A 48,463-nucleotide genomic window follows, 5' to 3' on the forward strand; every position below is an offset into this window, starting at 1 on the left:
ACGCCACCCAGATCAATCATAGAATCTGATTTTGCTTCGAATTGTCATGTGCGGTCGAATCCCGAAAATCAATCACAGAATCCGGATACCCATAAAATGGAGGAGGGGATGTGGGTAAATACGGCTGTATTTAATAACCCAATATAGCGTGCAATTCGCGCCGCTAGGGGAAATGATACGGCCGCCATTAGGTCGATTCCGAAAAATAGTATTGCCAGATGTGTCATTGACATATGAAACCGTACATGGAGCCAATAAACTATTAAGGGCGTGGTAACCATTCCACTACCCATACTATCTGCAACAAAAAGTCCAGCCAGTCGATATATTAATTTTCGAGATTTATCTGAGCGTACCTCTTTAATTGTTGAGGGAGGTGTGGGGCCGAGCGCTGTTAAATAGGGACGGTAACGGACAATTAGAAGTGAAGATAGGATACTTACGATCAGCCCTAGAGTTAGGTATGTCCAAAAAAGTATCCGTTCGCCTTGATAGGTTGAAAACCCAAGACTATGTGGAGCTGCTGCCGAGAGTGCACCCAAGGCTCCAGCTCCGGTCCCTACCATCCCATAGATCGAATAAATGCGAGTTCTTTGTGTTGCGGGGGTATGGGCTAACAAGCCTTCTTCGAGAGAGTTGGCAAACAATCCAGAGTTAGGGGGGACATAACCCAAGAGAGTTACCGGGAATAGCTCTAGGAGGGAATGGGAATTGACGTATATAAGCCCGGAGATCACCATCATTATTGAAGAAATGAAGAGTAATGGTCCGATCCCGTGTTTTGGGGCTAATCGAGTAAACAAGGCTGTATAAATCGACCCAAACAAGACCGCCACACCAATAAAGAGTCCTAGACCTAGAGCATGTAGTCCTAGTCTTGCTGCAAATAGCGGAAATATAATAGCCATAAAACTAGTTCCCATAGTTCTTAGACCATGCGCAAGGTTTATAACCCATAGGGCTCGATTTATCGGTTGCATAGGTGTTCTCCGGGCTAATTGGTGTGTTGGTATAAAACCCATGGTAACAATGCGCGCGTTCTTAGTCCACCCTGTGCGAATTCAGAAAGACGTTTAATTTAGGTCAAGTAGCCTAATGTCAGCCCCTTGGTGACGGCCTGACACATACGCCTTGAGGTTATTGTCGAGCGTTGCTTTTCTGGTGCAAGATTTACGTTAAAATTAAATGGGATTCAAATCCACAAAGGTTTAAGAGCAAGATAAAAGTCGCGTAACAATATTAGGAGTGGTGGCATGAAACTACAGACTCAGTGGATCACGATAGAAGACCAAGGGCTTCCGATGTCTGCCTATCAGGCAAAAGGGGAGCGTCAATCGGAGGGCGCACCAGCTATCTTGGTAATCCAAGAAATTTGGGGGCCGGATGAACACATTCAGGATATGGCCAATCGTTATGCTGAGGCGGGATATTTGGCACTAGCTCCAGATTTGTATTCTAAAGGAGGGCGTCCCGCTGCGCTCGCGTTTGACCGTATCGAGGCTGTCAAGCGGTTTTTTGATACTTTGCCGCAGCAGGCATGGATGGATGAAAATCTGCGCCAACAGTATTTGAATGCCTATCCCGATGATGAGGCCAGGGATCTTAAAGAAACCTATACGATGTTGTTTAGTCGTCGCGATCCTGACCAAATGGCCAAGGATCTAGCCCTTTGGGTTGACTACCTCAAATCGCAAGGGCATGACGTCGCCAGTGTCGGATATTGCATGGGTGGCGCTCTCGCTTTTCAACTGGCCACCTTGGTGCCCGATCTCAAAGGAGCGGTTTGCAATTATGGGGTTGCACCAGATCCGCAAGCGATGGCTCACATTCAGTGCCCTGTAAAAGGATTTTACGGAGGCGAAGATCACCGGATCACCGATCAGGTTCCCGAGGTGGCCAAAACCATGGCAGCTTTGGGTAAAGAGTATGACTACACAATTTATCCAGGGGCTGGCCACGCATTCTTCAATGACACAAGAGCCTCTTATGCACCCGATGCGGCGCGTGACACGTGGGCGAAAACGCTGGCCTTCTTTGATGAAGTCTTTGCCAAGAAGTAACAGTCACAAGGACCGAGGGGGCTGTTCCAAAAAAGAGGCGGCCTTTTTGTGCAGGGGGCAAAGGAAACATACAGGCCCCCTCCGGTCATTCTTGGAGGGGGCCTTTTTTAGTGATTGTGGGAGATACTCAACATCTCCCATGTGGTTCTCGCTTTTTCCAATCCGCGTAATAAAAACCGCCGGAAGCGGCGGTTTTTTTGTAATCTTATCCCAGCAGGCCGCGTCTAAGAGAAGCAGGAGGGAGAACCGTCGCGAGACGGGCTCATGGGGACAGCAGACCTGCATGGAGACGAACAAGAGCTTGCCTTATAAAGAGACGGTCTATAAATGATGGTGAGGCACGATGCATGTCACGATCACAGTGTCTCTGCCTTTGCGAGCCATAGCACTGTATGTTCTGTGCTGCATTACACGACGCAAGAAACGTCGCTAAACCCTCACATCGCCGCTCCTGCTCACAACAGGAACGGTTCTTACTTACACCATTCGAAAGTCTCTGTGATTATTCAAATCGTTGACCTCGTAAAAAGCCTATGCTCATCAACCGATCTGTAATCTGTAATAAAGATTTTTGCGCTGTGGCATTTCGAACACAGTTTGCAGAGCGATTTGAATCCGAGGAGACTGCTCTCAAACCTGTTAGCAGCAATAGAACGTCTAGCTATTCAAGCAGGTGGGAACGGCAATGTGATGATATTGCACGACCGTCTGGCGCAGCGCTTAAGCGCTTGGAACTAGACTGCCTTGGGGGTGCGATCGCCGCCTAGAAAGCCGGCCCAGCGGAACCTTTGTATCGCCCATGATCGCCTAAGAAAAGACCCCCTCCAAGGATGATCCGGAGGGGCCTTTCTATGCCTCCTACTAAAGAAGGCTGTCTCTTGAGAGATGGCCTCTTATTGCGCTGGGCTTGTGTCAAAGAGGACTTGCAGCACTTCTTGGCGGGATATGGCGCCAAAGTATTCTTCAATAGGCAGCGCTTCTAATATCGGTGCAACCGTGTCTAATTGATAACGCTGTTGGATAAGGGCCGCTTCGAACTCGTGGATGTCGCGTTGTCCTAAAAAGTCTCCGTAAATGCGGCAGGCGTGAATGATGCCATCTTCTACAAACAACCGCACGTCAATACTGCCTTGGGCAAATTTTTCGTGGGCGGTGAGATTGAATGCCGGGGACTTGCCCCAGTTCCAGTCCCATGTGCCGTACCGGCGTGCGACAAGGTCCATGACGGCGGCTTGATCTTGAGGACTCCACGCATAGGCGGGTTCCAGGCCTTGGTTGTGACTGCCGATGATGGTGGCCAACGTGGCGCTAAATGCCTCGAGTGTTACGTCTTTGGGCAAATAGGGCTTGATATTGGTGACCCGGCTCCGTACCGATTTGATGCCTTTGCTTGCGATTTTATCTTGACGGACGTTAAGAACTTTTGCGACCACATCGAGATCTGAGTCAAAGAGAATCGTGCCATGGTGCAATAAATGGTGAGCTGTGCGGTACTGGGCATTACCTGAAAACTTTTGACCTTCTATTGTGATATCATTGCGACTTGAGAGTTCAGCTTTTACGCCGTAATGGGCCAGCGTTTCAATTACCGGCAGCGTAAAAGAGCGGAAGTCATTAAAGGACTGCCCCTGGGTGGAGACAATCAAACTGAAATTGAGGTTGCCCATGTCGTGATAGACGGCGCCACCGCCCGATAGCCGTCTGACCACCGCAATCTGATGTTCGGCTAAGTACAGCTGATGCACTTCTTCTGCGGTGTTTTGATAGCGCCCAATGATGACGGCGGGTGAATTTTGCCACAAAATCAGGTAGTTGTGCGCGGGATCGAGATAGCGCACGGCGTACTCTTCTAGAGCCAAATTGAAGTGCGGGTCATGTGAGGTGTTGACAATCGGAATCATAGGTTTGCCCTTCTTTCTTTATCCGTCATGCACTTGTTCTCATCATAACGCATTTTCAGAAGCAATGATTCTCATTCGCTTTAAGGCGATTCTCAGTTGAAGGCTACGTATAATGGCGCTGAAAGGGGTGGCAACATGACGGAGAATGCAGTGCCGCACGCGCGTACGGAGGTCGTCAGACATTCGCCAGCTGCGCGGTCAATCCGAGAAGTCGTTTTCGGCGTGAATGATGGCTTAGTCTCGATAACGGGACTGGTTGTAGGGGTCACGGCGTCCAACATGTCATCGCACCAAATTCTTATCGCCGCCATCGCAGCGGTCGTAGCCGCCACAGTCGCCATGGCTCTAGGTCAATATTTGGCCACAGTCGCCCAAAATGAGTATTTCTTGGCGGAACGGTCACGTGAAATGCGCGAGGTGCATGAGGTCCCGCATGAAGAAATTGCCGAAGTGGAAGGGATTTATAAAGCGCAAGGCTTTACTCAGGAACAAGTGGAGATGTTGACGAAACACATTACATCGGATAAGGATCGTTGGGTAGACTTTATGATGAAAGAAGAATTGGGGATTATGTTGGAAAGTATGGATCACCCGTGGCGGTCGGCGTTGATTATGGCCGGTGCCGTCATCTTAGGATCGCTACCGCCCGTATTGCCTTATGTCATCATTGCCAATCCGCACACGGCCCTTATTTGGGCGATGGCGTTGGCGGTCACCACGGCATTTGGTTTGGGGGTCCTCAAAGCGGTCGTGGGGAAAACGTCGTGGCTAAAAGGCGGGGCGCAATTTTTGTTGGTGACGGCCATCGCTATCGCCGTCGGAATTTTTGCCGGCCATGGGTTGGCGGACTTGCTCGCATGACGCCAGACGCCCTATATCGACAGGCATTAGCCGACTTGCTGGATGAAGAGGAAGAAGCCGGAGGCGTATGGTTTGACCCTGAAGCGGCCTGGGCGTTTTATGTGCTGTGGCAGATGCTATGGCTGCCGACAATCCAAGGCATGAGCCCGGGTCTGCGAAGAGTTTGGATGGCACAGTGTCGACCGTTGTAGTTCAGACGGGCGGGAAACCGCCTGTTTTTTATGCCCACCAAAAATTTCTTGGAAAAATTTGCTGGTTTCGTCCTTTTTGTTTTAGGATGTCAATAGATGTCTTAAGAAAACATCTGCGAATGTTCAACAGCTATGTCAAATCCTAAATGAGGGGAACCGTGTGAATACTGAACAATGGCCCTTTGTACAAGTCGATGTCTTTGCCCATGAGGTATGGCAAGGGAATCCGGTGACCGTATTTTATGATGTGCCCGCACAGATGGAGAAAGAGGCGCTGCAAGCGTTAGCCCGTGAAATGCATGGGCCCGAAACGCTTTTTGTCACGGAGTGTAGTGATGGCAGCAGGGTGTGCCTTGCGCGGCTGTTTACACCCGAACGCGAGTTATCGTCCTTGGGCCATGCGGCCCTTGGCGCCTATTACGTGCTGCAGCAGCAAGGGAAAACACAAGAAGGCTCGATTCATCTGGCGGCTGCCAAAGAGAGTGTAGTGTGTCATGAGGACGACCAGCAATGGATTTGGATGGCCACCGCACCGTTGATGGTGAAAGGGCTTGCAACAGCTGTCGGCGAGTGGCTTAACCAGTGTGGCCTTGGGCACACCGCGATTAATGGGATGATGCCACCGGCTTGGGTGCCAAGCGAGTTGCCGCAGATCTTAGTGTTTGTGAATAGTGTTCAAGATTTGGCGAAGATCCATGTCAGTCGGGAACATCTGTTGACAATGGACCAAGAGTGGGGTGCCAAGGGGCTTTATGCATTAGCGTTGAGTGGCGCAGGTGCCTTTACGGCTCGTTATTTTAGTGAACATTACCTTGTTGCCCCGGCGGCCGCAGCCATGGCCTTAGGCAGCTACCTTTTATATTGCGCAGGCGAAACCCAAGCCCGTCGTTTTGTGGTCACCACGACCGATGAACGTTTTTCTGAAGTCCATGTGAGGCTCAATACGCAAAGGCCAGGATCTTTAGAGATTGGCGGACACGTGGTGGCTTCAGTTCGAGGTGCTGTTTCGCTAGGGCGTTAACGCCTTCAAGATCGCTTTGAGAAGACTCTGGTTTGAAGTTCCGGCGGAGGATGTGCTGCCGCCGGATCCTGCACTTCCGCTTCCTGTTGAGCCGCAGCCCGGACTGACTTTGGTGGGGGCATGGCCTTTAATGAACACCTCTCGGTAAGCATTGCAGCATCCATTCGATAACAAACCGGTTTTAAAGCAGACGGATTTCCAGACTAAACCAGGAGGTTGGCGAAAATTCTTTTTCGGCTGGCCGGCTAGGGCCATTTTCATAAAATGGGCCCAAATGGGACCAGCGCCCCGGTCACCGGTCAAGCCCAATGGGCTATCATTGTCGTTGCCGACCCAGACGGCTGCAGCCAGCTGCGGCGTAAATCCGACAAGCCAAGCGTCGCGCTGTTTAGACGAGGTGCCGGTTTTGGCTGCGGCGGGACGGTTGATGATGGGCTCGAGGTCATGGGCAGTCCCGACGGAGCTTAATAAGGGCGCGGTGAACAGATTCGTGGTGACGTATGCCACTTGCGGACTTAAGACGCGGGTTTTATGGGGAGCATCTTGAAAGATGGTTCGCCCATTTTGATCGACGACTTTCAGCACGCCAAAGGGCCGAATGCGGTAGCCGCCATTGGCGAGGGTGGAAACACCCCGGGCCATTTCGTAAGGGGTCACATCCGACGATCCGAGAGCCGTTGTCAAATTATCTGCTAGCGGGCTCGTAATACCCATTTCATGCGCCATGTGGATCATGGCCGGCGGTCCTACGGTATCCATCCACTTTACGGCAACAATATTGTCAGATTCCGCAATGGCGCGGCGAATGGTCAATGGGCCATTATACACATGACCATAATTGTGGGGCACATACCATTTGCCATGTCCCGCAGGAAACCGTACAGGCGCGGAATCTTTGACACTTGACGTCGGATAGCCGTCGTGAATAACGGTGGTATATAAGAAATATTTCATGGTCGAACCGGGCTGCCGCAAAGCTTGGGTTGCGCGGTCGAGCTGCGTTTTAGCATAATTGTCCCCACCTACCAGCGCTTCGATGTAGCCGTTGCTCGGGTTGATGGCACAAAGACCTACTTCCGGCTCGGGCACGCCATGCACATCGGTGGTAGAAGGAAGATACCACGACACCGCATTTTGGGCGGCTTGCTGCATAGTCCAATTCATGGTCGTGGTGACAGCATAACCTCCATCATAGAGATTTTTTCCAATCTTCGGATCTAATCGCGTCAATTCGTTGGCGATAAATTTGGTGAAATAGGGGGCACGGTCGCCCAGTGGGGGATTGTTCGCGAGATTTAGCGGCGCGCTTTGGGCGGCTAGTTCTTGGCTTTTCGTAATATAATGCAGGCTTTCCATGCGCGCAAGGACGACATTGCGGCGTTGACGGGCAATTTCCGGATGAATATAGGGGTCGTCATAAGAAGGGGCATTCACGATGCCCGCGAGTAGCGCGGCCTCCGGCAAGGTTAAGTAGCGGACGGAATGACCGAAATAGGTTTCAGAAGCCGCCTCAACTCCATAGGCTCCTTCCCCAAAATAGACGTCGTTGAGGTACATGGACAAGATTTGGCGTTTATTGAACATGGTGGAGAGTTTTAGGGTAATGAATAGTTCTTTGAATTTGCGAGAAAATGTCCGCCTATCACTTAAATAGAGATTTTTGGCCAATTGTTGGGTAATCGTGCTTCCGCCTTGCAAAATCTGGTGACTTGTAATGTCGACCAGAGCCGCGCGAGTAATGCCTAGGGGATCAATCGCCGGTTCAATCCAATAGGTATCGTCTTCAATAGCCACTAGGGCATTTTGCATCGACGCAGGGACATCCTGATAACTAACGGGGATGCGGTTTTCAGCCCCGGTGAGCACGCTGACCAAATGGCCATGTTGGTCATAAATTCTCGTATCAGCAGGCAATTGTGGTACGGGCAGAGCCAACCACGCGGTGGGTAAGAGCAATACGGTCGCGCCAATGACCACAGCCGGTAAACTGATGGTCGCGGCGGTATTGCCAATGCGGTCGGTTAGCCGCCTAATCCATGCGGTCAGACTTGAGCGTTTGCGGTTTTTGCGCTGCCGGCGACTTTCCATGACAGAACCCCTTTCGTCCCTTGTTTGGGTTAGTATGGCGTATCGTCAAGGCAATCATTGCACCATTGTCTTCCACAATTGCTCAAATCTGTCGGGTTTGGTGCTTGCAGTATGAAAGCTGGCGGCAATGGTCACAATTCCTTTGTGTCGGAATATGACGACTGTCCATCAATTAAAGATTGTATTCCTCTGGACGTTTGCTATAATTTGCAAGGAAATTTGTCCGAATAAGGAGGCACACCGTTGCTCGAAACCCCAAAGAAATTTACGCTCGTGTCTGGTTCAGCAGAAGGCCCGAGCCGGCTTAATGCATTTGACAATGCGCTGTTGGCGGCTGGGATTGGCAATGTCAATCTTCTGCGTGTCAGTTCGATTCTTCCCCCTAAAGCCATTTTGGTGCCGCATTTGGAGATTATTCCAGGCCAACTGCTGCCTACGGCGTACGGAACCATTACCTCAGACTTGGCCGGGGAGAAGATTGCTGCGGCGGTCGCAGTCGGCATTGGCGAAGAGGACGAATATGGCGTGATTATGGAGTTCTCCGGACGCTGTGGACGCGAAGAGGCGGAGGAGACGGTCGCCGAAATGGCTCGTGCTGCCTTTGCCCAGCGCAAACGGACGCTGAAAACCGTGTTGGTGCAATCTGCGGAACACCAGGTAGAGTCCATCGGCTGCGCATTTGCTGCAGTCGCGTTGTGGTATTAAGCCGGAATCACGGCAGAAAGGCGGATGAACAGCGATGAATACCTGGTTTACAGAATTACAGACGCAGGCAGTGAGTCTGGGGTTGAAAGTGTCACGGGTGCTGTGGCACGAACAGACGCCATATCAAGAATTGGCGGTGTTGGACACGGTGCCGTTCGGGCGCATGTTGGTATTGGACGGGGCCATTCAGACGACCATTCAAGATGAGTTCGTCTATCACGAGATGATTACCCATGTGCCTTTGACTTTACATCCCCAACCACGCAAAGTGGCCGTCATTGGGGGCGGAGATGGGGGGGCCATTCGGGAAATCCTGAAACACCCAAGTGTGGAAGAGGCTCACCTGATTGAGATTGACGAAAAGGTTGTCGAGGCAAGCAAGCGGTTTCTTCCGGAAATTTCGGAGGCCCTTGACGATGAAAGGGCCCATGTGCACTTTACCGATGGCATTCGTTGGGTGCAAGAAGCGCGCGATTTTGACCTGATTATTGTGGATTCCACGGATCCGGTAGGACCGGCGGAAGGCTTGTTTGTCCCCGAGTTTTACCGTAGCATCTATGACGCCTTAAGTGAGAATGGGATAATGGTCGCGCAATCGGAGTCCCCCTTTTTGCAGCCCCATATTATCCAACGCGTGATGACGGGGGTCTCGCAGTCTTTTCCCGTGACCCGCTTGTATCTGGCTGCTATTCCTACCTACCCCTCGGGGTTATGGAGCTTTACGCTAGGGTCTAAAGAGACACTGGGGACGCCCCGTTCTGTTTCCTTCCCGACGCGGTATTGGACGCCGGAAATTCAGCGCAGTTGCTTTGCCTTGCCTCGGTTTGTGGAGGATCTCATTCGATGAGGGACGTCTTTAGCCGCACCGATCGCTTCTTAGGCATGAATGCCGATTTTGAGCAAGCCCAATGGGTGTATTTTGGGATTCCGATGGATTTTACCGTGTCGTTTCAGCCGGGCTCACGGTTTGGTCCGGCCCGGGTTCGCGAGGCGTCTTACGCTATTGAAACCTATTCGTTAGCGCAAGATCGGGATTTGGAAGATCTTCAGATTCATGATGCAGGTGAAATCGAGTTGCCATTTGGCAACGTCGAAGAAAGTCTTGCTCGCATTAACTTGGCCGCTGAGACTGTATTGTCGCAGGACAAGAAGTTTTTTGCTCTCGGAGGCGAGCACTTAGTGACTTTGCCCCTGATTCAGGCTGTGGTCAAGCGCTATCCTGATGTGGTGGTCATCCATTTTGACGCGCACGCAGATTTGCGGGAAGACTATATGGGCGAAAAACTTTCGCACGCCACGGTTTTGCGCCGGGTCAGCGAATGGATTCAACCCGGACACCTCTACCAGTTTGGGATTCGTTCCGCGACCCGGGAAGAGGTGCGATATGCCCGGGAGTTTGGTCACTTTTTCCCACATGAAGTGGTTCAGCCATTAAAACAAATGATGGGTGAGTTGCGAGGGCGTCCCGTGTATGTCACCATGGATATTGACGTCATTGATCCGGCATTTATGCCGGGGACGGGGACACCCGAGCCCGGGGGAATTTCGTCCCGCGAGGCCCTCGAAGCTGTGAGCCTGTTGAAGGACTTGAATGTGGTGAGCATGGATTTAGTGGAAACCATGCCCGCTCATGATTTGTCGCAGCGTTCAGCAGTGTTGGCAGCTAAATTGGTCCGGGAAGCCCTCGTAGCAATGGGGTAAGAGGGCAGGAGGAATTTCCATGGCACGATTAGATGACGCGCGCTTCGCCATACAAGAAGGGATTGCTCAGTGGTTTGCGCGTCAAGGCCACCCAGAATTGGCAGACCTTGCGGACGTGGACGTTCCCACGGAGACGGGGCATGGGGATTTGACCACCAGTGTCTGCTTGCGCGCCGCTAAGCCGATGCGAACGGCTCCGCAAGCCTTGGCCCAACCTTTGGCCGAATTTTTGCGTCAGAGCATACCAATGTTAGCGTCGGTTGAAGCGGCGGGCCCGGGCTTTCTTAACTTCACCTTGCAGACACCTTGGCTTGCCCAAGTCGTCAATGATATTCGTGTGCAAGGGCCCCAATATGGGCACAATGATGCGGGTCAAGGGCAACGAGTGCTGATTGAATTTGTATCGGCCAACCCGACGGGACCTTTAGTCATTGTGAGCGGACGCGCGGCTGCCGTGGGTGATGCCATGGCGCGCATCATGAATGTTAGTGGATACCATGCGGATCGCGAATTTTATGTGAACAATGCCGGCAACCAGATTGGGAAGCTGGGCCATGCGATATTCTTGCGCATTCAAGAACTCCAGGGCCACATCATAGAGGAGTGGCCGGAAGGGGTTTACCCAGGAGAGTATGTGATCGAGGTTGCGCGGCAATACCTTAAGCAGCATCCCGCATTTGTGGCCGAGCAGCCAACCCCTGATACGTTGTGGATGCTTGGACAATATGGGGCCGAAGTCCTTCGTTCTGAGCAAGAGCAGGTGTTGAAAACGTTTGGCGTAACATTTGAGCACTGGACGTTTGAAAAGGACCTGCGGGACCAGCAGGCTCCGGAGCACATTGTGCAGCGTCTCGAGGATTTGGGTGTGGTGCAAGAAGCAGAGGGCGCGAAATGGTTTATGTCCACGCGGTTTGGGGACGACAAGGACCGCGTGTTAGTGAAATCTGATGGCACGTACACGTATTTTGTCCCCGATGCAGCCTATCATGCCCAGAAATTTGAGCGTGGCTATGATTGGGTGATTGATTTATTAGGCCCGGATCATCATGGCTATATTGGCCGTATGCGCGCCTTGGTTACGGCTTTGGGCTATGCCCCCGATCACTTTGATGTGATGATCATTCAATTGGTTAGGCTTGTGCGTGATGGCGAGCTCGTGCGCATGTCCAAACGGGGTGGGCAATTTGTGGCGCTTGCCGACCTGATTGAGGAAGTAGGCGTGGATGCCGCGCGGTTCTTTTTCTTAGAGCGGGCTCCCAATACACCGATGGATTTTGACTTGGGTTTAGCTGAGTTGAAGAGCAACGATAATCCGGTGTTTTACATTCAATATGCCGCGGCGCGGATTCATAGTGTCTTACGCCAGTGGCGAGAGAGTGTCCATGCCGAATTAATTTGGGAGCCGGCGTTATTATCCCAGCCCTTGGAGCGTCGATTGCTGTTTGTCTTGGCGCGCTATCCGGATATTGTGAGGCGAGCAGCATTAGACCGCGCTCCGCAATATCTGCCCAAGTATCTGACGGAGTTGGCCCAAGCCTTTCATTCTTTCTATCGCCAACACCGCATATTAGACGAGGCGCCAGCTGTCACGATGGCCCGTGTTGCCCTTTGCGAAGCGACACTTTCGGTACTGAGTTTGGGATTGGGCCTTTTAGGCATTAGTGTTCCTGAACACATGTGATGAAAAAGCGCGTGTGGTACGGCTGGTTTTCGCTGGCGTGATGAATCACGGCGAAAAGCAGCCGTATTTTCTTTCTCTCCGTGACCATTAGTCGTTTGTCGCGTATGGCATAATGAACAGCATATGTACACAATCAAGGGGGATATGGGGTGTCCGATTCAGATGTACTCGAGGAACTTGTCATGGAGGTGGAGCGGTTTGTCCGCCTGGGCTGGCGCTGGCGTGCTAAAACCGATACGCCTGCGCTAAATGGCGCAGAGATTCGAGCGCTGATGATACTCTATCGGCATCATGCGATTAGCGCCTCCGCCTTAGCAGACAAGATGGGAGTCGGGCGCCCTGCCACGTCATCGGTCTTGCGACGCCTAAGGGATTTAGGGTATGTAGGACAAGAACCCGATTCCCAAGACCGTCGGCGCCACTTTCTTACCGTCACCGCGTTAGGGCGGTCGATGGTGGAATCGGTGCGGACTGCGAGGCACGCGATGTGGCAGCAACATTTAAAAGCTTTGTCGCCTGATGATCAGCAGCAACTGCTAGGGTTGCTGAAAAAAGTTAGCGATAGTAGCAAGGAATTCTCTCAAGATGAAAGGCGCTAAAGCGTAGCCATGGGTATGGGAAGCCGCACAATACAAGAGGGCGTCGTGCGGCTTCAGGGGAGAAACTAAGCGAGATCAACCTGCTGCGTGAACAACCCGGCGGGACCGCCATAGACCAATGGCGTAAGCCTAGGGCAATCACCGGTAATCCTGCAGCCCATGGTCCTGGCATTCAAAGCAATTTTACCGAGTCGGTCGCGGCTGGATCAGCGAACTTCGCAACGTGGTTTGTGCCTTTAAACACACCACAACCCAACACATCAGAAAATAAGCCCAAGCCTTTGCGTGGCTTGGGTCAGACATGTCACAGGAACATAGGCAGCTAATAGAAACCACCGAGCTCTAATAAAGGCGTGAAATCTTCTCATTGTCCGTCAAGATTTTTGATATGCCATAGGGTTTTGGAGGATGTCTTGAGCCCATGCTTCCAGCAATTGGGCCAATTGCTGTCCACGTTCTAGCCATTGATGCCAGAGGGTTCGGTCCCATGAACCTGAGCGCTGTAACGCTTGGATGAGGGAAACGGTTTGGTGGTGAAACACTTCATGATCCCGGGCGATTTGTTGATGCTCGCCCTCTGTGCGCAACGTGTCGAGAAGTTGGCCCACACGGCAACCATGGAAGTCGCCTGCGCGCTTGATGTCTGGTACTGGGCCGGATTTCAGAGCCGCTTGATACAACCGGTACCGCCACAGGTAGTGATCGGTTATGGCCAAGCGCAATTGATCGGCTACGGCTAAGCTGCCTGCGGCTTCAATTGCGTTGTGCCGGTTCTGCTCGGCCTGCTGTACGGCGTCGGCGAGAAACCGAGTGGATTGCCCAAAGGCTCCGACGGTTGCATGCACAGCTTGTTGCTGAGCCGCCAGACGCCCCGCGACCGCCTCTAACGAAGACTTTTGTTCCTGCACGGCAAGCAATGTGGTCGTTAACAAAGGCAAGATGGTTTCAAGCGATTCGACGATGCCACCGAGAGCCGTCTGGGTTTGCTCTACCGTGTGGCCCATAGCATCCGCATCACTTTGGACAGCAGTCGAGACGCCTTGGGTACGGTCTGCTGCCTGTGTACCGTATCGAGCACTTTTAGTGCATTATTGGTGGAGCTTTTCGTGCGTTGGGCAAGCGCCCGAACCTCATCAGCGACGACCGCAAATCCACGCCCAGCGTCACCAGCGCGCGCGGCTTCAATGGCCGCATTGAGCGCTAAAAGGTTTGTAGAGTCGGCAACTTCTGTCACCACTGAGACCAGTTGTCCCACTTCATGCACCTGCGAGGTGAGTAGGGTAACTTCACGCACTACGCCAGAGACTGCTGAAGAGACTTGACTTGCAGCGGCTTGAAGGTGGGCGGGGACATCATCTGCCAAAGCTACGTGCTTGCGGATGATGGTTAAACCATCTTGGACCTGCTGTGCATGACCTGCTACCGTCTCTACGGCTGCCGTTACTTCTTTTGTGGTTGTCGCGATGCCTTCAAGTTCATGACTAGCTGCTTGCAGATCCCACCACGCTTCAACTAGGTTCTCATAGGCATGGATGACAGCGTTTAGTTGCTCGCTCCAGGCCAATGCCATGGATGATGACATAATATCCACCTTTCGTATGCGAAAAATAAATGGCTTTGTCAGACGTAATATGTAGGCTTTATCCCCCTGCGTAGTGATAACGACATCACTCTTTAGGACGGGCGGTCATGAAATCCCGGGCGACTTACCCCTGCTGATCTTGGCTATAATGGGGGAGTTGTGTCAATAGAGACGCACACCAGGAAATTATGGCGAGCTAGTAAGTTTCACATACTTTACCGCATTGGGCAGTTGGGAAAAATTTTCTGTGTGAAGTGGGCATGATGAACAAGGGAATTTAGGGTGAGAGCGCGAATATTGCAGGTGTCGGTCAGTTGATGGCCGAAGATGCTGCCCAGCATCTTGTTCGGACTGGCTTCCTACGTGAATGATGAAAAATTCAGCTTGTGGTCCTTGGTCTCAGTTGCCCCTGGCGGTTTTGCGTTTTAGGGAAGGTCCAAGGAGAGGTCGGCGCTGCGCGCTTTGCTGCGGTGAGAACGATACGGCAAGACGATGGAATGCGCATTCTCCGTGGTGGTCTTCAGGACGACATGACAAAGGGGATTGATAAGGAGGACGAGTGGGTGAATCAACCACAGAGAGTGGGTCTTGACGCCAATGTGTTAGGACGGTTTGACGCCATTATCATGGCGATAGCGGGCAGTGCTCCGGCGTATTCCATCGCGGCGTCGACTGCCGTGTTAATTGGGGCTGTGGCCATGCAAGGGCCTGCAGCATTGCTCTATTGCGGCATTCCGATGTTTGGTATTGCGTGGGCTTTTATGTATTTAGGGAAGATGCAGACCAATGCGGGGGCGAGCTACGCGTGGGTGGGACGATCGTTGCATCCTATTTTGGGCTATATCGCGGGATGGGCGCTCTTGGTATCGGCAACCTTGTTTATGGTGGCGGGATCGTTGCCCGCGGGATCGGTGACGTTAGCGCTCTTTAATCCGCATTGGGCCAACAATGTTCTATTGGTGACGATTGTCGGGAGTTTATGGTTTATTGCCATGGCTATCATGGTGATGATTGGGATACGGATCACGACCCGGGTGCAGTGGATGATGTCGGCGGTGGAAGTCGCTATTTTGCTTGTTTTTGCGGTGTTGGCGATTATCCATGCCAGCACAGATGCGCGCATGCATTTTTCCTGGTCATGGTTTGCGTTGACAAAATTCAAAGGGGTGAGCGGATTTGCAGCGGGCGCGTTAGTCGCCGCGTTTTACTATTGGGGCTGGGACGTCAGCGCAAACCTGAACGAAGAGACGAAAAACGCCAAGACATTACCCGGACAGGGGGGCCTGTACGGCGTGGTGATTGTGTTTCTCTTGTTTGAGATTTTTACGGTGGCGACCAATATGACGCTATCGGCTTCTGTGATTAATGCAAACAGTGCGGATGTGTTGGCCGTGCTAGGCCAGAAGATTTGGCCAGGGGTCGGCGGCACTATATTGTCCTTTGCGGTGATGCTTTCGACGATTGCGACGTTAGAAACCACGCTGATTCAGGTGACACGCTCGTTATTTGCGATGGGACGGGACCACACGTTGCCGCGGGTCTTTGCCGCGGTCCATCCGCGGTGGCGGACGCCATGGATTGCCAGCATTGTCGTCGGAATTCTTTCTTTGGTCTTATTTGTGGCTTCGAACTTTATTGGCTCTGTGAGCACGATTATGACCGATGCCATTAATGCGATTGGCTTGCAAATTGCGATTTATTATGGCTTAGCGGGGCTAGCTGTGGTGGTGGCGTACCGCGAATGGCTCTTCAAATCCTTTAGCAATTTGCTGTTTATCGGGCTTTGGCCTTTGATCGGAGCCTTGTTTATGTTTTGGATTCTTTTCCAGTCTCTGGAAAGCTTAGGGGCTACCACAGTGCTGATCGGGATGGGCTCGATGGTGCTGGGGCTTATTCCCCTAGGCATCTATTGGGCGCAGGGACAGCCGTATTTTCGTCAAGCTCCGTTGCAGCCGGCGACGGATGATGTGCCCAATGACCAGGTCGCCGTAGCTGACTAAACGGCTATGAAGACCGCTGGGAAGCTCAAGGCTCCCCCCAAGATTGTTGGGGGGAGCCTTTTACTTTGCAAGATGGGGGTTCGTTGTGGTTTTGAGAGACAGCAGTGTCAACGCTGCAATGAGCAAAATGAGAGCGGCATTCACGTCATGCACAGCGGTGGTTAAGCGCAGAGCTTTGATAGCTAAAGAGGAGCGTTTAAGGGGTTGCCACATCAAAAAGACTAGACCGCCCAAGAGCCCAGGCCCTAGGGTGTTGCCAATATTGCGGGCTAAATTATAAAAGCCTGTGGCACGCCCTAAAGAGTCCGGCGCAATGGCCAATTGCACCATCGTTAAGGTTGTCATAATGACCACGCCGACGCCTAAGCCTAAAAAGATATTGCCTAGAACAATCCACGGCCATTGACCTGCGCTTGTAGCCAAGTCAGGGAGCACCAGACCTATCATCATCCCTAAAAACCCTAGGCGCAAAGTGGCGGCGATGTGAAGACGGTGAATCAGGGGAGACGTCATAAGGCTGCCGACCGCCCAAGCCACGGGCAATGGTAAGATAGCGAGACCTACTGCTTCCGGCGAAAAGCGCCAGGTCATAGACAACCACAGGGGTACAATGAGTACGGCGGCGTACAGCGACCCGCTGGCCACAAGAGCCAAAAGGCTGGGCCACGAGACGGGCTTCTCAAAGAGCCAAGTCATGGGAATGAGTGGATGGGCAGCGCGTCTTTCCGCATGTATCCACAACACGAACATCCCCAGTGCTGCCACCAGCAGTCCTGACCCTAAGAGGTGGAAGGAGGCGTGCTGCCATGCGGTTACGGCACTAGCGGCGGCACTCAACCAGCCGGCAAGCCATAAGGCGCCTGGCGCATCGAACGGCACGGACGTTGTGCGTGGTGGAGAAGAACGAAGAGAACCCAAGACGATAAGAGCTAGCACGCCAAGAATGATATTCACGGCAAACAGTCCGCGCCATGATAGCCACTGAGCCGTTATCCCCCCGAGTGTGGGGCCTAATAGGCCGGCAAGTCCCCACATAGTGCTCAGCCGCCCTTGCATCTGAATCCGCTCAGATCCTTGAAAATGGCGGCCCATGAGGATTAATCCCAGAGTCAGAATGCCTCCAGCGCCGGCACCCTGGATGAGGCGGCCGACAATAAACCAGCCCATGGACAAAGCGGTGCCGCTGGTTAACGATCCGACTAGAAAGATGCCAATACTCCACTGGTAAAGAATTTCTGGCGGTTGGTAATCGGAGAGGTAGCCCGTAATAGGCGTGAAGACGGTCGTCATCACCATAAAGCCCGTGAGCATCCAAGGATACCAGGCTAAGCCTCCTAGTGACTTGGCGATGGATGGGCCAATTGTGCCAACGACCGTACTGTCCCACGCCGCCAGGAAAGTGGCCAACATCACACTAGTCGTTAGACGTTGAAGATCCTTCATGAGGGGTTTCTCATTCCTTCCCAGGCAAGTTGTAAAGGCACGGCACATCCTGACGTTAGAGGTTCGCCATGGCGAAATGCCCAAATCAAAGAGATAAAGAAGGTCGATAACCAGTGGTCCGCCAACTGTGCTGCTGACAGGTCAGAGCGCACCACGCCAGCTGATTGCGCGTGTGTTATTAACGGGTCGAAGATGTGATGAAGGCTGCTAAGGCGTCCATCATCCCACGGCTCTGCGAGCAACTCGGCTTCAATAATGTAGGGCAGAAGGGCATAGTCTTGTTCGGCGACCTGTGTTAAGGCTTTTGTCGCCTGATGTAAGCCGTCGATAGGAGGCAATGCCAGCCACTTTGGCAAAGATGGCAAAAAAGTGTCGGTGAGGTGGTCCACATATGTGGTGAAGATGGCTTTTTTAGTAGGAAAATGCACAAAAAATGAGCCTTTGGAGACGCCGGCAGCGCGCACAATCTGGTCGACAGACGTTTGCTCAAATCCTTGGGTGCGGAACAGGTGTAGGGCGGTTGAGAAAATTTTCTGGTGCGTTGCGTGTTTTTGCACAGTGCGAGTCGACATAGGGGATGCTCCTTTCTGCAGCCGATTATAAGAAGGCATAATGACCATAGTCAATGGCTTTAGTCAGTGACTGTGGTCATTATTGATGAGAACAAGATTCTGTCTCCCTGCCGAAAGCAAAGGTGTTATCATAGAGTTATGAAAACGGTGGCTTGGATTTCAGGAGCAGCGGCGGTAGCTGCAATCGTAGTAGGTGGTATTTGGCTCGGCTCGCAAAGTGGTCACTGGCATGTGGTGCACGTACATCATGAAAGCGTGACGATTCCTGCCTCATGGCACGCATTAGACCACGGACAGGCTTATGTGGAGTCTGGACATCATGGCGAGGGGCTACGCTTTTTAGCGCGATTTTCCTTGAACAAGCTTCCACGGATGGCAAAACCCATTACGCGGGTCTCGCCGCACATACACGAATGGAAAATCGTACGACATAAGCAAGTGACGTATTACGCGGTATGGACGGATCACGGTGGCACGAAAGCGATTCGGATTCGCGTGCCTAAGTCTCAAGAAACTTTGGGACAAACGGTTTTGGGGAGTTGGCAACCTTCGTAATCTTAGGGGACAAAAAACTGCAAAAAAGGCCGCGAATCCGGACGGAAGCGACTGCTTGGTTGATCCGGCGGGGCGGGTCTTGAGGTATCAAACGCGCCTTGATGAAAGGCAACCCAGATCTGGGCTTCTTCTTTACTCGCGCAAGATTCAATGGGACGGTTGCGCAAGGATCGTCTCGCTTTGCGTAACTCCTGTTCTTCGTTATGCAAAATGCGCAAAATCACAGGATGAGTAGGCTTAAATCCCGTCCAAGCGATAAATTGCGAAGGCAGCGCATTGTTACGGGAATGATTACAGGCTCGGCACGCAATGACACAGTTGTCCATTGTGGTGCGGCCGCCCCAAGAAATAGGTAATACATGCTCTAATGTGGATCCTGGTCCATGGCACCATGCACAAGTATAACCGTCTCGCCGTCTAACCATCCGGTAAACCTTACGGTAGGCCATTGGCAGATAGTTGAGGTGCAGCACGCCGTCGATAAGACGTGCCAACCCATCTTGGAGATTCTGTTCAGCTTTGGCTAGGGAACATGGCGTGAGAGCGCGCCCTTTTAAGTCCACAACCGGAATCTTCTCCACAGCCGGGTCGTTCATCGTGTGGCCTCCTTCTCCTTAATTATAACAAAAGGGAGGCGAGTCGCCCAATCGTTTGTCCACAACGCTGTGGATGAGTGTGAATAACATCGTGGATAACTTGTCTTATCCGGGTCGCCGAATAACGTTAAATTTGCCGGCTTTACGAACGTCTTGTGATTCAAAAAAGATGTTGCGAGCGGTCTGCCCCGTAATGTCATTCCATTCGGCAGGCGACAACAGTGGTTTCAGCGCTTCAAGCTTCTGCCATTCGTCCATAAAAAGGCTTTCTGCACCGCCACTGCCAAAGACTAATCGGGCCGCACCAAGTTGGCGCAAAGCTTCTTGTAACAGGTCCAAGGGCACTAACGAGGTTTCGAGATAACAATGCGCATGGCGGTGGGCTAGCAACAGGACTTCGTCCCAGAAAGGGCGCATTTGCCCGGAATGGATGAAAATCACGGGGCATTGCGGAATAGCTGATAGAAACTCATCCCAGAGCAAAGGTGATTCATACCGCAGCGGATTAGGCCCGGGACCGGTGTGAATGACAACCGGGCGCCGAAACCGGGCCATGACCGATGTCAACGCCATAATACCAGCGTCATAGGGCATCAAGCGGTCGAGCGCTGGATACAGGAAACAGCCGGCAGCGCCGCTCTCGAGCAAGTCGTTTAAAGCCTCAGCCTGGTGAGCTCGGGCCGGCGCCAAAGCCAGCCACCGTGGATTCTCTTGGGCCATGGCTAAGAGCTGTCTTCCAGCGTCTCGCACATCATCTGCGAGAAGCGCCCCCCAGTCACAGAGGACTTTTTTTTCGGCTTCCGGTTCAATCGCTTTGCGAGCAAAGGTCGTCATGCCGACAGGCGGTGGGCACTGCGGGATATAACTGGAGACATCAGTCACGCCGAGTTGGATCAACGGTGCCTGGGGATCGTCGGCCATTAAGAGGACAGGTTCTTCACCAGCCATGCTTAACAGGCGGCCTTGGTGCGCAATGAGGGCGCCGCCTAGGTAATTTTGTCCAGAAAATCGTCCGATAATGGGTGCGACAACCACGGTCGCTTGGATTTCCAAGCTGTGACTGACGGCGAGTTCTTGCATGTGGTTCCGCTCGGTCACGGTGCGAGGGCTGGCTGCCATCACCACCAGTTCGGGTTGAAGGGCTTGAGCTTGATGCCATAAATCTTGATCCCATGCATCGAGCCCTAACAAAATGACGATGCGCCCCCAGCGGGTGTGGATGGCGGTGATGCCTGATCCGGGTTCAAACCATGGCCGTTCCGTGGGTTGGAAATTGACTTTCGACTGGGTACCGACAATGGTGCCATCTTTCTCGACAACGAGTCCGCGTTGTTGCTTTTTAATGGTCACGCCATCTAAGACCCGAACCGAGCCCGTCACGACAATCAGACCCAATTCACTGGCCACGCGGCTCAGCGCCTGTGTTAAACGATTGGGGATAACTTCTACCGGATTTAAACCTAAAAACCATTCGGGTAAGACGGCAATATCCGCACCGCGGCTGGCCGCCTGACGGACGGACTCGACCGCTCGCGCCAGCGCTTTATCAAGATCCCGCTGGTATGCGAGCTGGCAAACCGCAATGCGGGGTATAGACATCCGGTATCCCTCCCTTGATGTTAGGGTAAGTTTACCTTAAATTACAAAATTTGGCAACCGAGCTTCGAGCCAGGATAAGTCTTATGCAAAATTAGGATGTTAATCTAAAATCGGCAGATCAATGGGAATCCAGCCGTGCAGGCTATTAATGAACCACGCCCGCGGGCAGCGGCGCAGATCATCGCGCGTGATCCGGCCTTCTTGGATCTCGCCTTGCTCGAGTAAAAAGGCCCGAAAGGTTCCCGCCAATAAGCCGGACTCTCGTGCGGGCGTTACGAGCTGGCCGTCTCGCCAAATCACAAGATTGCCCCGCGTAAACTCTGTGACTTCGCCCTGTTCATTCCATAGCAAATGGTCGAATACCTTAGACGTATGGGGATGATGGTGATCATAAAGCGTCCGCTCCGTTGTTTTGTGAAATAGCCATGGTTTGCGGGCGTCGACAGGAGAAGCGGCCCACGCGGCCTTTTGGGGGGAGAGAATCGGCACCAAGGGGCTGATGGTGGTGGAGATAGACCCGCTAAGAGCGAGCGTGAGCCGCACTTTCCAAGAACCTTGAGGATGTGTGTCAGCAATGGCTTGAAGAGCTTTGTAAATCTCGGGAAGAGGTATGGTGTATCCGTAAAATTGCGCAGATGCCAAGAGCCTTTGCATATGATGGGACAATAGCCAGTAGACACCATCATCAAGGCGCATCGTTTCCAACAGATCAAAGCGTGGAGGCTGGTGCGTGAGAAACTGACTTTTTGTCAACAATTCCTCATATTCATCAGAGGCCTTGGAATCCCAAGTGATGCCGCCACCGGTTCCAAATTCGGCGTGATGCGTCCTTGTATCGACGACAATGGTGCGAATGGCCACATTGAAGGTGGCAGAACCTTCAGGCGTTGCATATCCGAGGGTGCCGCAATATATCCCACGTGGAGAGGACTCGAGCGTTGCAATCAGTTTCATCGTGCTAAGTTTAGGGGCGCCCGTAATGGAACCACTGGGAAATAAGCTTTGCATGACATGTATCCATCCCCGATATTCGGGAATATCGGCTTCAACCGTTGACGTCATTTGCCACACCGTGGGATAGGCTTCAATATCCCATAGGGCAGTGGTCTGGACACTGCCTGTTATCGCAATGCGACCTAAATCATTGCGCAGGAGGTCGGTAATCATGACGTTTTCGGCCCGGTTTTTGTCCGAATGCTGCAAGTCATCTGCCATCTTTTGATCTTCGTCGCGATAGCGGCCCCGGGGCGCGGTGCCTTTCATCGGACGCGTCACAACATGTCCGTGATCAAAGGAAAAGAAGAGTTCGGGCGACAAGGAAAGGACCGCAAGCGATTCGGTTTCGATATACATACTATACGATGCTTGCTGGGCCATACGTAGCGTTTGATAATAGGAAAAAGGTGACTCGGATAGCGTGCTGCGAAGCCGAAAGGTGTAATTGGTTTGGTAGGTCAGGCCCTCCCGGATGGCGTCATGAATGCGTGAGATTTTTTGGGCATGTGTCTTGGCGTCTTCGTCAGGGGTCCATTTTGCGGGGGGCACTGTGGTGAGAACGTCCTGATCTTTCACAAGGGGCGGTTGAGAAAAGATGCCAAAGAGCAGTAAGGGCACGTCAGAGGGGGAGGATTGGACCACCATCTGTGGGTCAATCCCCGGTGCTGCGTCATACGCGATGTAGCCTGCTACCCATTTTCCACTTTGGGTCGCGGCTTGGAGCTGATTGAGACATGCTGCGACGTCACTCACCTGATATGCTGCAACAATAGCGTCAGGATCTTGAAAGATCCAAGACTTCTGCTGGGTGGCGGGGAAATCAATTTGTATCCATAACGTGGTCGTTGACATGCCTTTATTTATACCACAGGCTATCTTGTGGTGTCTTTGCCAAGCCTCACGATTTGCTTTGTTTTGCCTCGGCACCGTGTGAAGGAGGTGCAATTTTTTAGAAAATTACGCATGAATCGGCAAATACCTCTTGCCAAAAAGGGTATCACCAGGCATAGTGGTGACAACGGGAGCTCGCGGAACCGGGCTGAGAGGGTGGAGTACTCCACCGACCGTAAGACCTGATCTGGGTAATGCCAGCGGAGGGACATGTGTTTTTACCACGTATTCGACAACTTCACCCCGGGGTTTTGTCCCCTCATCAGGGATTCGGTCCTCTTGTTCATTCTGTGCTGAGGAGGATGCTTGATGACGTCTAAACCCCCTATATCCAATGCCTATGAGGTATTTCCTGCAAGTCACAAAGTCTACATTGCCGGCAGTCGCGCCGATATCCAGGTGCCCATGCGTGAGATTGTTCTCAATGCGGGGGAGGGGCCCAATACGCTCCGTGTCTATGACACGAGTGGTCCTTATACGGACGAGCGGGTATCTGTGGATATTCGGCAGGGACTTCCTCCCTTAAGGCGCCCGTGGATTATGGCACGCGAAGATGTTGAAGAATATCCGGCTCGCCCCGTTAAGCCGGAGGATAATGGCCGGGGCCAGGCGCCTGTCATGCCATCATTGGATAGAAAACCGCTTCGGGCTCAAGCGGGAAAAATTGTGACGCAAATGCACTACGCACGACAAGGCATCGTGACCCCCGAAATGGAGTTTGTAGCCCTGCGCGAAGGCTTTGATCCGGAAGTGGTGCGGGAAGAGGTAGCCAGTGGCCGGGCGATTATTCCCAGCAATATCAATCATCCTGAATCGGAACCGATGATTATCGGCCGGCGATTTCACGTCAAGATCAATGCCAATATCGGCAATTCGGCCGTCGCCTCATCCATTGATGAGGAAGTGGAGAAGATGCGCTGGGCTACGTTATGGGGCGCAGACACGGTGATGGATTTGTCCACAGGGAAAAACATTCATGCGACCCGGCAATGGATTCTTCGCAATGCGCCTGTGCCGGTCGGTACCGTCCCCATTTATCAGGCGCTAGAGAAAGTGGGAGGACGCCCCGAAGCACTTACTTGGGAAATCTACCGGGACACCCTCATCGAACAAGCGGAACAGGGCGTCGACTACTTCACCATTCATGCCGGGGTGCGCTTAGCGTATATCCCTTTAACTGCGCGCCGTGTGACGGGAATTGTATCCCGTGGGGGATCGATCATGGCGGTATGGTGTTTAGCCCACCATCAAGAGAATTTTCTTTATACCCATTTCGAAGAGATTTGCCAGATATTGCAGTCCTATGATATTGCGGTGTCTTTGGGAGATGGTCTGCGTCCCGGATCTATTGCCGATGCGAACGATGATGCGCAATTTGCAGAGCTTGAGACCTTGGGCGATCTGACTCAGATGGCATGGCGCCACGACGTGCAGGTCATGATCGAGGGGCCAGGACACGTGCCTTTGCACAAAATTCAAGAAAATGTTGAGAGAGAGCGCGCGATTTGCCATGATGCCCCGTTTTACACGTTGGGCCCCCTGACAACAGATATTGCACCGGGCTATGATCATATCACCTCGGCCATAGGAGCCGCGATGATTGGATGGTACGGCACGGCGATGCTGTGCTATGTGACACCGAAGGAGCATCTTGGTCTCCCGAACCGAAATGACGTCAAAGACGGCGTGATCGCCTATAAAATTGCGGCGCATGCCGCAGACGTTGCCAAAGGGCATCCGGCAGCTCAGGCATGGGACGATGCGTTGTCTCAGGCGCGCTTTGAGTTCCGGTGGGCAGACCAATTTCATTTAAGCATTGACCCCCCTACCGCCTTAGCCTTCCATGATGAAACGTTACCCGCAGAACCCGCTAAAACGGCCCATTTTTGTTCCATGTGCGGGCCCAAGTTTTGTGCAATGCGAATTACCCAGGATCTTCGCGACTGGGCCCAGGAGCATGAAGTGTCGTTAGACGACGCAGTGGCTCGAGGACTTCAAGAAAAGGCCGAGGAATTCCGACAACGCGGATCGAAACTCCAGGTCGAGCCGTCGTAAGCCGATGCTATGCGGGCTGATTGACGTCGGCCGGTTTGATCCGGCCCATCTCCGCCATCTTCCTGCAGTCGGGGAATCCTTAGATGCGCTGTGGCTTAGAGGCCCCATGCTCACCTATGACGAATGGCTCACATGGGGCACCACCATTCGCGAGCTTGTTCCCTCGGTGCCTTTGTGGATTGGAGGCCATATCAGAGCGGCCCAGGCACTGCAGGCCTCTGGGCTGCAGTGGCCTGCGCGCTATGCATGGATCAAACGCGGGACCACAAAGTGGCGTGGTCCGGTTGTGGCATCGATCCATTCATTGTCCGAGTTCGAAGAGCGTCAGGAAGCAGACGGTTATGTGTGGGGGCATGCCTTTGCCAGTCGGTCGAAACCGGGGTTAATGCCACGATCACGCGCTAGCCTTGAGGAAATTTTAAAGAGGACTGCCAAACCTGTCCTCGCGATTGGAGGCATCAATGCCCACACCGTGTGCGACGTTGTGAGTTGGGGAGTTGCGGGTGTGGTGGTTGGAGACGGCATTTGGCAACAGTCCCAGCCAGAGCACGCGGCGGCCGCGATTAAGCAGGTGTGGACTCAACGAAAGGGGGATATCATCCGGTGGTGATTACGATTAACGGGGAGTCTAGCACCATTGAACACGGCATGACCGTCAGTGGTCTGCTGAATTCCCTTGGCGTCACGCATCAAGCCGTCGCTGTCATGGTGGAAGGCGCGATCGTGTCGCGTGAGCAATTTGGTCATGTCACATTGCAGCCCGGGCAATCGGTCGAAATCATTCGTTTCGTTGGAGGAGGATATTAATGTCGATTTGTCCAGATGGGCCGGTTAAAATCGGCCCTTATGCGTTTCATTCCCGCCTCTTTGTTGGAACCGGCAAATACATGAGTGATGCCATTATGCAAGAGGCCATAACGGCATCTGGAACCGAATTAGTCACCGTGGCACTGCGCCGGGTCGATTTGTCCCAGCCCAAAAAACCGTCGCTGCTAGAGGCATTGCCCTCATCGGTTAAGATTTTGCCTAACACCGCAGGCTGTCACACCGTCCAGGATGCGCTGCTTGTAGCGGACATCGCTCGTGCGGCGGGTATTGGGGACTTAATCAAATTAGAAATGATAGGGGACAACGAATGGCTGTGGCCAGATCCCATCCTGACGCTTGAGGCGACGAAGCGGTTAGTTCAAAAAGGATTTGCCGTCATGGTCTATACCAGCCCCGATCCGGTGTTAGCCAAGCATTTGGAAGACGAAGGGGCGGCGGCCGTGATGCCCTTAGGTTCTCCTATTGGTTCAGGCCAAGGCATTGTCAATACGGAGGTAATCGGGCGAATCAAAGAACGGGTGACGCGGGTGCCGATTGTGGTGGACGCAGGCATTGGGGCGGCTGCTGATGCCGCGATGGCCATGGAATTGGGAGCGGATGCAGTCTTAATCAACACGGCGATTGCTTTGGCCCAAGATCCCGTCGCGATGGCGCAGGCGATGAAGTGGGCAGTGATGGCAGGGCGGCAAGGTTTTCTTGCCGGGCGAATGACTAAACAGTGGCGTGCTTCCGCCTCGTCTCCTGCGCAAGGACAGGTGCGCGCGCATGTCCCATCCTAGTTCTGTTATCACGGACAAAGAGCGGGTGAGGCGGCTGATTGCCTTACCAGGCATTAAACCAGACCGGGTAGCCCAGCTCAGGAAGTCTGTCATTGCTGTGGTGGGCGTAGGGGGCATTGGCCAAGCGGCCCTTCAATATCTGGTCGCTCAGGGCATCGGCCGGGTCATATTAATTGACCCAGATCGGGTCGAGGGCCACAATCTCTCGCGACAAACTCTCCTCACTCCGCAAAGTATCGGACAATTTAAAGTGGATGCTGTGGCGAGTCGCTTGCAAGAACTCTCTTTAACGGTGGAGGTTGAGAAACATTGCGTGAATCTGACGGAAGACAATGCTGACCAGTTGCTGAACGAGGCGGACATTGTTTTGGATGGGGTTGATAACGGCTTGGCGCGCGAGGCATTGAATCGCTATGGCATCTATTCGGGGAAACCCATGTTCTTTGCCGGGGCGACAGGTTATGAAGCGTTGGTGTTTGGAATGAGGGGTGGAAAGCCTTGCTTAACGTGCTTGTTTGGGTCGGTGCGGGACGTAGCCGATGATTGCGCCGTAACGGGGGTATTGGGCCCCGTGGTCGCGATGGCGGGGCTTGTGCAAGCCCAAGAAACGCTGAAATGGGTCTTACAGGCAGGCCGCTCGCTGGTGGGTCGGCTATGGCAGTGGGATGGGTTTTCTACCACGACACGGGTTATGACGATCCCGGCGCGAGACGATTGTCCCTTCTGCGGTCATGGGATGTAACGGCGCTGAATTCTTAAGGGGGAGGGAATTTATGGGTGATGCACCAGACGTCCTGATCGTAGGTGGGGGTGTGATTGGCTGTGCATTAGCCTATGACTTAGCCGCGTCGGGTCTTGATGTGACGGTGTTAGAGCAAGAGCGCGTCGGTGCGGGCGTTTCTTATGGGGCTGGGGGCATGTTGGCTCCACAAATAGAATTTGCCCAAGGAGGACCCGGTTTAGAATGGGGCATGCGCTCTTTGACCCTATACCAAGAGTGGGACGAGGCTATCCGGCAGCGCATAGGATTCGGGCTGGACTTGGACTTATCAGGAATCGTGCGGGTGACGAACACACCAAATGCATGGGGACCGTCGGATCCTTTCATACGTCGTCACACGCAGATGGGTTACGTGGTCAAGCGGTTGGATGCATCCACAATACGTGAATGGGCACCCCAAATCCATCCCGCGATTACGTCAGGCATTTGGGTTGTAGGCGGGCAAGTGGATGCTTACCGTGCAACGCGTATGATGGCCCAAGCGGCTGTTAGCCATAACGCGTTAATCCGTTCAGGCGTGATGGTCACAGGAATCGAGGATGGTTGTGTCATGACGACAGCGGGGCGTCTTTGTGCTCAGATGGTGATTGTCGCAACCGGGGCCTGGCTTCCTCATTTAGTGGATGTGCCGTTAAAGCCCGTAAAAGGACAACGTCTTTTGGTCGCATTGCCGCAATTACTGGCGAGAGTCCCGATTTTTGGAGACAACATATACGTGGTTCCCAAAGCGAGTGGCCAGTATTTTTTAGGAGCAACAACCGAGCCTGAGGCAGGCTATGATCAGAATCCTACCCTTGAGGCCCTAATGGACTTAGGAACGGCAGCTGTGGGGCTATTTCCGGAACTACGCCATGCCAGTGTCATCGAACCGTGGGCTGGACTTCGGCCGGTGCTTCCAGGAGAATTGCCATTAATAGCGCGTGTTCCTCGCTATGAAAGAGTATTAGCGGTGGGCGGCCACTATCGGCACGGATTTCTGTTAGCTCCTATTACCGCACGTATTGTCCGCGATTGGATGGTGTCTAACGCCCCATTGCCCCCCGATTTTTCTTATCAACGATTTGAGACCGCATAACGGCGATGACTGCAAAAAGATCCCAAGTAAGACACAACAAGGCGGTGGCGGCTCTTTGCCATCGCCTGTTCGCGTGGGTCTGGACGATTCTCTTACTCCGTTATCCAGCGTGTATGGATGATGTCTTCGGACGATGGCTGCGCGTGATAATGGGGGCTTTGGGCTAATATAGTGGGGCCGTTTATTGTACGGCCGTAAATGGTACTTTGGCCATCAAAGTGTATATCAAGCGCTGAGAACAACAACTGCGGATTGACGACGACAGAGATATTATGAAAAGTCGACAACATGCTGTAAGCGCCTTCTTGCCGCCATTGGTCGCGGCGAAGGTGACCTGGCTGAAAAGGGAAGGGTTCGTCCCAAGGCCACGGGTTAGCGGAGGGTTGGGCTACAATTTGCGCGCCCATGGCGTCGAGGCGAGGTAAAATGGGCGAAAATCCCGGCTCATTCTCGGTGTGCGGAATCCGAAAAGCGTCGTAGCAAATGGCGGTCGCACAGGGAATTCCGCCAATGTCATACGTCTTCAAGGCTTGTTCAATACCGCCTGGGCTTAAATCGAGAACATCTTCTTGCGTCGGGACGAGATTGACTTTTTGAGTCGTATGAATGATCTCCCCTAAAGGATTAACCGTGAAACTCACGTTGTATATGTGGTGTGAGGCCGGATTCAACAAAGGTGTGCGCCAGTGGTTGCGGTCGGCAGGTAAAAGAGCACTTCCTGCACTGATATAGACGTGATAGCGACGGGCCAGTTGGACGATGGCTCCATACCAGATCTCCCAGACTTTGGGCGCGTGGAGGAGAAAAAATGCCTGGCGTAACGACCGGGTGCGGTAGCGTGCCATGGTGAGCGCTAAAGCCAGAGCCTTACGCTGTCCGAGCTTTGTAAAGGCCTCGTTCATGGTTTTGGCCTGCATAACGGTCTCCAAATGGTCGGCGATGACCAGAAATGTGGCTAAATCTTCGGGCAACACGACAAGAGCGGGGACCTCGTGAGAGGTCATCGGAAGGAGCGCCGCGAACAGTTGATCCAATTTATGGTAAAATTTAGAGGCGTTTTGATAGTCGTTCAATGTCATATACGGCTGGACGGCAAATAAATCAATAGAGGCCATGGCTCTTGATACTCCTTTATAGACTTTAAAGGGTAACGGAAAATGATTGTCTTTGACGTCATTATCTCTCGCCTGCGCTGATCGTCAAGGATGTCGACGATCCATGCCAAGGCAGAATCCAGGTGATGTTATGGAGGATACAGTTCTCGACTTTTGGAATACTTTGCGCCATCTTAACGTGGACTTGGAATATTTGACGTGGCAAGATGACACTCTTGGGATGTTGACCCCCTCGTTATCCGTCTATCATGTCAACAGTAGTGTGGGGCCTATAACCATGGGATTTGCAGATCCCGTTTTACCTGTTTGGGTAGACGTTTTGGCCATGCATTTTGCTCAACGGATACATTATGATGCGTCCAGTGTGATGGTATCGACGGCGATTCATGAAATTCGCAATCCCTTTACCGTGCTAGCAGGATATATTGAACTCTTGGCGAGGGAACAGCCTCACCCGTTGCTTCAGAAAATCGATGATCTGATGTGGCGTATTACGGGTCAACTAGAAGACGTGATGGCGGGTTTTGTGGAGGGGTATCCGCATGAAGCGTTCGACATGATGGGCTTGGTGCAGCAAGTGGTCGACGATTATGCGGCGATGTTGGCACACCATGATATTGCTGTGGTGCTTCACGGAGTGCCGGTGCGTTACTACGGCGACAAACGTCTACTGCGGCAGGTCCTTAGAAATCTGATTCATAATGGGGCGGATGCCATTGGCGAACATGGTCAAATCACGGTATCGGTGCAACAAGATGGCCATGTGCTGACCATTGCGGTTCGTGATGATGGGCAAGGAATTAATAACGACATCCGCCCATTTTTGTTCCAGCCGTATTATACTTCTAAAATAGAGGGGCATGGGTTGGGGTTGGCGTTTTGCAAGCGCGTGGTTGAGAGCCATCACGGCTCAATTCAGGTGAAGGACCTAAGTCCTGGCACGGAGTTTGTGATTACGCTAGTCGTCCACGACGCGCCCTAAGTGGCATACTCCTGACCGTCCCATAGCTGGCGCGTGGCGATTTGTGTGCGCGGCAGCGGTGAGATCAAGCCCTTTCCGCCGCACTCTTCTTGACGAAGAAATATGTTGGCAAAGTGAGGAGAGAATCCCCGAATATACAGGGAAGGTGCTTGTCAGGGGTTTGGCCGCCTCTAAGTGGCGGGGGCACACTATGGATGGGTTTCAACACGAGGCATCTTGGGCCGATAAGGCGTTTGCGTTTATCGCCGATTTGCAGCAGCATCTAAAGACGCATGCCGACGTCGTGCGTACCAAAGAACAAGGGGCCCAGTGGATTCTTGAACAAGTCGCGTCGTCTTATAAGGCCCGTGCTTTGACCTTGTGGCTGACCCATGGCCCAGGAGAGTGGACGCTTGCGGCCGCAACCGGGATTGACATTAAATCTCATCAACGTCTATTCGGCTCACAAGGGTCACAACAGCACTTAGAGGTGGTGCGTAAAACTGGACAACCTTTGATTGTGGCGGATTTGTCATCGCATTCCTCTTTGCCTTTTCGGGCATGGTCACAGTTGTCAGGCGTTCGCAGCATAGCCAGCTTTCCTTTGTTTGGGATCCAAAATCATGTGATGGGCGTACTTACCGTCATGTGGGAGGAGGCTCCTGTTCAAGACCAAGCATTTTTTACGCGGTGGACTAATGTGGGGCGCACACTAAGTCTTGGATGGCAATGGGCTGACTTGTGGCAGGGCACTACGCAAGGCGAGGTGGTGAGCCGCGCCGTGATTCGTATGACAGGCGTGGCGACGGTGCACCTTTATCAAGGGAAAGTGGTGTGCTATAACCACCAATTTGCCGAATTGTTTGGCCTGACTCCCGATGCGGGGGAGGTCGATTTGTCTCGTGTTATTCAGGCCATGCGTCCGCGGTTTTCATCGCCCGGCGATTTTTTAAAGACGGTGAGGCATATTACCGATAACCGGGAGATGTGGGTTGATGAGATTCTAGAATTGAAGGGCGTGCCTGCCCATTATTTGCGGTGGCTGTCTCGCCCAGTGTATGGCGCGGGAGCTTATCAAGGACGGGTCGCGGTGTTTATGGATGTGACGGCCCAGGTCATGGCGGAGCGCCACCATGAATCGTTTCTCTCGTTGGCGGCTCATGAGTTTCGCACGCCCGTCACCATTATTCAAGGGGTCTCGGAACTGATGCAGGCATTGCCCGGCGCAGAGGCGCCGGAGGTCGCTGAATCGGCACGCATTATATGGCGTGAATCGATGCGTCTGGGCCGGACGATTCGCGAAATTTGGGGAGCAGCCGAAGCGGACCGCGACGTGAGTGCGGAAGGCAAAGAACCCTTGGATTTTGCTGCGATGGCTCGTGCGGAAGTGGAGATTGCTCAACGGATGTGGCCAGAGCGCACCTGGATTTATCATGGCCCTGATACCTTACGGGCCCAGTTAAATTACGAGATGTTGGTGACGGTGCTTCAAGCGTTGTTGGGGAATGCCGGTCGGTTCAGCCCAGCTGGCGAAGCGATCGAGGTGGATGTTACAGTAGCGCACGATACGGTGACCTTAAGCGTGATGGACCGGGGTCCTGGCGTTGACGAAGCGGTTAAGCAGGACATCTTTATGCGTATTCCCGACCCGTCGCGTCGGCCTGCGTCAGGGGGCATGGGCCTGGGTTTGTATCTCACCGGCATGTTTGTGGCCAAAATGGGGGGCAATGTTGCTTACGTGCCGAGGCCTGGCGGGGGCTCTGTATTTTCGGTGACGTTGCCGTTGGATATTTCGGCCAAGACCCTTTGAACCGTTTGCCAGAGCTTTTCCAAACGAAAGGGCTTGGCCACGGTGGCGGCGACGAGCGGATCGCGAGAGAGGGCAGCGAGCTCGGAAGATGCCGACATGAGCACCACAGGGCAGATCGCAATCGCTTGGGCGCGAGAGATCCACTCGGTGCCCAACATATCAGGAAGGCGATAGTCGAGCAAAACCACGTCAGGCTGATGAGACGCTAAGAGGGTCAACCCTTGATGGCCCGATTCTGCTTCAAGTACCATGAAGTGATGCTGTGCGAAAACCGTCCGGCTAATATAGCGTATTCCAGCTTCATCGTCGATAATGAGTATCGTGGGCATTCCATTAACCTTTCTTCAACCGTCTAGTGCTGCGCATTTATTATCGCAGAGCGAGCGTAGAATACAAGACCTGACGAAAGAGTAATGGACTCCGTACGGGACTCCAAAAAACGGCGAGCGTCGAGCCGTTATCAAACAGAGAAGAGGGAACGTCTTGTCAGCCACAAACATTCTACGACAGGCATGGCAGCAAATTTGGCGGAAGCCTGGCAGCTTGGTGCTGGCTTTTTGGTATCTGTTTATTATTTTCTTGTTCCAGCTCTTAGTCGTCAAAGGACTCGGAAGCGGATTTGAAACGTGGCTTAAAGCCTTTAATCCCGCCAAGATGAGTACAATGGCTCAGTTCCCGCCATTGCCCCATGGGTTGTTGCCGAAATTGATTTTGGTTTACCTCACGATGTTCCTCATCATTTTTCCTTTTGTGATTGGAGCATTGTATGGCGGTGTGGCCGACGGCCTCAAAGGGCAGCAAACCCTTGCTGGCCTCTTTACGTTTTTCCGATATGGCCTTCGCAATTTTTGGGAGAGCCTAGGAACGATGGTGGGGATTTTCATCGGGTCCGGCATTGCGGTCGCTGTGATGCTGCTGCTCAATCTCTTGTTTTCCCTGTTAGCCCATAACGGGGGGGTCATTGGGTTGATTGGAAATGTGATTGTGACCATTTTGACCCTGGTCATTATTTTCTATTGGATGTCAATTGTTTTGTATTGGCTGGGGGCTGTATTCTATGGCAAACAACCGGTGTTCCGCGGGTTTCGCGAAGCGGTGTCTTGGGTATCCCGTCACTTGGGAGAGAGTATTCGTCTCATGCTCTTGAACGCGTTGTTGGTCATAGTGGCAACCTTGTTTTTTGGGCTCTTCAGCTTGGTGCCGATTATTGGAGAATTTTTTGCTTTGGTGCTGTATGCTTTGGTGATTGCCCTGATTGCCACTGAATCGGCCCTGTTTTACCGTGACAGTTCGCGAGGCGGCGCTCCGCCCCTTTACCGCGTCTAGCGCAGCCCTCGTGTGAGGGCTCTTCAAGCCGGGGGACTGGTATTTGACCAGTCTCCCGGCTTTTTTCCGCGAAAAGGGGCCACAAGACCGTGGGTTTGCGTGCATAGTGCTGCTGGGGCGGGGGAAAAGTGAGGAAGAGATGATGAAAAAGGGTGGTGCAACCAGACTATGGACGACCGAGCGAGCACGCCAAGGCTCGATATGTTATCACGGAGAAAATTTTTGCGCGGCGCTGCGGGGTTGTCGGCTGTGGCGGCGGTGCTAGGGGATCTTCCTCGAGGCGTATTTGCCCAAAAATCGTCAGGGATTACGCCATTTCGCTTTGTGCATCTATCAGATACCCACATAGGCTACGAAGGCGACGCCAACCGGGACGTTGCTGGAACACTGGACCGCGCGCTGAAGGCCATTGCGGCATTGAATCCGGCGCCCCAATTTATCGTGGTCACGGGTGACTTAACGCAGGCAGCCGAGACCACCACGGTACGCAAGGCAAGGTTTGTTGCGTTTCGGTCCAAAATGGAGGGAACCGGGATTCCGTTTTATTGTGTTCCAGGGGAGCACGATGCTTTGATGGATCGCGGTGAGCTCTATCAAAAAGCGATAGGCCCTTTACATTATCGTTTTGAGCGTGGCGGGGTGCAGTTTTTTGCGCTCGACAATGTCTCGCGGGGATTCTTTGTTGGCGACGAGCAGCGGCAGTGGTTGGCCCAAGAAATTCATAAGGTGGATCCCAATGCGCCCACCATCATTTTAGCGCATGCGCCGTTATACGACCTCTTTGTTCCTTGGAATTGGTATACCTATGATGCGCAGCAAGTTTTAGCATTATTTCAGCACTTTCGCAGTGTGACGGTTCTCTTTGGCCATATTCACCAGTTGATGAGTCGGCGCCAGCCTCATGTGATTCAAGCGGCGGGGCTGTCAACGGCATGGCCATTGCCGGAACCTGTCGGATTGGAAAAGTTGGAGAAGTGGCCGCAAAGTGCCTCCGATCCTCTGATGGGACTAGGCTTGCGGGTCATTGATGTGGGAGCGTCAGGAGATATGGCCGTAAACACCGTGCTACTCTCGGATGAGAGGAGTGAGGAGGCGAGCTCATGAGAAAAGTTTTGTGGGTTTTAGGCGTGGTCGCCCTCACTTGGGCCTTTGTGGGTCCTCGCGCGCATGTGGCTTTGGCGCAACCATTCCAACACTTCTTTCGGCGTTCGCCCACTCCCAAGCCGCATGTGCCTGCCAAACCGCCAGCGCCGTCCGTTGTATTGGGGGCACGGCTTTATGTGCGCGCGTGCGAATCCTGCCATGGGCCCAAAGGGAATGGGGAAGGATTTTGGTCCTTGCCTACTGGGAAAAATGCTCCGGCCTTGACGGGGTTAACACCTAATGCGGCGTCATGGATGCAAACCATTCGGGATGGGCGTGGCATGATGCCGGCTTGGGGTCAAGTGCTTAATCATACGGAGCTGCAAAGTTTGGCGTTATATCTCAATTCATTGAACAAACCGCTTGTGAAATCCCCGTCCTAGACCAGGATGCAAGAGGGCCAACGAGCCGTCAAAAGACTCTTAGGCCGTGCCCTCAATCACCGTTATGGAGGGAGAAGAGAGCACTGTGAAGTGTCGTAAAGCGCTGAGCGATGAGGCTCAGCGTTTATCCTTGACTCGAATGCGATGGCCCCGTAGGTTGGTTGACCGTGAGGGCTAAAGAGCCGTCATGGAGATCATGAACAATGCAGTTGGTAATTCTCGACAACCACTTGGCAATTTCATCTCGTTCTTGGACACTATCGGCATAGAAGATCGGGGCCATTCCTCCACCAACGGCCTTGCGATTCGTCGTGACGACGGCAAACATTACCGGTGTTGGGGCATCTGCCATGATGTCATCTCTTTTCTGGATGTTTTTGTCTAGTGTGCTGCCGATGATAGGAATTATGCATGAGTTCAAAACCGATGGTGGGAGCGTTTGCCATGGACTCTATGGACACACCCGCGTAACCTGTAACCTAAAGAGCGAACACAGCGTTCAGGGTAGTAAATAGGATTTTAAACCATGGGGGAGCACCATGAGGAAATACTGGGTGGGTGTTATCGGAGGAAGTATGCTTGTTGTTGGTGGACTGGCCGCGATAGGTCTTTGGCACCGTGACCACCATTTAGAGGCGATGCCCAATGCGGTTGTGGTGCATAGTACCGTGTCTCAGCGCGTGAGGCCTCACTTGGGAAGGGCTGTCCACGTACGGCCTTTTCACCTTGACCCAGCGCCAACGCTGACGTGGCATACTGTGACAACGACGACGGTCCCGATTTTTGCGGGTACCCAGGTGCAGATTGCCACCAATCCGAATACCCCGAGCATTTTGCCTCCCTATTACCCCTTGCGCTTGAATCCTCTAGCGTCTTATGTGCCGCGTCATTATACGCTTTCGTTTCAGTTAAGCGCTATGCTCAATGGTCAACCCGTTGTGTTACAAATTTTCAAGGGTCCTGGCCACGTGCTGATGGCGTCCTCCTATGGCGGCCAAGTGCAAGGGACGGCTTTGGTCGATGGCACGCTTACTCTGACGAATTTCAGTCAGGACAGTGCTTATTTGTCGGTCCAAACAAAAGATGTGACACAGTGGGCGAGCTATAATCTCCTAACCGGAGCGCTGCAGTTCTTCCCCAGTATGCCGCTTGAAGCCGTGACGACTTCCAGTATTGCCGGACTGGAGACTACATGGCCTGTGCCCGTTATTGTTCCGGAACCGAGAAGCCATGCTATAACGCCTAAGAATCCCGAGTCAGCCCAGAGTGCAGAGACCCAATGTTTAGCAGAGGCGAATATCCTATTGAATTCCGCCGTGTTGCCGAGCCAAGTGGTTTGGACTCAGCAAGGAACAGAGGCGGTCTTAAGTCGCCTGGATCCTGGGCGTTGGCAATCTGTCACGTTTGTTTTGCGCCACACGCTCTTTGTCCCGCGTATCGTCACGGCGACAACAACAGGGATGACGCTACGGTATCATGTGCGGGTGGCTCAAGATGGGCAGGCGCAAAGTGTTTTACTGTCAGAGCCTGAAATTAGGGCGTTAACCCAATACACGATGCAACAACCCTATTCAGCGACTTTGAGCCAAGCTGGAGCGCTAGCCCTATTGCCTCGGGACTTTAACAGTGCGGAGGTGCTGCATCCGGGTGCCCCGAAAATCTTGATACAACAAGGGCCTGCGTCGGTGCTAGGTTTAACCTACCAAGTTTCGGACAAGGGACAACAAGCCTATATTCCGGTAGGGTGGTATTGGTGGACGCATGGGCCGACGGTGTTTCCACCCGCACCGTCATTACCGTCTTCGCCGTCAACGTCGCCCTCGCCTACGGCGTCCTCGGGACTGACGCCAGCTTCTTAAGGTGTTGAGGTGGAGGCGGACCACACGGCTTGATTTTTACCCCGCGCTTTGGCTTGATAAAGGGCTTCATCAGCTCGCGCGATGAGGGCCATCAATGGTTCCCCATCGTGCCATGACTGGGCGACGCCGGCGGATACCGTCACGGGTGTGGGGTAGTGTAACGAGAGGTCTTGCAAATGATAGTTGATGCGGGCTAGACGTTCTTTCAGGGCGGCCGAGCTGACGCTTAGCGGCAAGACCACTAAAAACTCTTCCCCTCCGTAGCGCGCGGTTAATTCACCGGTGCGGAACAGTTGGCGAAGGATGCGCCCAAAGTCACGCAGGACCATGTCCCCCACAATGTGCCCGAAACGGTCGTTAATTTGCTTAAAGTTATCCATGTCAAAGATGACCACCCACGACCGGAGGGCAGCTTGGGGCGACTTTTGATAGGACTCAAGCAGTTGGCGACGGTTGGGGAGACCGGTGAGGTAATCGGTGCCGGCTAACGTCTCAAAGTATCCGAGTTGACGCCGCAAGAGATACAACAGCACAGCGAATAGGGTGTAGAAGGGCGCCACAAACACAATGGAGTCCCAAGCATGGGGCAACGCCGGAGGCCAGAGAACGGCTCCGGCATAGCCTACGCCTAGCAATATGCTGACCCAAAACGCTTGGGCCACCGGCAGGGACCATGCAGCTTCCCACACAACGGCCACACTTAACAGAGGAGCGCTGACTGGCAGCCACTTCCACCAGTACATGTTTACGACCATGCTAAGGGCATCAGTCCACACTAAACTGCTGGGAGTTCGGTAATGGATGCGAATATAGGTGCGGATAGGCAGATACACCGCCCATAACACCGCGGAAGAGAGCATATTGGCACGCATGGCATGATGCGGCCAATAGACGGCTGTCATCGCGATGACGAGGCCTAAAAACAGCCAGCGGGCGTCATCGCCAAATTTTCTCGGATCACGCTCATATCGCCGGATCCACCACGATTGTTGTGCTTTTGTTTCTTTCATGAGAAGAATTTCGCTACAAATGATAAGATTCCTCTTTTATGAAGGAAAAACCATTCAATGCGGCAAACGCCAGCGCGCGAACCACGGATCTGTCATCATTTGAGCGAAGCTCGCTACAGGTAGCGGAGGCAAATGATGCTTTTGGCGAAAGCGATAGAGCTCGGGCGCCATCGTTTCGGGGCGCGACGAGGTAGAGAGCCCGGAGAAATAATAATTGGCGGTGATGAGGGGCAGCCTTTTCAGCGGAACGCCTTGGCGCGTGGCGCGAAGTACCCAATCCCAGTCGCTGTACGCGGGAATGTCAGGGTCAAAATAGCCGACTGTCTCGAAAATGGTTCGTGAGACCACCAGTGTGGAAGGAATGACGGGGCTGGTTTTGGTCAACATGCTAGGATGATAGGCAAAGCGAAAAGCGTCATGCCACCCTTCTTCCATATGGTAGAGTTCAGCATCGGTAAAGACCGCACCTTCTTCGTGATTTAAAGCCGAGAGTGTCGCGGCAAGATGGTTGGGCCACCATTCGTCGTCATCATCTAAAAATGCAATATACTGCCCTTCGGCCATGTGGACTCCCACGTTGCGCGCAATGGCAGCGCCTTGCCGCGGCTTTAAGCTCAGAGAATGGACCACAAACGGATACGCCGCAAACGCACTTTGCGGAAAGGGCGCACGACTTCCATCGTAGATGACGATGACGTCTAAGGGGCCTGGGTAGGACTGCGTTGCCACCGAATCTAAGGCTCGAAAGACTGTCGTGTCATGGATCGTCGGAATAATCACCGTAACGACGGGTGTCATGCAACCCTTCCTTCCAATTTTGTCATGGGACCCCTTCTTTTTTAAGATATCATATTAGAATGAATCACGTCCCCTTGTTGAGTGTTTGTTCCACAAACTAAGCCCTTCATAGAGACTGTAAAGGCCTGCTAGGACGAAACTATACGGCATGAACAACCATGCCATGCATCCGAAATAGCGCAGGCGACGGAGTTCCATGATCCCTAAAAGGGCAAGGTAACCTAAAATGGCCCATAAGAGGGTCGCCGTGGGATAGGCTAAAAATTTGCCGAGTGCGATAAGCGCTAATAGGATAGCCCATTCTCGCAAGGCACGCGTTTGGGCTTTTTTTACGGCGCGCTTTTGCTGGTGCCTAGTACATAAGCCGTCATGATATCCTGGGCACTGCGGGCAAAGAGGCTCAGCACAGAGCCGGCATGATTTAGGTGCTGTCGTACGGTGGCGTGGACAAGTTGGGACCGGCGGCGTTTTGGACCGCTCCCGCTCCGGGGGAGGAGGCTCGGGCGTGAGGGGGATTTTGGCCAGATGCTGGGTAATTTGGTTATAAGCCGAATTGATGGCCTTCATGCGTTCTTCTTGCAGGGCCGAACGGTCGGGATTTTCTTGAAACAAGTCGGGATGATTCTTCCGTGCTTGGCGAAGATAGGCTTGCCGGACTACCGTGAGATCATTGGTCGGTGCAATTCCCAGTACAGTCCATGGATCATGTTCCGCCATAGTATCCTCCTGCTTTCAGTATGCCCTGAGGCTTATCATATTTCTATGATGCATAGCCCATAAACATATCTTGACAGGGCAAGATCGCCAAGATGGCGGAGCGGAGGGGGCGTCAAGGGGCGTTTAGAATGTGCATTGACGATGCCATGTCAATCGGGACCGCAATGGCATGGCCATAGGGTTCATTGACCCAGTACACCGTGCTTCCGGATTGCCATGACAAATCCAATGCATTTTGGCCATGATGCTTGTGAGCCCAGGTCAAGACCCCCATGGTCGTATGCGGAAGTTGTACCCGATGAAGCTGTGAGGCAATGGCTTCGGCAGCCGGTTTCAATAGGGAGATGGGTGTGCGAGGTGGTCCTGAGACTTGGACAGTCCAATTCTTTTCAGTCCATGTGATAAGGGCTTGACGGCTATAGGCGTGGGCGGTGATGCCAAAACCTAAGGGTAAGGGCGACCCAAGACTTGGGGAAATGATGAGGAGCTGTTGTAAGAGGGTCTGCGCGTTGGCATTGCTTCCGTCATTTTGGCCACCAAATGAGACGCTTACGCTTTGAGGGGTGACAATATGGACGTCATAATGGCCATTTCCTGAGGAGATTGGACCAATGCTTTGCACCGCTACGTGCATAGGAGCCATTATGGTTATGTTTGTACTGGATAGATGCTGGACGGTTCTGGCTAAGTTTGCGGATAAAGGGGGCCTTTTAGACGGCAAATGACGAGGCACAATCGATGGGCTGTTAAGACCACATCCTGTTAGAGTGACAAGGCTTGTGGCCAGGGTTATCGAGAGCACAGTTTTATGCAAGTCAACAATGTCTCCTTTGGCGTCAGATCTCCTATGGGAAGCCGCGCGAGACCGCTAGGAGGCAACCCATAAGCGTACGTTCGCCTTAGATGGTATAGCCCGTAGGAGCCTATGACAATATCGCTTGGCGTCTCATAGGAGATTGAGACAATGTGCTCTGTCATGGATGTGCTCATTAAAGTCGTTACCGAAAGCTTTTAGCTGGGGAGCTTTAGTGTTTAAGAATATTGACGTAGCTCACATGGCGAATGCCGACCCCATAGTGATACACCATGGTGCCTCCTAAGGACCCTGTCCATGTAATCATAACCACGGCTAGCAGCAAAAAGAGGGTGGACAAGGGGGTCGATCGACCGCGGCCGGTGTTCCAAAATGACCATCCTTGCGTGCGCCCTGCTGGAGATGATTGCGGATAACGGGCGTAAAACCGAACGGCTATGGCGAGTAGGGCAAAAATTCCTGTGAGCACGGCATCACGTTGGTGAGCTCCTAGAAGAACCGTGGTTGTAGGGGTCCAGTGGACAAATTGCTCGGAAATCACACCCATGGCTGCGGCAACGGCACCGGCCAAAAAGCCTAAGATGGTGAGCCAAAAGCTGCTGCGATCCAAAAAATGGTCTGGCGTTTGAATGAAGCGTCCTGCGATATCAAGCGCCAAGGCTAAATAGAGCAAGGCAATGGGAAAATGCACAACCATGGGATGAATGGTGTGAGGGAAAAGATGAATGCCAATATGAATCCATGTCGTCAAAAATGCGGACCAAAGACCTGTGATGAAATGCATAATAACCTCCTTGGAACAACGGTTTATTTAACATTGTGTGGTAATTAAATCTGTGTAGCTCTGCTTCAGTAAAACGTCTTTGTATGAAAGAAGAATGAGAAGTGTGCAGGTCCGTCCCCACAATAGCATTTTGGAAGCAGGAATTGTACACTACGGACAAGAGGTCACGAACAGCATATGGTAATGAGACAATAATTGAGGTGAATGATGCGCAGCACTGGTGACACTGACAAAGAGGCGGCGTTTCGGCTGCGAGGTTTCCGGCGAGCCGGACAGCTGTTCCGTCTTCTTGGAAAAATTCGACCTGTTTTCAAATTGCCCCAGGAACTTTTTACGGATCAATTAGACGCCCCCGTGGAGATTGTCCGTGACGATGTCGGCGTGCCGCACATCCAAGCCGCGACCATGAAGGACGCATTATTTGTCCAGGGCTTTATTCATGGTCGTGAACGGGCTTTCCAAATGGACATATCCAGGCGCCTGCCCTTAGGGCAGCTTGCCGAAATTTTAGGACCTCAAGCGTTATCGTATGACCGTTTTATGCGTTCTCTGAATGTCAGCCATTGGGCCGAGCAGGCTCCGTCCACGTGGTCAGACAATACGCGTGAATATGTTGCGGCCTATGTGGATGGCGTGAACTATGCCTTTAAGAGCCAACCTTTGCCGCCCGAATACCGTTTTTTGCAAGTGCCGCTCAGACCATGGACGGTGCATGATACCAATGCGATTATCTATCAATTGGCGTGGACCTTGAACTCGATTTGGCATAGCAAATGGGTGTATGACGCTTTGGATGATGACGATGATGTCAAGGAATGGCTGTTTGGGGCCTTGGGGGTTGAGATTCCGACGATTGTGCCAGGAACCGGTTCTTATGAACCGTGGATTCCAGCAACCGGGGCAGGATCAAACAACTGGGTCGTAGACGGTACCCGTACGGAGAGCGGCGGGCCCTTATTAGCTAATGATCCCCATTTAATGCCTCAATTGCCGTCTATCTGGTATGAGATGTTTGTGGAAGGTGGGGCTCTGCATGTTTTTGGGGCGTCTTTGCCTGGAGCGCCGGGCATTATCATTGGTCAGAACCAGGATATTGCGTGGGGTGTCACTAATGTAGACCCGGACGTTCAGGATTTATATCGGCTGCATCTGGAACCGGGAACCACCCGCTACGTGGTCGATGGGGAAACATTGTCGTTGACCGAGCGCGTGGAGACTTTGCATGTGCGAGGAGGGGCTGATGAAACACTGTCGTGTTATGACAGCGTTTGGGGGCCTGTCATCTATAAGGAGTCGGATCAAGCCATTGCCTTAGCCTGGACAGCATTTCAACCCTTGCCGATGGTGCAAGCCGTCTTGCGCTTAGACCGCGCCCACGATTGGGAAACCTTTAATACGGCGCTTGCGGAGTGGTGGGTGCCCGCTCAAAATTTTGTGTATGCCGATCGTGCGGGACATATTGGCTATATCGCTGCAGGCCGAATTCCTACGCGCTCTGGTGGACCGTGGCGAGGCATTGTGGATGGGCATGATGGACGGTTTCGCTGGACGGGCTGGGTGGAATGGACGGAGATGCCGCGTTTGTTTGATCCGCCTCAAGGCTTTATTGTGACCGCCAACAATCCGGTCACAGGCCAAGATGCGGCGACGGTGCTATTTGGCCGCTATTCGCTCGGTGCCAGGGCTAATCGTATTCAGGAGTTGATTCAGCGCCAACCGCGCCATAACGCGGAAAGCTTCAAGGCGATTCAACAAGATATTTACTCCGGTCCACTTTTAGCATTGGCCCAGAAATTGTTGAGAGAAGATGTGCCACAGGAGTGGAGGACAATTCTGGAGGATTTCGACGGTCACGCCAGAGCCTCTAGCCCTGCGCCCACGCTTCTGTATTTCTTTGCGTTAAGTGCTGTGCCTCCCTTGATCCGGGAGCGTTTAAACCAACCCTTTTTTCCGAACCAAAAACCCCGGGTTCCAGGCAGTCATCCTTTTCCCGAAACGCTGTGGGAACTGTTAGGGGAACGGTTAATTCCAGCGCTATTGGCGCATTGGAGCCAAATCGACCTTGCCTTGGCAGTAGAAAGAACACAAAAGGCGTTGTCGCAAACGCTGGGTGACGTTGACCATTGGGCGTGGGGCAATGTTCATCAGGCGCGTCTTTATCATCCGTTAGCGGAAGTCAAAATATTGGCTCCATTATTTGGTCGGCAATCCATGCGCATGCCGGGCGACTTGTATTCGCCGCTGCAGGCTGCTTTCCCGCTTGACCCGCGCTTGCCGTGGCCGCGCTGGGTCTCTTTTATGCCCAGTTACCGCCAAATCATGGATGTTAAGACACCGGTGGAATCGTTAGCTGTGCATCTCACGGGGCAGTCCGGGCACCCCCTGTCTTCGCACTATGACAATCTTATGGGCGCGTATGTGGCCGGGGATTATTATCCGTTGGGGCCTGGGATGATGACGCATTTATGGTTTATGATGAGGCATGAGGATTAGGCGACGGATAGTGGACATGCCAAAAGTCATAGACGGTATGCCTGTCCCATCCCAAATCCCAAGGAACGTGGTAGCGGTCAGCCGTATGGGTGTCGACCACAAGATAGCCCAAGCGGTCGGTGCCGACCACAATGGCGGTGTGGACCGTACGCCCATGTTCAATATAACTGATGAGATCGCCCGACACGAGATTATTGACCGCGCCGTGCGGAAAGCGCTTTGTCGGCTGGGTGAGTTGGCTATAACGGCCCTGGGCCATCAAGGTGGCTCGCCCTGTGGATTCTAGAAAGTATTTGAATCGTGCGGCATTGGCCCAAGCCGGACTTCCTTCACCAAGCCTCGCGCTATATTCCCAGACGGGTGTTTGCCGAAATCCTGCAGCTGCTAACGCTTGGGAAATGAAATTAGTGCAATCGCCTCCGTCCCCGTTGTAGTCGATATAATGCGAATTGTAACGACCGCCATTTCCGCAACCGGGCGCTGCTCCGCAATAGCGATTGGCATAGTCAACGGCTAGGTTGTGAGAACGCACAGAAGGCGCCTGGTAATGCGGTGTGAAATCGTCGGCCGGCCGCACAGGGCCAGGGATGTGCGTATCTTGATTCAGAGGGTCGGTAAAATCGTCGGATGCAATTCGCCATTGTCCGTGTAGTGACTGCAATACATAATCATGGCGGATACCCAGCCCAAACGCATCCGACAAGGTCCCTTTTTGTACTTGGTAGCGTTCACTGACAATCGCAAAAACGTGAACCAAGCCATTTGTTCGGAACTGGATACCGGGCGTCCGAAGACTCACCGTGACGCGCTTAAAGGCTATTTGCCGAGATTTGGCCCACGCCGACAAATAGGCTTCGCGCTTTGTCGCCTCATGAAGGGCCGCATGCGCTTGGGGAGTAAAGACCTGCTCTAGGGCTTGGCGATTGTGGGTCAAGATGGCGTGGTCCTCTTGGGTCACCAAGTGCTGCAAGGCGCTTTTCACGGCTTGTTCAGGCGGTGTTAAAGGCGCCGGCTGATAAGCGCTGAAATGAGGGCTAAAGGTTGCCGCATTGATGATGATTAAGCTTGCTGATAGGAAATGAGTGTTCATAATTTTCAGGATGGCATATTGTCCTCATCGCTATACGCTGACCCCCCGATGTTTTACATCGGCATTACAGGCATAGGGAGGAATGACCTGTGAAGGCCGTTCTCTTTGATTTGGATGATACGTTGTATGACCGGTATCCGGCTATTCGCACTTACGCCCAACACTATTTTTACAAAGATTTTGGGCCGCAGCTTAGCACGATCGATCAAGAATGGCTGGCCCAGGCGCTAATAACAGCGGACGGTGGCCCTCTGCGCGGAGGGCGCGAAGCGATGCAAGCGTTGCAACGGGCGTTGCCGTGGCTTCCGGGCAAGATGCCTTCTTGGCAGGAGTTGTTGGCACATTGGCAAGCTTATTTTCCGTATTGCAGTCATTGGACGCCGGAACTGGACCAACTGTTGCGCTCATTATCCCAACTTGGGTGGAAAATAGGGATTGTCACGAATGGCCCGGGGCCGGGGCAAAGACAGAAGATTGATACCTTGGGTATCGGAAATTATTTGGACGCTGTGGTGATTTCGGGCGAGTATGGAGTGAAGAAGCCTGATCCAGCAATTTTCATGGAAGCTTTGCGTCAGTTGGGTGTAGTAGCCCATCAAAGCTGGTTTGTCGGCGACAATCCGGCAACAGATATCGCGGGGGCTGTGTCTGCGGGGCTCAAAGCGATTTGGCTACGCCGCTATCATAGGCCTTGGTACGGGCCTCTGTCTAAGCCTCCTGTTTGCAAAGATTCCATGGTTGCGGTGGGCGAGTTTCTTGTGGGCTGCAACAAAGACTAATAGGGCGTCAAGTGACGTCAGACCTCATTACATCGTTATACCAGATAAGGGTGACGATAGGAGGCTCTGCGTTGGTAGTCAATGAGGGAGACGTTACGCCCATGGGTGTGGTCCGATGCCGCTTTCGCATTCGGCCTAGCGTATGGTACATCGTGACCGACTGCACAGTCTGCTTGTTTTGCTATTCAGCGACAGCGTCTGCGTTGTTACCTTCGGAAATTTTGCACGGGGGGAAAAGATGGGGGCAGGGAATTCTCTTTGATCGCCCCCATATGCGTAGGATTTTTTTCCTATGGCCCCAGTGGGAGCAAAGGTTGCATGCTTTAGGAGATGAGATGCCAGAACGGCGGGCTCTTAAGCCTCGCAAATAACAGGTAGGGGCCTTGGGACGCGGATTTTTCATCTATTTCTAAGAATTTGGGGATAAAACATACGAGAACACGAATTGTGCGATTTCAGATCTCAAGGATTGACGACGAGTCATCGTGTATCATAGGTATGGTCTATCATGCCATACTATAGGGAGGTCCAAAGAGTGGGTCAAGATTTGCCGTCAACGCGTGAACCCTTGCCCGAATCCCCCAAAAAGCCGGCAAGGGCGATTGCTCATGGAGCTCTTTTGGCCTTCTTAGTTCTCTTGTCCCGCTTATTCTTTGAAGAAATAGGAACCTTAGCCTATATCTATCTGCCGCATGCCTGGGTCGATGCGCCCCAAGGCGAGATTCCTCCCCATGGTGGACTATGGTTTCAAAGTTTGTTTGGGATCTGGGCGCATTGGGATGGCTATTGGTATTTATCGATTGCGCAGTTTGGCTATCAAGGGCGTACCGCGTCGAGCGCTTTTTTCCCCTTGTATCCTTGGTTGATGCATCTGCTGGGTTCAAGCATTTGGGCCGGTTTGGGAATTAGTTTGGTTGCATTTACCGTCTCCGTCGTCGTGCTATATTTGTGGGTTTCAGACCAATGGGGTCCGGCCGTTGCTTGGCTGGCGGTATTAGTCTATGCGTTTTTTCCTACGGGATTTTATTTAAATGCTGTCTATACGGAAGCGCTGTACACGGCTTTGGCCTTTTCCACCCTCTACGCTGCCCAAAAGCGTCGGTATTGGTGGGCTTTTGTGCTGGCGGCATTAGCCACTTTGACAAGTATTTATGGGATTTTGCTATCGCTTTCGCTGTTTGTTCTCGTGTGGAAGCAAGAACGCCGGTTTTGGCGCGCTGTGGGATTTAGTATCGGGTCGGCGTTAGGTCTTTTGGTATACATGGCGTTTTTGACGTGGCGTTTTCACGATCCGTTGATGTTTCAATCGGTGCAGTCCGATTGGGGCAGACATTTTGCTTGGCCATGGGTTACCTTAGTGACGGCTTTTCACGCAGCGTGGGCCAATCGTCAAGTGGTGTGGAACTATCCCTACTTGTTTAGTCCGGGCCCCGCTCAAGGACCCGTTATTAATTTTTATAACCTGATTTTTATGGTAGGTAGTCTGATAGTTCTAGTCGTGTACGGTTGGCGATTGCCGCTTTACCTCTGGGCTTATTTAGCCCCAGCACTGGCCGTGACGTTGTTCTTTCCAGCCTATAATCAACCGCTGATGTCCTTTCCTCGTCTTATCTTCGAAAATTTCCCCATTTTATTGGTGCTTGCCATAGCGCTTGCAAGACGCCCCTGGTGGCGTTTTGCGTATTGGAGCGTTTGCTTGTATCTGGGCGCTTTACTGACGGCGCTTTTTGCAACAGCCCATTGGGTAGCGTGATTTTCGGTTGCGCTTGACTTAGAAGCAGTTCTTTGGTGTGGGCTTGTTGAATATTTTTTACCGCGTTATAAAAATTAGTTCATTCATTCCTATCTCTTTGTGATAAGGTATATGTGTTAATTCGTACTGAGAGGAGGGCTTTGGAGTGACTCATGTCAAGAAATTGGCAGCCGCAGCGACCATGGGGATTTTAGCAATGGCTCTTGCGGGTTGCGGTTCACAACCTACTATCGATGCTTCCCAATGGATGGTTAACCATCCGGGAACACACACCGTCGATTTGAAGATCGAAGGAATTTATAGTAGTGCGCAACAGAGCAATACTTTTGACGGATTTACTGATGGCCAGCTCGTGGTGACTATTCCGGTTGGATATCATGTGAACATGGATTTCATTAATAAAGGACCGATTCCCGAATCCATCGGAATTTATAAAAACCATCATCTTGCGTTTCCTGGTGCCGGCCAATCCTATCGCCAAGTCGTAACGTTCCCGACGGCGGGATTATTGCCTGGACAGTCGCAGTCTTATTCATTTACAGCAAGTCAGGTTGGCACTTATACCCTAGCGGATATGTTGAATGGGGATCCCAATAATACGCCGACCAGTGGTGTATGGGATATTGTCAAGGTTGTTCCCTCGGGCAACCCGTCCATGAGCAGTTAACGACGCGGCGAGGAAGTCGCTTTCACGCGTTGAGCAACAAAGATTAAGGTCCTGGGGTTTGGCTGGACAACATACCGGTGCAGGGGCGGTTTCTACGTCGCCTGCGTCAAGAGGTTAGCTAAACTCGCGATGCATCCGGTGGTTTAAACAGAAGCCGCCCACACAGTATGTTGTGAAACAAATTCGGCCTACGGGACTTTATATCGCAATATTCAGATTATTATTGGAGTCATATTGGGGAGGAGGGTTCCACGTGAGCAAAGTACCAAATGAACCGCCGATCGAGTCTCCAGAGCCTCAACAGCCAGAGTGGAGCCGGCGGCAATTTCTCGTGGGCACGGCGGCGATTGGCGTGGCCGGCGCGGTGACGTTGTTTGGGCGCCAGAGTCTCGTGAATGCGG

46 protein-coding genes, 1 pseudogene and 1 riboswitch are annotated in these 48,463 nt (G+C 52.8%); of the genes and pseudogenes, 29 read left to right on the forward strand and 18 right to left on the reverse strand.

Annotated features, from left to right (window positions below; genetic code table 11):
- The first annotated feature begins 1,253 nt into the window (after window positions 1-1,253).
- The gene (locus CO251_RS11205) at window positions 1,254-2,060 is read left to right on the forward strand and encodes a dienelactone hydrolase family protein (RefSeq protein ID WP_103375912.1); all 807 of its coding nucleotides are present in this window, start codon (window positions 1,254-1,256) and stop codon (window positions 2,058-2,060) included.
- Between the two features lie 893 nt (window positions 2,061-2,953).
- Here CO251_RS11205 and CO251_RS11215 read toward each other — a convergent pair.
- Complete coding sequence (locus tag CO251_RS11215; RefSeq protein WP_103375914.1) at window positions 2,954-3,961, reverse strand: lipoate--protein ligase; 1,008 nt, start codon at window positions 3,959-3,961, stop codon at window positions 2,954-2,956.
- 135 nt (window positions 3,962-4,096) lie between these two features.
- On the opposite strand from CO251_RS11215, the gene CO251_RS11220 reads away from it, so the two are divergent.
- The 3 genes from CO251_RS11220 to CO251_RS11230 all read left to right on the forward strand — a co-directional run bounded on the left by CO251_RS11220 (window position 4,097) and on the right by CO251_RS11230 (window position 6,034).
- Window positions 4,097-4,822 (forward strand): VIT1/CCC1 transporter family protein, encoded by a 726-nt coding sequence (locus tag CO251_RS11220; RefSeq protein WP_103375915.1) that lies wholly within the window; start codon window positions 4,097-4,099, stop codon window positions 4,820-4,822.
- Window positions 4,819-5,013 (forward strand): hypothetical protein, encoded by a 195-nt coding sequence (locus CO251_RS11225; protein WP_103375916.1) that lies wholly within the window; start codon window positions 4,819-4,821, stop codon window positions 5,011-5,013. Before CO251_RS11220 ends, CO251_RS11225 begins: the two co-directional genes overlap by 4 nt.
- A 160-nt stretch (window positions 5,014-5,173) precedes the next feature.
- The gene (locus CO251_RS11230) at window positions 5,174-6,034 is read left to right on the forward strand and encodes a PhzF family phenazine biosynthesis protein (RefSeq protein ID WP_158246306.1); all 861 of its coding nucleotides are present in this window, start codon (window positions 5,174-5,176) and stop codon (window positions 6,032-6,034) included.
- On the opposite strand, the gene CO251_RS11235 is transcribed toward CO251_RS11230, so the two are convergent.
- Complete coding sequence (locus tag CO251_RS11235; RefSeq protein ID WP_103375918.1) at window positions 6,023-8,122, reverse strand: transglycosylase domain-containing protein; 2,100 nt, start codon at window positions 8,120-8,122, stop codon at window positions 6,023-6,025. The genes CO251_RS11230 and CO251_RS11235 overlap by 12 nt on opposite strands.
- Before the next feature lie 243 nt (window positions 8,123-8,365).
- Here CO251_RS11235 and CO251_RS11240 point away from each other — a divergent pair, with 243 nt between their 5' ends.
- From CO251_RS11240 to CO251_RS11260, 5 genes are all read left to right on the forward strand, one after another.
- On the forward strand, window positions 8,366-8,827 hold the full coding sequence (locus tag CO251_RS11240; protein ID WP_103375919.1) for a pyruvoyl-dependent arginine decarboxylase: 462 nt from the start codon (window positions 8,366-8,368) through the stop codon (window positions 8,825-8,827).
- Window positions 8,828-8,861: 34 nt separating this feature from the next.
- Window positions 8,862-9,674 carry a polyamine aminopropyltransferase gene (gene speE, locus CO251_RS11245; RefSeq protein ID WP_103375920.1) on the forward strand — a complete coding sequence of 271 codons (813 nt, stop codon included), beginning with the start codon at window positions 8,862-8,864 and terminating at the stop codon, window positions 9,672-9,674.
- On the forward strand, window positions 9,671-10,528 hold the full coding sequence (speB, locus tag CO251_RS11250) for an agmatinase (RefSeq protein ID WP_103375921.1): 858 nt from the start codon (window positions 9,671-9,673) through the stop codon (window positions 10,526-10,528). Before speE ends, speB begins: the two co-directional genes overlap by 4 nt.
- A gap of 19 nt (window positions 10,529-10,547) precedes the next feature.
- Window positions 10,548-12,209 carry an arginine--tRNA ligase gene (argS, locus tag CO251_RS11255; RefSeq protein WP_103375922.1) on the forward strand — a complete coding sequence of 554 codons (1,662 nt, stop codon included), beginning with the start codon at window positions 10,548-10,550 and terminating at the stop codon, window positions 12,207-12,209.
- Window positions 12,210-12,358: 149 nt separating this feature from the next.
- Window positions 12,359-12,808, forward strand: coding sequence for a MarR family winged helix-turn-helix transcriptional regulator (locus tag CO251_RS11260; protein ID WP_103375923.1), 450 nt, complete (start codon window positions 12,359-12,361; stop codon window positions 12,806-12,808).
- Between the two features lie 374 nt (window positions 12,809-13,182).
- Here the strand turns inward: CO251_RS11260 and CO251_RS11265 are convergent, their stop codons facing one another.
- Both CO251_RS11265 and CO251_RS17915 read right to left on the reverse strand, forming a co-directional pair.
- Complete coding sequence (locus tag CO251_RS11265) at window positions 13,183-13,812, reverse strand: hypothetical protein (RefSeq protein WP_103375924.1); 630 nt, start codon at window positions 13,810-13,812, stop codon at window positions 13,183-13,185.
- Between the two features lie 91 nt (window positions 13,813-13,903).
- Window positions 13,904-14,390, reverse strand: a pseudogene (locus CO251_RS17915) (methyl-accepting chemotaxis protein); the annotation flags it as partial.
- Between the two features lie 563 nt (window positions 14,391-14,953).
- Between CO251_RS17915 and CO251_RS11275 the strand changes: the two are divergent.
- Window positions 14,954-16,390: an APC family permease gene (locus tag CO251_RS11275; RefSeq protein WP_242968564.1), complete on the forward strand. Its 1,437-nt coding sequence runs from the start codon at window positions 14,954-14,956 to the stop codon at window positions 16,388-16,390.
- Between the two features lie 60 nt (window positions 16,391-16,450).
- On the opposite strand, the gene CO251_RS11280 is transcribed toward CO251_RS11275, so the two are convergent.
- A complete protein-coding gene (locus tag CO251_RS11280; protein WP_158246307.1) occupies window positions 16,451-17,833 on the reverse strand; it encodes an MFS transporter in 1,383 nt (460 codons plus the stop codon).
- On the reverse strand, window positions 17,830-18,405 hold the full coding sequence (locus tag CO251_RS11285) for a TetR/AcrR family transcriptional regulator (RefSeq protein ID WP_158246308.1): 576 nt from the start codon (window positions 18,403-18,405) through the stop codon (window positions 17,830-17,832). The genes CO251_RS11280 and CO251_RS11285 overlap by 4 nt, the downstream gene beginning before the upstream one ends.
- A gap of 138 nt (window positions 18,406-18,543) precedes the next feature.
- On the opposite strand from CO251_RS11285, the gene CO251_RS11290 reads away from it, so the two are divergent.
- Window positions 18,544-18,960: a hypothetical protein gene (locus CO251_RS11290; RefSeq protein WP_103375928.1), complete on the forward strand. Its 417-nt coding sequence runs from the start codon at window positions 18,544-18,546 to the stop codon at window positions 18,958-18,960.
- 2 nt (window positions 18,961-18,962) lie between these two features.
- Here CO251_RS11290 and CO251_RS11295 read toward each other — a convergent pair whose 3' ends face one another.
- The 3 genes from CO251_RS11295 to pabB all read right to left on the reverse strand — a co-directional run bounded on the left by CO251_RS11295 (window position 18,963) and on the right by pabB (window position 23,003).
- Window positions 18,963-19,556, reverse strand: a complete 594-nt coding sequence (locus tag CO251_RS11295; RefSeq protein WP_103375929.1) for an HNH endonuclease — start codon at window positions 19,554-19,556, stop codon at window positions 18,963-18,965.
- A gap of 105 nt (window positions 19,557-19,661) precedes the next feature.
- Complete coding sequence (locus CO251_RS11300) at window positions 19,662-21,155, reverse strand: nitrilase-related carbon-nitrogen hydrolase (RefSeq protein WP_103375930.1); 1,494 nt, start codon at window positions 21,153-21,155, stop codon at window positions 19,662-19,664.
- A 99-nt stretch (window positions 21,156-21,254) separates the two neighbouring features.
- A complete protein-coding gene (gene pabB, locus CO251_RS11305) occupies window positions 21,255-23,003 on the reverse strand; it encodes an aminodeoxychorismate synthase component I (RefSeq protein WP_103375931.1) in 1,749 nt (582 codons plus the stop codon).
- Between the two features lie 156 nt (window positions 23,004-23,159).
- A riboswitch (TPP riboswitch) is annotated at window positions 23,160-23,270 on the forward strand.
- Between the two features lie 81 nt (window positions 23,271-23,351).
- Between pabB and thiC the strand changes: the two genes are divergently transcribed.
- From thiC to CO251_RS11335, 6 genes are read left to right on the forward strand one after another with little or no spacing between them, the layout of a single operon-like run.
- The gene (gene thiC / locus CO251_RS11310) at window positions 23,352-25,097 is read left to right on the forward strand and encodes a phosphomethylpyrimidine synthase ThiC (RefSeq protein WP_103375932.1); all 1,746 of its coding nucleotides are present in this window, start codon (window positions 23,352-23,354) and stop codon (window positions 25,095-25,097) included.
- A 4-nt stretch (window positions 25,098-25,101) separates the two neighbouring features.
- Entirely contained in the window at window positions 25,102-25,707 is a 606-nt protein-coding gene (locus CO251_RS11315) for a thiamine phosphate synthase (protein WP_103375933.1), read from the forward strand.
- Window positions 25,704-25,904 (forward strand): sulfur carrier protein ThiS, encoded by a 201-nt coding sequence (thiS, locus tag CO251_RS11320; RefSeq protein WP_242968565.1) that lies wholly within the window; start codon window positions 25,704-25,706, stop codon window positions 25,902-25,904. The genes CO251_RS11315 and thiS overlap by 4 nt, the downstream gene beginning before the upstream one ends.
- Window positions 25,904-26,704, forward strand: coding sequence for a thiazole synthase (locus tag CO251_RS11325; RefSeq protein WP_103375935.1), 801 nt, complete (start codon window positions 25,904-25,906; stop codon window positions 26,702-26,704). The genes thiS and CO251_RS11325 overlap by 1 nt, the downstream gene beginning before the upstream one ends.
- The gene (locus tag CO251_RS11330; protein ID WP_103375936.1) at window positions 26,691-27,446 is read left to right on the forward strand and encodes a ThiF family adenylyltransferase; all 756 of its coding nucleotides are present in this window, start codon (window positions 26,691-26,693) and stop codon (window positions 27,444-27,446) included. The genes CO251_RS11325 and CO251_RS11330 overlap by 14 nt, the downstream gene beginning before the upstream one ends.
- A gap of 31 nt (window positions 27,447-27,477) precedes the next feature.
- Window positions 27,478-28,560 carry an FAD-binding oxidoreductase gene (locus CO251_RS11335; protein WP_158246309.1) on the forward strand — a complete coding sequence of 361 codons (1,083 nt, stop codon included), beginning with the start codon at window positions 27,478-27,480 and terminating at the stop codon, window positions 28,558-28,560.
- 92 nt (window positions 28,561-28,652) lie between these two features.
- On the opposite strand, the gene CO251_RS11340 is transcribed toward CO251_RS11335, so the two are convergent.
- Window positions 28,653-29,675 (reverse strand): hypothetical protein, encoded by a 1,023-nt coding sequence (locus CO251_RS11340; protein WP_103375938.1) that lies wholly within the window; start codon window positions 29,673-29,675, stop codon window positions 28,653-28,655.
- Window positions 29,676-29,778: 103 nt separating this feature from the next.
- On the opposite strand from CO251_RS11340, the gene CO251_RS11345 reads away from it, so the two are divergent.
- On the forward strand, window positions 29,779-30,657 hold the full coding sequence (locus CO251_RS11345) for a HAMP domain-containing sensor histidine kinase (RefSeq protein WP_103375939.1): 879 nt from the start codon (window positions 29,779-29,781) through the stop codon (window positions 30,655-30,657).
- A 190-nt stretch (window positions 30,658-30,847) separates the two neighbouring features.
- On the forward strand, window positions 30,848-32,446 hold the full coding sequence (locus tag CO251_RS11350) for an ATP-binding protein (RefSeq protein WP_103375940.1): 1,599 nt from the start codon (window positions 30,848-30,850) through the stop codon (window positions 32,444-32,446).
- Here the strand turns inward: CO251_RS11350 and CO251_RS11355 are convergent.
- A complete protein-coding gene (locus CO251_RS11355; RefSeq protein WP_103375941.1) occupies window positions 32,371-32,775 on the reverse strand; it encodes a response regulator in 405 nt (134 codons plus the stop codon). The two genes, CO251_RS11350 and CO251_RS11355, sit on opposite strands and share 76 nt — an antisense overlap.
- A 154-nt stretch (window positions 32,776-32,929) precedes the next feature.
- Here CO251_RS11355 and CO251_RS11360 point away from each other — a divergent pair, with 154 nt between their 5' ends.
- The 3 genes from CO251_RS11360 (at window position 32,930) to CO251_RS11370 (ending at window position 35,298) form a co-directional block, all read left to right on the forward strand.
- The gene (locus tag CO251_RS11360; protein WP_103375942.1) at window positions 32,930-33,772 is read left to right on the forward strand and encodes a hypothetical protein; all 843 of its coding nucleotides are present in this window, start codon (window positions 32,930-32,932) and stop codon (window positions 33,770-33,772) included.
- A gap of 168 nt (window positions 33,773-33,940) precedes the next feature.
- The gene (locus tag CO251_RS11365) at window positions 33,941-34,876 is read left to right on the forward strand and encodes a metallophosphoesterase (RefSeq protein WP_103375943.1); all 936 of its coding nucleotides are present in this window, start codon (window positions 33,941-33,943) and stop codon (window positions 34,874-34,876) included.
- Complete coding sequence (locus CO251_RS11370; protein ID WP_103375944.1) at window positions 34,873-35,298, forward strand: cytochrome c; 426 nt, start codon at window positions 34,873-34,875, stop codon at window positions 35,296-35,298. Before CO251_RS11365 ends, CO251_RS11370 begins: the two co-directional genes overlap by 4 nt.
- 124 nt (window positions 35,299-35,422) lie before the next feature.
- On the opposite strand, the gene CO251_RS11375 is transcribed toward CO251_RS11370, so the two are convergent.
- Window positions 35,423-35,650: a hypothetical protein gene (locus CO251_RS11375; protein WP_103375945.1), complete on the reverse strand. Its 228-nt coding sequence runs from the start codon at window positions 35,648-35,650 to the stop codon at window positions 35,423-35,425.
- Window positions 35,651-35,837: 187 nt separating this feature from the next.
- On the opposite strand from CO251_RS11375, the gene CO251_RS11380 reads away from it, so the two are divergent.
- On the forward strand, window positions 35,838-37,157 hold the full coding sequence (locus CO251_RS11380) for a hypothetical protein (protein WP_146039065.1): 1,320 nt from the start codon (window positions 35,838-35,840) through the stop codon (window positions 37,155-37,157).
- Here CO251_RS11380 and CO251_RS11385 read toward each other — a convergent pair.
- From CO251_RS11385 to CO251_RS11405, 5 genes are all read right to left on the reverse strand, one after another.
- On the reverse strand, window positions 37,154-38,167 hold the full coding sequence (locus CO251_RS11385) for a GGDEF domain-containing protein (protein ID WP_103375947.1): 1,014 nt from the start codon (window positions 38,165-38,167) through the stop codon (window positions 37,154-37,156). The two genes, CO251_RS11380 and CO251_RS11385, sit on opposite strands and share 4 nt — an antisense overlap.
- A gap of 54 nt (window positions 38,168-38,221) precedes the next feature.
- Window positions 38,222-38,965, reverse strand: a complete 744-nt coding sequence (locus CO251_RS11390; protein ID WP_103375948.1) for a glycosyltransferase family 2 protein — start codon at window positions 38,963-38,965, stop codon at window positions 38,222-38,224.
- Window positions 38,966-39,019: 54 nt separating this feature from the next.
- Window positions 39,020-39,682 (reverse strand): J domain-containing protein, encoded by a 663-nt coding sequence (locus tag CO251_RS11395; protein WP_103375949.1) that lies wholly within the window; start codon window positions 39,680-39,682, stop codon window positions 39,020-39,022.
- A 112-nt stretch (window positions 39,683-39,794) separates the two neighbouring features.
- Window positions 39,795-40,496, reverse strand: coding sequence for a hypothetical protein (locus CO251_RS11400; RefSeq protein ID WP_146039066.1), 702 nt, complete (start codon window positions 40,494-40,496; stop codon window positions 39,795-39,797).
- 211 nt (window positions 40,497-40,707) lie between these two features.
- The gene (locus tag CO251_RS11405) at window positions 40,708-41,280 is read right to left on the reverse strand and encodes a DUF2231 domain-containing protein (protein WP_103375951.1); all 573 of its coding nucleotides are present in this window, start codon (window positions 41,278-41,280) and stop codon (window positions 40,708-40,710) included.
- A 204-nt stretch (window positions 41,281-41,484) separates the two neighbouring features.
- Here CO251_RS11405 and CO251_RS11410 point away from each other — a divergent pair, with 204 nt between their 5' ends.
- Window positions 41,485-43,773 carry a penicillin acylase family protein gene (locus CO251_RS11410; RefSeq protein WP_103375952.1) on the forward strand — a complete coding sequence of 763 codons (2,289 nt, stop codon included), beginning with the start codon at window positions 41,485-41,487 and terminating at the stop codon, window positions 43,771-43,773.
- On the opposite strand, the gene CO251_RS11415 is transcribed toward CO251_RS11410, so the two are convergent.
- Complete coding sequence (locus CO251_RS11415; protein ID WP_103375953.1) at window positions 43,751-44,863, reverse strand: amidase domain-containing protein; 1,113 nt, start codon at window positions 44,861-44,863, stop codon at window positions 43,751-43,753. The two genes, CO251_RS11410 and CO251_RS11415, sit on opposite strands and share 23 nt — an antisense overlap.
- A gap of 89 nt (window positions 44,864-44,952) precedes the next feature.
- On the opposite strand from CO251_RS11415, the gene CO251_RS11420 reads away from it, so the two are divergent.
- From CO251_RS11420 to CO251_RS17920, 5 genes are all read left to right on the forward strand, one after another.
- Complete coding sequence (locus CO251_RS11420) at window positions 44,953-45,642, forward strand: HAD family hydrolase (RefSeq protein ID WP_103375954.1); 690 nt, start codon at window positions 44,953-44,955, stop codon at window positions 45,640-45,642.
- 71 nt (window positions 45,643-45,713) lie between these two features.
- Complete coding sequence (locus CO251_RS11425) at window positions 45,714-46,013, forward strand: hypothetical protein (RefSeq protein WP_103375955.1); 300 nt, start codon at window positions 45,714-45,716, stop codon at window positions 46,011-46,013.
- 164 nt (window positions 46,014-46,177) lie between these two features.
- On the forward strand, window positions 46,178-47,395 hold the full coding sequence (locus tag CO251_RS11430; protein ID WP_158246310.1) for a glycosyltransferase family 39 protein: 1,218 nt from the start codon (window positions 46,178-46,180) through the stop codon (window positions 47,393-47,395).
- Between the two features lie 145 nt (window positions 47,396-47,540).
- Complete coding sequence (locus tag CO251_RS11435; protein WP_242968566.1) at window positions 47,541-48,062, forward strand: sulfocyanin-like copper-binding protein; 522 nt, start codon at window positions 47,541-47,543, stop codon at window positions 48,060-48,062.
- Between the two features lie 253 nt (window positions 48,063-48,315).
- The coding region (locus CO251_RS17920; RefSeq protein ID WP_146039067.1) for a twin-arginine translocation signal domain-containing protein at window positions 48,316-48,463 on the forward strand (148 nt) is incomplete at its 3' end.

This window comes from Sulfobacillus sp. hq2, from assembly GCF_002903155.1.
In the GTDB taxonomy this organism is placed as follows: Bacteria; Bacillota; Sulfobacillia; order Sulfobacillales; family Sulfobacillaceae; genus Sulfobacillus; species Sulfobacillus thermotolerans.

What these genes read in the sequence shown, in the direction of transcription:
- CO251_RS11350 (WP_103375940.1), top strand. Translation starts at nt 30,848, where the DNA reads ATGGATGGGTTTCAACACGAGGCATCTTGGGCCGATAAGGCGTTTGCG.
- CO251_RS11355 (WP_103375941.1), bottom strand. Translation starts at nt 32,775, where the DNA reads ATGCCCACGATACTCATTATCGACGATGAAGCTGGAATACGCTATATT.
- CO251_RS11385 (WP_103375947.1), bottom strand. Translation starts at nt 38,167, where the DNA reads ATGAAAGAAACAAAAGCACAACAATCGTGGTGGATCCGGCGATATGAG.
- CO251_RS11325 (WP_103375935.1), top strand. Translation starts at nt 25,904, where the DNA reads ATGTCGATTTGTCCAGATGGGCCGGTTAAAATCGGCCCTTATGCGTTT.
- CO251_RS11330 (WP_103375936.1), top strand. Translation starts at nt 26,691, where the DNA reads ATGTCCCATCCTAGTTCTGTTATCACGGACAAAGAGCGGGTGAGGCGG.
- CO251_RS11285 (WP_158246308.1), bottom strand. Translation starts at nt 18,405, where the DNA reads ATGTCGACTCGCACTGTGCAAAAACACGCAACGCACCAGAAAATTTTC.
- CO251_RS11395 (WP_103375949.1), bottom strand. Translation starts at nt 39,682, where the DNA reads ATGGCGGAACATGATCCATGGACTGTACTGGGAATTGCACCGACCAAT.
- CO251_RS11315 (WP_103375933.1), top strand. Translation starts at nt 25,102, where the DNA reads ATGCTATGCGGGCTGATTGACGTCGGCCGGTTTGATCCGGCCCATCTC.
- CO251_RS11335 (WP_158246309.1), top strand. Translation starts at nt 27,478, where the DNA reads ATGGGTGATGCACCAGACGTCCTGATCGTAGGTGGGGGTGTGATTGGC.
- pabB (WP_103375931.1), bottom strand. Translation starts at nt 23,003, where the DNA reads ATGTCAACGACCACGTTATGGATACAAATTGATTTCCCCGCCACCCAG.
- CO251_RS11415 (WP_103375953.1), bottom strand. Translation starts at nt 44,863, where the DNA reads ATGAACACTCATTTCCTATCAGCAAGCTTAATCATCATCAATGCGGCA.
- CO251_RS11295 (WP_103375929.1), bottom strand. Translation starts at nt 19,556, where the DNA reads ATGAACGACCCGGCTGTGGAGAAGATTCCGGTTGTGGACTTAAAAGGG.
- CO251_RS11290 (WP_103375928.1), top strand. Translation starts at nt 18,544, where the DNA reads ATGAAAACGGTGGCTTGGATTTCAGGAGCAGCGGCGGTAGCTGCAATC.
- CO251_RS11370 (WP_103375944.1), top strand. Translation starts at nt 34,873, where the DNA reads ATGAGAAAAGTTTTGTGGGTTTTAGGCGTGGTCGCCCTCACTTGGGCC.
- CO251_RS11375 (WP_103375945.1), bottom strand. Translation starts at nt 35,650, where the DNA reads ATGGCAGATGCCCCAACACCGGTAATGTTTGCCGTCGTCACGACGAAT.
- CO251_RS11390 (WP_103375948.1), bottom strand. Translation starts at nt 38,965, where the DNA reads ATGACACCCGTCGTTACGGTGATTATTCCGACGATCCATGACACGACA.
- argS (WP_103375922.1), top strand. Translation starts at nt 10,548, where the DNA reads ATGGCACGATTAGATGACGCGCGCTTCGCCATACAAGAAGGGATTGCT.
- CO251_RS11235 (WP_103375918.1), bottom strand. Translation starts at nt 8,122, where the DNA reads ATGGAAAGTCGCCGGCAGCGCAAAAACCGCAAACGCTCAAGTCTGACC.
- CO251_RS11365 (WP_103375943.1), top strand. Translation starts at nt 33,941, where the DNA reads ATGGACGACCGAGCGAGCACGCCAAGGCTCGATATGTTATCACGGAGA.
- CO251_RS11345 (WP_103375939.1), top strand. Translation starts at nt 29,779, where the DNA reads ATGCCAAGGCAGAATCCAGGTGATGTTATGGAGGATACAGTTCTCGAC.
- CO251_RS11300 (WP_103375930.1), bottom strand. Translation starts at nt 21,155, where the DNA reads ATGTCTATACCCCGCATTGCGGTTTGCCAGCTCGCATACCAGCGGGAT.
- CO251_RS11220 (WP_103375915.1), top strand. Translation starts at nt 4,097, where the DNA reads ATGACGGAGAATGCAGTGCCGCACGCGCGTACGGAGGTCGTCAGACAT.
- CO251_RS11280 (WP_158246307.1), bottom strand. Translation starts at nt 17,833, where the DNA reads ATGAAGGATCTTCAACGTCTAACGACTAGTGTGATGTTGGCCACTTTC.
- CO251_RS11340 (WP_103375938.1), bottom strand. Translation starts at nt 29,675, where the DNA reads ATGGCCTCTATTGATTTATTTGCCGTCCAGCCGTATATGACATTGAAC.
- speE (WP_103375920.1), top strand. Translation starts at nt 8,862, where the DNA reads ATGAATACCTGGTTTACAGAATTACAGACGCAGGCAGTGAGTCTGGGG.
- CO251_RS11265 (WP_103375924.1), bottom strand. Translation starts at nt 13,812, where the DNA reads ATGGGCCACACGGTAGAGCAAACCCAGACGGCTCTCGGTGGCATCGTC.
- CO251_RS11205 (WP_103375912.1), top strand. Translation starts at nt 1,254, where the DNA reads ATGAAACTACAGACTCAGTGGATCACGATAGAAGACCAAGGGCTTCCG.
- CO251_RS11410 (WP_103375952.1), top strand. Translation starts at nt 41,485, where the DNA reads ATGATGCGCAGCACTGGTGACACTGACAAAGAGGCGGCGTTTCGGCTG.
- speB (WP_103375921.1), top strand. Translation starts at nt 9,671, where the DNA reads ATGAGGGACGTCTTTAGCCGCACCGATCGCTTCTTAGGCATGAATGCC.
- CO251_RS11215 (WP_103375914.1), bottom strand. Translation starts at nt 3,961, where the DNA reads ATGATTCCGATTGTCAACACCTCACATGACCCGCACTTCAATTTGGCT.
- CO251_RS11225 (WP_103375916.1), top strand. Translation starts at nt 4,819, where the DNA reads ATGACGCCAGACGCCCTATATCGACAGGCATTAGCCGACTTGCTGGAT.
- CO251_RS11380 (WP_146039065.1), top strand. Translation starts at nt 35,838, where the DNA reads ATGAGGAAATACTGGGTGGGTGTTATCGGAGGAAGTATGCTTGTTGTT.
- thiC (WP_103375932.1), top strand. Translation starts at nt 23,352, where the DNA reads ATGACGTCTAAACCCCCTATATCCAATGCCTATGAGGTATTTCCTGCA.
- CO251_RS11405 (WP_103375951.1), bottom strand. Translation starts at nt 41,280, where the DNA reads ATGCATTTCATCACAGGTCTTTGGTCCGCATTTTTGACGACATGGATT.